This is a genomic window from Nocardioides jensenii JCM 1364 = NBRC 14755, from assembly GCF_001552535.1.
GTDB classification, from domain to species: domain Bacteria; phylum Actinomycetota; class Actinomycetes; order Propionibacteriales; family Nocardioidaceae; genus Nocardioides; species Nocardioides jensenii.
Map to the genome: position 1 here is coordinate 1 of NZ_BCRJ01000104.1, position 43,076 is coordinate 43,076.

The following is a 43,076-nucleotide window of genomic DNA, read 5'->3' on the forward strand; positions in this document are numbered from 1 at the left end:
CCCGTGGTCCGACACCGCACCGCCACGCTCGTCCCGGTGGGTCGGTGTCTACGGTGCGGTCGCCTGGCTGGTCGCCGTGCTGCCGGCCCTGTCGATCGCCGCCGGGCTGCTGGTGCTGCTGCCCGCGCTGGACGGCACCGACAGCCTCGGTGAGGCGGTGGTGGCTGCCCTGCCCTGGCTGCCGCTCGCCGCGTTCACGGCGTACGCCGTCCTGATGGTTCTCGTGGTGGGCCTGACCCGGCTCTTCGCGCTGGCCGTCACCCCGGGCCCGCACCCGGTGCGTTCGTGGGCGGGGGTCTCGATCTGGGGCACCGTGCGGCTGCTCGACGAGGCCCGCGACTGGCTGTTCCCTGTCTACTCCAGCGCGATCACCCCGATCTGGCTGCGCCTGCTCGGCGCCCGCATCGGCCGCGGTGTCGAGGCCTCGACGGTGCTGCTGATCCCCAGCCTGGTGCACGTCAACGACCACGCCTTCCTGGCCGACGACACCCTGATCGGCTCCTACGAGCTGGGCGGGGGCTGGATGCGGGTCGAGCGGGTCAAGGTCGGCAAGCGGGCGTTCGTCGGCAACTCCGGCATGCTCGCGCCTGGTCGCAAGGTGCCCAAGCAGTCGCTGGTCGCGGTGCTCTCCGCGGCTCCGGGCCGCGGTGTGGCCAAGGCCGGCTCGTCGTGGATGGGCAGCCCGCCGCGCAAGCTGCGTCGTACGACGGGGGAGCGGGACAGCAGTCGTACCTACGACCCGCCCACCCGCCTGCACGTGCTGCGGGGGCTGGTCGAGACCGGCCGCGTGGTGCCGATGTTCCTCGGCGTGCTGCTCCAGCTCGGCGTCGGCGCCGCGCTGTTCTGGATCCTCGATGCGGGCGGCTACCTGCTCGCACTGGTGCTCGGCGGGTTCGTCATGGCCGCCGGCAGCCTGGTCGCAGCAGCCCTGACGACCGCTGCCAAGTGGGTCATCGTCGGACGTCACAAGCGGGGCGAGCACGCGCTGTGGACCTCGTTCGTGTGGCGCAACGAGCTGGCCGACACCTTCACCGAGGTGCTGGCCGCGCCGTGGTTCGCCCGGGTGACCTCCGGCACCGTCGCGTTGAACGTGTGGCTGCGCACGCTCGGCACCCAGATCGGGCCCGGCGCCTGGTGCGAGTCCTACTGGCTGCCCGAGACCGACCTGGTCCGCCTCGAGGCCGGGGCGACGGTCAACCGCGGGTGCGTCGTCCAGACCCACCTCTTCCACGACCGGGTTCTCAGCATGGACACCGTGGTGCTCAAGGCCGGGGCCACGCTCGGCCCGAACAGCGTGATCCTGCCGGCCGCGTCGATCGGTCGGCACGCGACCGTCGGCCCCGTGTCGCTGGTGATGCGCGGCGAGGGCGTACCCTCGCGGACGCGCTGGATCGGGAACCCGATCGGCCCCTGGGAGGAAGAGGACGCGTGAGGCGAGGCGGCACCGACAGTTATGTTCCCGGGCACGGTGACGCGTCGTACGACGTGGAGCACTACGGGCTGGCGCTCGGCTACAAGCTGATCGGCAACCGGATCGACGGCGACGCCACCCTGCGCTGCCGGGCGCGGGCGAACCTCGAGTTCCTCGAGCTCGACCTGCACGCGCTGCGACCGGCGAAGGTCTTCCTGGACGGCAGGACGGTCTCCTTCACCCACCGCAACCAGCGGATCCATGTGAAGCTCTGCGGCACGATCCCCTCTGGCGAGACCTTCGACCTGCGGGTGAAGTACGCCGGCAGCCCGAAGCCGGTGCCCTCGAGAGTGCTCGGCACGTCCGGGTGGGAGGAGCTGGCCGACGGCGCGATCGTCGCAGCGCAGCCGCACGGTGCACCCTCCTGGTTCCCGTGCAACGACCGACCCGACAACAAGGCGACCTACTCGATCGCGGTCTCGGCGCCGTCGGACTACTACGTGGCGGTCTCGGGCGAGCTGGTCTCGAGCAAGCGCAGCGGCAGCGCGACCACCTGGCTCTACGAGCAGCAGTCGCCGATGCCGACCTACCTCGCCACCGTGCAGATCGGGCGCTACGAGATGGTCGAGCTCGAGGCCGACGTACCCCTGCGGGTGATCGGGCCGACCGACCGCGACGAGGACGCGTTCGCCGCCGGGTTCGGCCGGCAGCCGGAGATGCTGGCCTTCTTCGTGAAGCTGTTCGGCGACTACCCGTTCGCGTCCTACACCGCGGTGATCACCGACGACGATCTCGAGATTCCCTTGGAGTCACAGGGGTTGTCGACGTTCGGCCGCAACTTCATCAGCGAGGACTGGGACGCCGTGCGACTGGTCGCGCACGAGCTCTCGCACCAGTGGTTCGGCAACGCGGTGACGTTGACGAAGTGGAAGGACATCTGGCTGCACGAGGGCTTCGCCTGCTACGCGGAGTGGCTGTGGTCGGAGGAGAGTGGCGAGAAGTCGGCCGACGATCGCGCTGCCCATCACCACCGCAAGGTCGCTGAGGACGACGGGCCCGACCTGCTGCTCGGCGACCCCGGCGCGGAGCTGATGTTCGACGACCGGGTCTACAAGCGTGGTGCGCTGACGCTGCACGCGCTGCGGGCCGAGGTCGGCGACGAGACGTTCTTCGAGACCCTGCGCAGCTGGGTCGAGGCCCACCGTGGCGGCAACGTGACCACCGAGCAGTTCATCGAGCACGCCGCCTCGGTCGCCGGGCGAGATCTCACCGAGCTCTTCGATGCCTGGCTGTTCAACGTCGGGCTGCCGGACCTGCCCCGGCTCTGAGCCCCGGCACGAGTACGACGACCGCGGCCGCGAGGCCGATCGGTGCCGGGATCTCGCGGACGTCGTGATCGGCCAGTCGCACCGACGTCATCGGGACGGCGAGGCCGGTGCCACGTGCCTTCAGGACCGCCTCCTTGGCGGTCCAGGCCCAGGCGGGCTCGACGTCGACGGGGTCGTCCGGATGCAGGACCAGCGCCGGCTCCCAGCGCGACTCGACGTCGGCGACCACCTCGACGTCGACTCCGACCGGGCCGGTCGCGACTGCGGTGACCAGGTGGTCGCCGGCCCGCGAGAGGCTCACCCGTGCGCCACTGGCCCACGGGCGCCCGTGGGCGTCGGACCCGCAGCGCGGACACAGCCGACCCACCCGGATGCCGCCGGCCTCGACTGCGAGGAGCCCGGCCACGTGCTCGGTCAGCGCAGCATCAGCGTCACGTGTGCGTGAGTGCCAGGCGATGTCGGCGACCGCGTCGTCCGGGAGGTCACCGGAAGAACTCATGGCGTGAACCCTATTCGCGGCGCCACCCTTGGCCCTAATGTGACGGGGGCCACATGTGGGGACCGACAAAGGAGTCGTTTGCATGAAGTGGAAGATCTCGGGCGCGACTGCCGCGGCAGTCACGTTCCTCACCGCCACGTTGGTCGCCGCTCCCGCGGCCCACGCCGCCGGTCCGTCGTACGTCGCCCTCGGTGACTCCTACGCCTCGGGCACCGGCACCCGCAGCTACGTCGACGACGGCACCTCGTGCCAGCGTTCGACGTACGCCTATGCCTCGTTGATCGCGGCAGCGCGCGGCTACTCGCTGAACCTCCGGGCCTGCTCGGGGGCGAAGATCCCCGACGTGACCAACAACCAGCTGAGCGCGCTGACCACGACCACGAAATACGTCTCGATCTCCATTGGTGGCAACGACGCCGGCTTCGCCGACGTGCTGACCGAGTGCGCCATGCCGGGCTGGATGAGCGACTGCAACGGTGCCATCGACGGCGCCCAGGCCTACATCAACAACACCCTGCCCGCGAAGCTGTCCACGCTCTATGCCTCGATCCGGGCGAAGTCACCCACCGCCAAGGTGGTCGTGGTCGGCTACCCGCGCATCTTCAACGGCGAGGACTGCAACGCGCTGACCTGGTTCAGCCCGGCCGAGGAGACCCGGCTCAACGCCACCGCCGACCTGCTCAACAGTCGCACCGCCACGCAGGCCAGTGCCAAGGGCTTCAGCTTCGCCAACCCGACGAGCAGGTTCATCGGCCACGCGGTCTGCGACGACCCCGAATACCTCAACGGGCTGTCGAACCCGATCTCGGAGTCCTACCACCCGAACAAGGCAGGGCACGCCAGCGGCTACGCGCCCGTCGTGAGCCCGCTGCTCACCGGCGCGTCCCTGAAGGTCGACGCCGCCACCCTGGCAGCTGCGGCCGGGAGCGCCGACGAGCTGGCCGAACGGCAACGTGCGTACGCCGCGGCCGACTCCACGATCGAGCCCGAGGTGTTCCGACTGCCCGACCTCGACAGTCCGCGTGCGCGTGCGGCGGCGCGCAGGGCCGGCATCGACATCGATCGATGGGTGGCACGGCACGCTCACCGCTGAGACGCGCCCCGATCCTGCGCTCGTCTGCGCCCGCACGGCCGATGTGGGGCAAAAATCGCCCCAGAGCGCCTCGATCACCCCCTCAGTGGAGGAAGAGTTCCGTCCTCGTCGGTGGAAGAACGTGCCACATGGAGAAAAGCGTGCAATACTCAAGGTGAACAGAAAGTGAACAGGAGGTGTCCCATGCGCAGCCAGAACCAGAACGACCGTCCCGCGATGACGTGGATCGAGGTCAAGGACGCGACGGGTCGCACGCACCTGGAGGCACGCTGGAGCGTCACCACGCACTCGCCGGCCGCCACCGTGCACGCGGCCTGACGACGAAGACCACACCGAGAACCGGCCCGCCACCCAGTGGCGGGCCGGTTCTTGCTTTCCGGTAAGCATTGCCCATGCGTGCTGCGTGGCGTGACCTCTCCGAGCGACTCGGGCCGGGCACGCTGCGCGACATCTTGTTGGTGAACCTCGCCGTCGGCATCGTCGGCGTCTCCTACGGCGCCATCACCGTGGGTGACGGCCTGCCACTGTGGGCGCCCAACCTGATGTCGATCGTCGTGCTCGGTGGTGCCAGCCAGTTCCTCTTCACGGGCATCATCGGCGCCGGTGGCAGCGCGGTCGCCGCAGTCCTGGCCGGGCTCCTGGTCAACGCCCGTCACCTGCCGTTCGGCTTCGCTCTCGCCGGCACCGTCAAGGAGCGGCCACTCCTGGGGTCCTACCTGATGATCGACGAGGTCGTCGCGTTCGCCCTGGCCGAGAAGGATCCGGAGCGACGGCGCCTCGTGTTCTTCACGTGCGGTGCGTGCCTGTGGATCTTCTGGAACATCGGCTCCCTGCTCGGGGGCCTGCTCGGCAATGCGGTCACCGACACCGACGTCTTCGGTCTCGATGCGGCCTTCCCGGCCGTGCTGGTGGCCCTGGTGACGCCTGCCCTTCGTGACTCCCGGACCCGCACCGTGGCGCTGGTCGGTGCCGCCGTGGCGGTGGCGGCCACCCCGTTCCTTCCGGCCGGGACGGCGGTGCTCCTTGCCCTGGCCGCTCTGGTGCTGCTGCCCGTGCTGCGCCGCGACGACTTCCCCACTCCGGGCGAGGAAGCCGGTGATCGCTCGTGATCTCGGCTCCGGTGCTGATCGTGTCTGCCGTGCTGCTCGGCGTCGGCACGTTCGCCTTCCGTGCCGCCGGTCCGATGCTGCACACCCGGGTCGTGGTCAGCACGTCGATGCAGGCGCTGATGTCGATGTCGGCGACGGTGCTGCTGGTCGCCCTGGCCGCCACGTCCGCGGTCTTCGACGGATCCTCTCCGGCCGGGTGGGCTCGCGCGGCGGGAGTGGCGGTCGCCGTACTCCTGGCCTGGCGGCGGTCGCCGTTCGTGGTGATCGTGGTGGCCGCAGCGGGGACGACCGCCGTGCTGCGCCTGCTCGGCCTCTGAGCCCGAATCCACCGATCTCTCGGCTGCTGCGCGCCCCCATCCGGCGCCCCGGCGGCGTTGTCGCGCACTCGACGGGCCTCCGGCCCGCGTTCGGCACTCCGCCTTGCCGGCCCACCCGTCTGGTGACGCTCGCGACGCCGTCGATCGGTGGATTCGGGCTGAGGGCGAACGAGGTCAGTCGTCGGTGGAGACGCGTGTGCCGTTCTTGTAGACGATGCGCTCCTTGCGCTCGGGCACCGTCACCTCGGCCGCGACCAGGGGGTGGTCGGTGGCACGCTGGATCTCAGGAGTGCGCAGCGCGCGGTAGCTGCTGAACGCCACGTCGTCGGAGCCGAAGACCCAGTCCACGGCGAGCGGACGCGGCGGAGGGGCGCACGAGCTGCCGGTGCTGCCACCGTTGGCCGCCTTCAGCGCGGTGCTGGTGGTGACCCGGCAGAAGACGCCCTCCCAGTCGTTGAGGTCGCCGGTGAAGAAGATCGCCTCGCCGGGGTGGTCGGCGGCGAGCTGGTTGGCGAGGTTGATCTCGATCTGGGTGGCCGCGCCCCGCCACTTGGCCGCGTTGCCGTGGGCGTTGGCCGGGTTGTGCACGTTCATCAGCCACACCTTCTGACCGGTGGCGATGTGCTCGAGCTGGACCACGGGCATCTGCCGGGTCTGTCCGAAGAAGTAGGGGATGCCGAACGTCCGTGCCTCGACCAGACGGAACGTGTCCTTGCGCCAGGCCACCGCGTTCGCGTGCAGCTGTACGCCGGAACCGGCGGACGGGTAGACGTCGTAGGTGCCGCCGGCCTGGGCCAGGAAGGCACCCATCTGCGGTGCCTGGAACTCCTGGAAGCCGACCAGGTCGACCCCGTTGTTGCGCAGCGCGTTCACCGAGAGCGAGGTGCGCATGGCGCTGCCGGCCATGCCCTTCCGGTCGCCACCCGTGGCGGTGTGACTGGCCCCGAGCAGGTTGAACGACGCGATCGTGAAGCTGAACGAGGGGCGTACGTCGTACTTCGGCTTGGGCTTCCGCTTGATCGTGACGGTGGGCCCGACCAGCTTCTTGCGGGTGCCCGAGCCTTCGGGCTTCCCCTGCGTGCCGGTGGGCGAGGGCGACGTCGAAGGCGTCGCCGGAGCCGAGGACGAGGTGGTCGACGTCGGCTCCGCGCTGGTCTGCTGGGAGTCGTCCTTGCCGCCGAGCACGAAGCCGAAGGTCACCACGAGCACGGTGACCAGCGCGGCAGGCGCCAGCATCACGAGGAGCTCGGGAGGTTTGCGCACCGCAGAAGGTTACCCGGGATCGGACCTCGGGGCCGAACCCGCGTCTTGCACCGCGGAGGCGTCCGTCGTCACACCGCCGGTTGAGCGTCACGGCCTACTGTGGACCGCATGAGCGATGTCTTCGATGTCCTTGACCCTGCCGACGGATCCGTGATCGACCAGGTGCCCGACGCCAGCGTCGACGATGCCCGGGCCGCCCTCGACCGGGCCGTCGCCGTGCAGCCGGACTGGGCGGCGACCCCGCCCCGCGACCGCGGCGAGATCCTGCGGCGCGCGTTCGAGCTGCTCACCGAGCGGGCCGACGAGTTCGCCCGCACGATCAGCCTCGAGATGGGCAAGCCACTGGCCGAGGGCAAGGGTGAGGTCGCCTACGGCGCCGAGTTCCTGCGCTGGTTCAGCGAGGAGGCGGTCCGCATCCGCGGCAGCTGGCTGGCCGCGCCCGCCGGTGGCTCCCGTCTGCTGACCGTCAAGAAGCCGGTCGGCCCGTGCCTGTTCGTGACGCCGTGGAACTTCCCGCTCGCGATGGGCACCCGCAAGATCGGTCCCGCGATCGCGGCCGGCTGCACGATGATCGTCAAGCCCGCCTCCGCGACACCGCTGACCATGGTCAAGCTGGCCGAGGTGTTCGCCGAGGCCGGCCTGCCCGACGGCGTCCTGCAGGTGCTCACCACGAAGTCGTCCAAGGAGGTCACCGCAGCCCTGATGGGCGACCAGCGCCTGCGCAAGGTCTCGTTCACCGGATCCACCGCGGTCGGCAAGGGCCTGGTCGCCCAGTCGGCGGAGAACCTCCAACGGGTGTCCATGGAGCTCGGCGGCAATGCGCCGTTCCTGGTCTTCGACGACGCCGACGTCGACGCCGCGGTCGACGGCGCGATGGTGGCCAAGATGCGCAACATGGGTGAAGCCTGTACGTCGGCCAACCGGTTCCTGGTGCAGTCGGGCGTGGCCGAGGAGTTCACCCGGAAGCTGGCCGATCGGATGGCCGCCCTGAAGGTCGGTCGGGGCCAGGACGACGGCGTCGAGGTCGGCCCGCTGATCGACGCCGACGCGGTGGCGGGTGTCAAGGAGCTGGTCGACGACGCCGTGGCGCAGGGCGCCCGCGTGCTCACCGGGGGCGAGCCCGACGGCAACTTCTACCCGCCGACCGTGCTGGGCGACGTGCCGGCCGGTGCCCGGCTGAACACCGAGGAGATCTTCGGTCCGGTCGCCCCGGTCACCGTCTTCGAGACCGAGGAGGTCGCGGTCGCGATGGCCAACGACACCGAGTACGGGCTCTCGTCCTACGTCTACACCCGTGACCTGGACCGCACCCTGCGCATCGTGGAGTCGCTGGCCTTCGGCATGGTCGGGGTCAACACCGGGCTGGTCTCCAACCCGGCGGCCCCGTTCGGCGGCGTGAAGGCCAGCGGCTTCGGTCGTGAGGGCGGCTTCGAAGGCATCGAGGAGTATCTGGACACCACCTACGTCGGCATCGCGCACTGACTCCTCGCTGACGCGCCGTGGCCCGGCGTGGCAGGCTGGGGGTCATGGCTGACAACCCTCAGGGAACGCCGGGTCCCCCCACCACGATCGTCCTCTTCGGCGCCACCGGTGACCTCGCCCGGCGCAAGCTGCTGCCGGGCATGCTGCACCTCTGGCGTTCCGGGCTGCTCCCCGAGATGCAGGTGGTCGGCACCTCGCTCGACGAGCACACTCGTGAGTCGTTCGTCGACTTCGCCCGCGAGGCGATCGGTGAGTTCAGTGACGACGAGCAGGACAAGGACGAGTTCGAGGAGTTCGCCAAGCGTCTCTTCTGGGCCGACGACGGGGTCGACAATCTCAAGGCGGGCATCGCCGAGGCCGAGGCCGACTGCGACAAGCCGCAGGCCCGGCTGCACTATCTCTCCGTGCCACCGAAGGCCGCGCTCAGTGTGGTGGGCACGCTCGACGAGGCGGGGCTGGTCAAGAACAGCCGCATCGTGATGGAGAAGCCGTTCGGCACCGACCTGGCCTCGGCGAAGTCGCTCAACGACTCGATCCACAAGGTGTTCAAGGAAGAGCAGATCTTCCGCATCGACCACTTCCTGGGCAAGGAGCCGGCGCTCAACATCTTGGCGATGCGGTTCGCCAACGGGTTGTTCGAGCCGATCTGGCACCGCAACCACATCGACCACATCCAGATCGACATCCCCGAGACGCTCGGCGTCGAGGGTCGCGCCGGGTTCTACGAGGGCACCGGTGCCTACCGTGACATGGTCGTGACGCACCTCTTCCAGGTGCTGGCCTTCATCGCGATGGAGCCACCCACGGCGCTCGATCCGATCTCGATCAGCGAGGAGAAGCACAAGGTCTTCCGCTCGATGCTCCCGTTGGACCCGCACGACGTGGTCCGCGGGCAGTACGACGGCTACCGGGCCGAGGAGGGTGTCGACCCGCAGTCGGACACCGAGACGTTCATCGCGCTGAAGTGCTTCGTCGACAACTGGCGCTGGGCCGACGTGCCGTTCTATCTCCGCACCGGCAAGAAGCTCGCCGAGGGATCGCGGATCATCTCGATCGCGTTCAAGGAGCCACCCAAGTCGATGTTTCCCGAGGGCTCCGGCATCGGCGACCACGGCCCCGACCACCTCACCTTCGACCTGGCCGACACCGCGAAGATGTCGCTGTCGTTCTACGGCAAGCGTCCCGGGCCCGGGTTCGGCCTGAACAAGCTGTCGATGCAGTTCGCCATGGAGGACACCGGCTGGGCCGGCTCGATCCTCGAGGCCTACGAGCGGCTGATCCTCGAGGCGGTCAAGGGCAACCGCACCTTGTTCACCACGGCCGAGGGCGTCGAGCGGCTGTGGGAGATCTCCGAGCCGCTGCTCGAGCACATGCCCCCGGTCCGCAGCTACCCCCAGGGTTCGTGGGGTCCGAACCAGATCCACCAGCTGATCGCTCCGTTCGCCTGGCGCCTGCCCTTCGAACGCAAGTGGCGCGACAACTGATGCCACTGCGCTGATGGAGCCGTACGCCGAGGTCGTGGCGTCGTACACCACGTTCGCCGAGGAGGCGGCCGACTCTCCGTGCTTCGTGGAGTGGTCTCGTGGCGTGGCCGACGACCCGGAGGCGCAGGACCTGATCCGCACGCTGCCTCCGGTCAAGCAGCAGCCGAACCTGGTCTTCGCGGCCGCCCGCTGGCACGGCGCCCCGGCGCCCGGGCCGTACGCCGGTCTCCGGGCCACGCTGCTCGAGCGGTGGGACGAGGTGCGCGCCACGGCCCTGGCCCGTTCCACGCAGACCAACGAGGTCGGTCGGCTGGCCACCCTGCTGCCGGCGTTCGCCTTGCTCGGCGAACGGCTGCACCTGATCGAGGTCGGCGCCTCCGCGGGCCTGTGCCTCCACCCGGACGCCTACCGCCACGAGTGGGTGCAGTACGACGATCCGGCGGTGACGCACCACGTGGGTGAGGGGCCGGTGCTGACCTGCCGGGTCTCCGGACCGGTCCCGTTCCCGGAGCGGATGCCTGAGGTCGTCTCGCGGGCCGGCGTCGACCTGAACCCGCTCGACGTGACCGACGCCGACGAGATGGCCTGGCTGAAGAACTTGGTCTGGCCCGAGCAGGACGAGCGTCGTACCCGCCTCGCGACGGCGATCGAGGTGGCCAGGCAGGATCCGCCCAGGCTGACCCGTGGCGACCTCTTCGACGAGCTGCCGGGACTCCTCGGCGCGGCACCGGACGACGCGGTGACCGTGGTCTTCCACTCCGCGGTGATCGCCTACCTCGAGGAGCCCGACCGCCGGCGGTTCGCCCAGCTGATGGCCGGTCTCGTGGCCGAGGGGCGCTGCCACTGGGTCAGCAACGAGGCCCCGAACGTGCTGCCCGAGGTGACCGCCACCGGACCTGCGCCGACGAAGCCCGGCTTCGTGCTCGGCATCGACGGAGACTCGGTCGCCCTCACCCACGGTCACGGCGCGACCCTGCGCTGGCACCACACGCATCCTTGACGTTCGGACCGTGGATCCCCGTTGCCTTGACTTCAAGTTGACTTGAAGTTTCACCATGGAGCCATGAGAGCGATCAGACTTCATGACTTCGGCCCCGCCGACAACCTGCGGCTCGAGAAGCTGCCCGACCTGACCCCCGGTGACGGTGAGATCCGCATCGCCGTCGAGGCCGCCGGGGTCCACCTGCTCGACACCAGCCTGCGCGCCGGCGAGCCGGGCCCGATGCCGCGACCCGACCTCCCGACCGTCCCGGGCCGTGAGGTGGCCGGGGTGGTCGACCGGGTCGGCAGAGGTGTCAGCGAGAGCTGGCTGGGCGCCCGGGTCGTGGCCCACCTCGGCATGGTTCCGGGAGGGTACGCCGACCAGGCGGTCACCGCGGTCGACAACCCGAATCTGTTCCGGGTCCGCGACGGGGTCGACCTGGCCGACGCAGTGGCCATGGTCGGCACCGGCCGAACCGCGCAGGGCATCCTCGAGATCGAGCCGCCGATGGTCGGTGACGTGGTCCTCGTGCCGTCCGCGGCCGGCGGGCTCGGCTGGCTGCTGGCCCAGGCCGCACGACGCAGCGGCGCCCGGGTCGTGGCGTTGGCCGGCGGGCCGGAGAAGGTGGAACGCATGGACGAGGTCGAACCCGACCTCGTCGTCGACTACCGCGAACCGGGCTGGCGCAAACGAGTGGAGGACGGTCCCGGCCCGATCAGCCTGGTCTACGACGGCGTCGGCGGCGAGGTGGGCCGGCAGTCCCTCGAGCTCTTGCGCCCGGGCGGCCGCATGGTGATGTTCGGCTGGTCATCCGGTGCGGCCACCGAGTTCGACTCGGCGGACCTCGTGCAACGTGCCCTGTCGGTCTCCTGGAGCCTCGGACCGCGCATGGCCGCGCTCCCGGGTGGCATCCCGGGCCTGGCCGGGCGCGCGTTGAACCGGCTGGCGGCCGGTGACTGGAAGCCACTCGTGTCGACGTACCCGCTGGCCGAGGCCGCCCGGGCGCACGCCGATCTCGAGCAGCGACGAGCGCTCGGCAAGGTCGTCCTGCTGCCTCGCCAGTGAAGCGGCCGATGAATCGAAGTGCATTTGTCGGTCTGCCCGACGAGAATGGCCGCAGCCCGATCGGAGCACCTCGTGACTGACCTCCACCCACCGGCCCAGGAGCCGTTGGAGGAACCCCCGCCGCCCTCGCGGCCGATGCCGCGCGCCCTGATCCCGTTCCGTACGCCGGCCTACCGCAAGCTCGCCATCGCGCTGGTGTTCACGCTGTTCGCCTGGGGTGTCTGGGTGATCGCCCTGGTGTGGGAGGTGATCCGCCTCGGCGGCTCGGCCGGCGACCTCTCGTTCGTCGCCGGGGCCAACGCCGTCGGCATGCTGGTGCCGGTGCTCTTCGCCGGCGTGGTCGCCGACCGCATCCCGCAGAAGGTGATCCTGCTCGGCGTCGCGGCCGTGCAGTTCTCCGCCATCGCCCTGGTCGGCTTCCTCTCGCTGACCGACCTGTCGGGAATTCCACTCCTGATCGGCATCAACTTCGTCTACGGCTGTGCCACCGCGTTCTACTACCCGGCGTACTCCGCCTGGCTGCCGGCCCTGGTGCCCGAGAAGGACCTGCTCGCGGTCAACGGCTTCGAGGGGGCGGTCCGGCCGATGATCGGCCAGGCCATCGGCCCGGCGCTGTCCGGCTTCATGGTCGGCGCGGCCTCACCCGGCTGGGCGATCATGGTGGCCGCCGTCGCGGCCGGGCTCGGCATCCTCACCCTGCTCGCCGTGCCGCTCACGCCCGTGCACCGCGACCGCTCCGACGACGCACCAGTGCACCCGGTGCGCTCGGCGCTGACCGACATGGGCGAGGGGTTCGGTTACATGGTTCGCACGCCGTGGCTGCTGGCCACGCTGGTCTTCGCCAGCCTGATGATCCTGGTCTTCATCGGACCGTTCGAGGTGCTGGTCCCGTTCCTGATCAAGGACACGCTCGGTGGCGACGCCGGCGACCACGCCCTGGTGCTGGCCGCGTTCGGTATCGGTGGGGCGGTCGGGTCGTTCGTGATGGGCTCCCTGCCCATGCCGCGGCGCTACCTGACGGTGATGAACCTGCTGTGGGGCGTCGGCTGCCTGCCGATGGTGCTCTTCGGCGTGGTCGACCACGTGTGGATGCTGGTCGGTCTCGGGCTGCTCCTGGGCGGCATGTTCTCCGCGCCGATGGTCATCTGGGGCACGCTGCTGCAGCGCCGGGTGCCGCCGCACATGCTCGGCCGGGTCTCGTCGCTCGACTTCTTCGTCTCGATCTCGCTGATGCCCGTCTCGATGGCGCTGGCCGGCCCGGTCTCGCAGGTGATCGGCGTCCGGGAGACGTTCTACGTGGCCGGTGTGGTGCCGATGGTGGTCGCCGTGGTCGCGGTCATCTGGGCTCGCCTCCCACAGGACGAGCTCGCGAATCCTCTCAACTGAGTGTCAGCCGGGCAGCTCGGCGCGGCCCTTGATGCCGAGCTTGCGGTAGACGTTGGACAGGTGCCACTCGACGGCCTTCACGGTGACCACGAGCTGCGCGGCGATCTCCCGGTTGGTCAGGCCCTGGCCGGCCAGCTCGACGACGCGCAGCTGACTCGGCGTCAGGCTCTCCGTGCCTGGCGGCACGACGATCCCCGGAGGCTGGTCCAGGCGCTCCAGGAGACGACGTACCCGATCCAGCAGGGGCCGCAGGCTGGCCCGGCCGGCGATCGCCTCGGCCTCGCGCAGCAGCGCGATCACCCGGGGGCCGCGATCCTCGTGGAGCAGGACGAGAACGCCGGACAGGTCGGTCAGGATCTGGGCGCGCAACCTGGGGGCCTCGTCGCCCTCGAGCTCCGCGAGCGCCTCGGTCAGCAAGACGCGGCGGGCACTGGACACGTCGACCGCAGCCACGGTGCGCAGTGCCTGGGCGCGGGCGTGCGCCGAGCCCGTGGAGCGGGCGCGGTAGAGGTGGTCGTGGGCCAGCTCCACCGCTTCCGGGGCCTGCCCCAACCGCACCAGTGCCAGCGCGAGCCCGGCCCGCCAGGGGAGGACGTCGGGGTCGTCGGGTCCGACCTCGCCGGCTGCGCGGAAGTGGTGGGCGGCGACCTCGTGATCGCCCTGGAGCTCGGCGATCCCGGCCAGCGCCCAGTGGGCCAGCCCCGCAGCCGGATGCGCGTCGGGCACGCGGCGCACCGCGTGGGCCAGCTGGTGGGTGAGTGGGGCGACCTGCTCGTGCTCGCCGCGGGCGAGTCGGCACTCGACGATGCCGGCCAGCACGGCCGGGTCAGGGTGCACCGGGTCGAGCAGCTCCTCGAAGGCCGCCAGGGCGTCACTGATCCGGCCCCTGCGCAACATCTCGCGAGCGCCGTGGATCGAAGCGCCCGAGGTGAAAGGCACCCCCATGCCGATCAGGCTAGGTCGTTTGGGCGTTCATTCACTAGACATCTGTCAAGGGATCACCCAAACGGGGTACGGCGGCCTGGTCGGATCGGGCCACCGGACACCCCAGTAATCGCGTCGTCCCTTCCCAGGAACCCCAGCAGCCGAGTGGCCGCGGTGGAGCCGTCACCGACCGTCACGCAGGGGGCGAAACGGGAGCCACGATCGCTCGCGTCGACCAGAGCGTACGCCGGGAGCAGCAGGTCGGCGGCCAGGCCGTCAGGAATCGGCGTGGTTCGGCGGGTCGAGCGGGCGACGTCCCAGCCGTGCACCGCGATCTCGAGCGCCGCGGTGTGCAGCACGGTGTCGCCGGCCAGCCCTCGGTCACCCAGTCGTACGACGACCGCGGCCGGAGACGTCCACGCGCCGAGCAGGGCACAGGCCTTGTCGAAGAGGACGCCGACCGGCGTGGGCTCGGAGACCGGGATCGGGTAGGGGCCGATGAGACCGGTGCTGGCCTCGGTGAAGGCATCGAGTCCGTCGGACATGTGCTCGAGGAGCTCGCCCAGGTTCCACTCGGAGCAGGGAGTCGGAAGAGTCAGGTCGGTCGTGGAGGCCGCGAGGAGGGTGCCTCGGGTGTAGCCGATGGCACGCTCGAGCAGCTCCACCGCGTCGGTGGACATGGCGACCTCAGCCAGCGGTGAAGTGCTCGGGGAGGTCCGCCTCGGTGAGCACGGTCGGCAGCCCGAAGCGGGCGAACATCGCGGTGTCGAAGAACGCGGCGACGTGGGCCACCCGGGTGCCGTCGAGCTGGAGCACCTGGAGGTGGAAGGGCGTGTAGGTGCCGTCCGGCTGCTTCAGATAGAGGCCGAAGGCGGGCTGGCCGTTGGCGGTGGTCGGCAGCATCGGCATGTCGTGGAACTCGCCGGGGCACTTGCTGGCGATCAGGTCCCCGATGTTCTCGTTGCCGACGTACCAACCGGTGAACGGCGGCATCTCCCAGATCGCGTCGCGCTTGAGCATGGAGACGATGGCGTCGACGTCCTTGCGCCAGAACGCGTCGACGTAGGCGTCGAGCACGGCCTGCTGCTCGGGCGCCACGGTGGTGCTGGCGTCGTCGGCGCTGAGGTGCGCCTCCTCCATCTGGGCATGCGCCCGCTGGAGCGCGGAGTTCACCGCGGCGGGAGTGGTCTCCAGGGCCTCGGCGACCTCTTTGGCCGACCAGCGCAGCACGTCGCGCAGGATCAGCACGGCGCGCTGGCGGGCGGGAAGGTGCTGGAGGGCGGCGACGAAGGCGAGCCGGATCGAGTCGCGGTCGGTGACCACGACGGCGGCGTCCGGCACCGGCTCGAGCCAGGGCACCTCGTTGTCGGAGATCAGCTCGTCGGAGGCCTGCGCGTCGGCGGTGCCGAGCCCGGTCGGCAGCGGGCGCCGGACCCGACCCTCGAGGTTGGTCAGGCACACGTTGGTGGCGATGCGATAGAGCCAGGTGCGCACCGAGGACCGGCCCTCGAAGTTGTGGTAGGCCTTCCAGGCCCGTAGATAGGTCTCCTGGACGAGGTCCTCGGCCTCGTGCACGGAACCGGTCATCCGGTAGCAGTGCGCGATCAACTCACGGCGGTAGCCGTTGGCGACGTCCTGGAAGTCCGTCTCGATGTCTTGTGTGGTGGTCACGCCCGCCTCCTGGTGCGAATCAGTCTGCCGCACGTACCGACCTGCGGACAACGAGAAATTCATCGAACCCGGCGACTTCGTCCCGCGCGATGACTTCTGGACGACTGACCAGTCCACCTCTGCATCAGCCACACACTCCAGCAAGGAGGACCCATGGGTCGCATGATCTTCCCGAACCTGCCGGTCAAGGACGTCCCGAGGACCGTCGAGTTCTGGACGCGTCTCGGCTTCGAGTTCAACCACGAGTTCAGCAGCCCGGAGGCGGCCTGCCTGGTCATCAACGAGCAGGCCAGCGTGATGCTGCTGTCGGAGCGGTTCTTCCACGGCTTCCACGACACGGCCGGCCACACCGGCACGGAGGTGCTGATGGGCCTCGGTGTCGAGAGTCGTGAGGAGGTGGACCGGCTCTGCGACGCCGCGGCGGCCAACGGCGGCAGTGCCGATCCCGAGCGCACCGGCCAGGGGTCGATGTACGGCGGGTGCTTCCGTGACCTCGACGGTCACATCTGGGAGCCCCTGTGGATGGCCACGAGCTGAAGCGCCCGCTCGGCGGCGGGAACGGCCAGCTCGCGGTCGACCGGCACCAGGCCGATGCGGGTCCGCCGGTCGAGCAGGTCGTCGACGTCGATCGCACCCTCGTGGGTCACGCCGAAGATCAGCTCGGCCAGGGTGGCCGGCACGGTGGCGGCGATCGGTGCGAGCAGCTCGTCGTCGGAGAGACCACTGACCTCGCGGGCGTTGTCGAGCACCAGGCGGGCCTCGGCGCCGAAGCGCCGCACCAGCCGGGCCGGCTCTTCGAGCTGCGCGAGCGCGGCGCGCGGAGCGGCCCCGACCAGCGGCAGGTTGCGGGTGCGGCAGTGGCCGTCGGCCAGGTGCGTGGCGTCGACGGCGTCCTCGGCCATCTGACGGTACGTCGTGAGCTTGCCGCCGACGATCGTGATCACCCCGGTCTCGGAGGTGAGCACGGCGTGCTCGCGGGAGAGGTCGGAGGTGCTGCCGTCGCTCGGAGTCCGGGTCCACCGACCTCTCGCCTGCTGCGCACCGCCGTCGGCGGGTCCGGACTGCAGCAGCGGGCGCAGGCCGGCGTACGCCCCGATCACGTCTGAGCGGTGCAACGGCCGGTCGAAGGCGGCGGCCACCACGTCGAGCAGGAAGCCGATCTCGACCTCGGACGGCTCGGGTACGTCGGGGATCTCGCCGTCGATCTCTTCGTCGGTGAGGCCGACGTAGATCGTGCCGTCGGGCTGGGGCAGCACCAGCACGAAGCGGTTGGAGGTGTGGGGGATGGGTGCGGTCACCGCCGTGGTGAGGCCGGGGAGGGTGTCGGCGCGCAGCACGAGGTGGGTGCCACGGCTCGGCTTGAGCTTGACGTCGACGATGCTGCCGGCCCACACGCCGGTGGCGTTGATGACCGCCTTGGCCCGGATCGTGTGCTCGGCGCCGCTGGTCTCGTCGCGAACGACCACGCTGGTGCCGGTCGCGCTGAGCACTCGCGCGTGGTTGCGGACGTCGGCGCCCTGGGCGACCGCCGTTCGGGCGATCGCGGTGACCAGCCGGGCGTCGTCCTCGAGCTGGCCGTCCCAGGAGAGCAGCCCGCCCCGCAGGCCGGCGCTGCGCAGTGACGGCGCCAGCCTGAGGGTTTCGGTGCGGGAGATGCGGCGCGGCTTGGGCAGGGTGTCGGCGTCCGTGCCGGCCTTGCGCCGCAGCAGGTCGCCGGCGAAGAATCCGGCCCTGGCCAGGGCTGCCTGCGGGCGACTGACACTCGACATGAGTGGCAGCAGCATCGGCATGGCATGCGTGAGGTGTGGGGCCGTGGTCTCCATCAGGATGCCGCGTTCGACCGCGCTCTCGTGGGCCACACCGAGCTGCAGCTTGGCGAGGTAGCGCAGGCCGCCGTGCACCAGCTTGGAAGACCAACGCGAGGTGCCGAAGGCAAGGTCGAACGCGTCGACCGCGACGACGCTCAGTCCGCGGGAGGCCGCGTCGAGGGCGACGCCGGCGCCGGTGATGCCCAGGCCGATCACGACGACGTCGGTCTCGTCGGGCAGGTCGGCGACACCGGTGCGGATCCTGGGGTCGGTGACGGGGACGGTCATGGTGTCAGGCCTCCGGTGATCAGGTCGGCGAGGGCGGCGCTGAGGTCACCCTCGGAGATGGCGTCGTCGGCCATGGTGTGGGCCGAGAGTGTGAAGCCGTGGGCGGCCAGCAGCACGGTGCGGGCCAGGAGCTGGGAGTCGCCCGCCCGGACGTGTCCGGCCTTCTGCCCGGCCGCGATGCGCGGCTCGATCAGGTCGAGGATCAACTGCTGGGAACGACCGCGGCGGACCAGCAGGTAGGGCAGCAGGAGCTCGGGGTCGACGTCGAGGATGCGCCGCATCAGGGGGTTCTCGCGCAGCGCGCCGATCGCCGCGAGGATCCCGTCGGCGATGCGCCGTGGGGTCGGTGAGTCGTCGGGAGCCTCAGGCACTGCGGCCACGACGCTGCCCCACTCGCGGGTCATCAGGTCGGCCAGCAAGGTCTGCATGTCGGGCCAGGCCCGGTAGATGGTCATCCGCGAGACGCCCGCGCGGCGGGCCACCTCGGTCAGCGTCGTGCGCTTCCAGCCGAGGTCGAGGATGCAGCCGCGGGCCGCGTCGAGATAGAGGTTGTGACGGGTTGACGTCATGTGTCACACTGTAACACATGAGCACTGAGATGCACCCTTCCCGCTGGGGCAACCCGGCCGAGGCCGCCGCCCTGCCCGAGTCCACCCGAGGGCTGGTCGAGCTGGCCCTCGGCGTCCGTGAGACGCCCGCCGTCGAGCAGGTCTCCCTGCCGCCTGTCGGCCTGGCCGACGACGTCCTCTCCGAGCTGCGTGAACTCCTCGGCGACGACTTCGTGCTCACCGACGACGAGCACCGCCGGGTCCGCACCCGTGGCAAGTCGACCCCCGACCTGCTCAAGGCTCGCGCCGGCGATCTGACCGACGCGCCCGACGCTGTCGTACGCCCGGCGACCCACGGCGACGTCGTCGCGCTGATCGAGCTCGCCGTGCGCCACCACATCGCGCTGGTCCCGTTCGGCGGAGGTACGTCGGTCACCGGCGGCCTCGTCGCCCGACGCGAGGGCTACGCCGGCGTCCTCTCCGTCGACCTGATCCGCATGAAGGGGATCCGCGAGGTCGACAAGGTCTCGATGACCGTCGTCCTGGAGCCGGGCCTGCGTGGTCCGGAGGCCGAGGCACTGCTCGCCGAGCAGGGCCTGATGCTGGGCCACTTCCCGCAGTCGTTCGAGTTCGCCACCATCGGCGGGTTCGCCGCCACCCGCTCCAGTGGTCAGTCCTCGGCCGGCTACGGCCGCTTCGACACCATGGTGGTGGCGCTGACCATGGCCACGCCGCAGGGCACGCTCGAGGTCGGCAGCTCGCCGGCCAACGCCGCCGGCCCCGATCTCCGCCAGCTCGCGCTCGGCTCCGAAGGTGCCTTCGGCATCATCACCGCCGTGCGGGTGCGCGTGAAGGCGCTGCCGGCCGAGAAGGTCTACGAAGCCTGGCAGTTCCCGTCGTTCGACGCGGGTGCCGACGCCATGCGTCACCTGTCGCAGAACGGCCTCATGCCGACTGTGCTGCGGCTCTCCGACGAGAACGAGACCGCCCTCAACCTGGCCTCGCAGTCCGAGGTCGGCGGCGACTCCGCGGGTGGCTGCCTGATGATCGTCGGGCACGAGGGCGTCTCCGTCGCGGCCCGCCAGGCGCTCGTCGGTGCCGCCCTGGGTGAGCTCGGTGGCACCCGACTCGGTGAAGAGCGTGGCGCGGCCTGGGCGGAGGGTCGCTTCCACGCGCCCTACCTCCGGGACTCGCTGCTCGACGTCGGCGTGCTCGTCGAGACCCTTGAGACCGCGACCTTCTGGTCCAACCGTGACCGTCTCTACAAGGCGGTCACCGCTGCGCTCACCGAGGCGCTGGGTGAGAAGACCCTGGTGCTGTGCCACATCTCGCACGTCTACGAGACCGGGTGCTCGCTCTACTTCACGGTCGCGGCCCCGCAGGCCGACGACGCGCTCGAGCAGTGGCTCGCCGCGAAGGCCAGGGCGAGCCAGGCGATGATCGACGCAGACGCCACGATCACCCACCACCACGCGGTCGGCACCGACCACAAGCCCTGGTTCGCCCAGGAGATCGGCGAGGTCGGCGTTCGGATCCTGCGTGCGGTCAAGGCGGATCTCGACCCGACCGGTGTGCTGAACCCCGGGGTGATGATCCCGTGAACCGCAGCTTCTCGTTCCTGGTCAACCCGGCCTCCGGTGGCGGGGCCGCCCCGGGTGCCGTCGTACCCGTCGCCCGCGCCCTGCGCGATGCGGGCGCCGTGGTCGACGTGACCTACTCGCCGGGCCCCAAGGCCACCCACGACCTGGTCGCCGGCGCCGTCGGCCGGGGCGAGGTCGTGGTCTCGGTCGGTGGCGACGGCATGCTGTCGTCGATCGCCGGCGAGGTGTCGCGCCTGGGTGGCACTCTCGGCATCGTCCCGGCCGGTCGTGGCAACGACTTCGCCCGCATGCTCGAGCTGCCGGCCGAGCCCGACGCGATCGCGAAGATCCTGCTCGAGTCCGAGCCGACGCCGACCGACATGGTCCGCGCGTCCCTGCCCGACGGCACCACCCATGACGTGGCCGGGTCGGTCTACGCCGGAGTCGACGCGAAGACCGCCGACCTGGTGAACAAGATGCAGTGGCTCCCGAAGAAGCTGCAGTACCCCGCGGCAACGGTGCGGGCGCTGGCCACCTTCAAGGCCGCGACCTACACGGTGACGGTCGATGGTGCCGATCACACGTTCGACGCCGCCACCGTGGTGGTCGCGAACTCCGGCTACTACGGCAAGGGCATGCACATTGCGCCCTCCGCGTCGGTCGACGACGGTGAGCTCGACGTCGTCGTCATCGAGGCGGCCGGCCGGTTCGACATGATCCGCTCCTTCCCCAAGGTGTACGACGGCAGGCACGTCGAGCTCGACCAGGTGCACGTCTTCCGGGGCAGGTCGGTGACCCTGACGGCGCGTCCGGGTGTGGTCATGGGTGGCGACGGTGAGCCGCTGGGCGAGTTGGCCGGCGCACCGGTCCGCATCGACGTTCTCCCCGGCGCGGTCAACGTCCTGCGCTGATCCGGCTCAGTGGCCGCGCAGGCGCGCCAGTCGTTCCCGGACCCGCCCGGTGAGCGATCGCCTCTCCGGCCGGGTCCGGGCGGCCCGGCGTACGACCTTGGCATGCTGCCTGGCCGTCTGCCGCTCGCGCCGGAGCGCCATCCTGATCGCGCCCTCGACGGCCTGGGCGGCGGCATCGAGGGAGATGAGGGTCGGCTCGGGGTCGGTGCTCTCGGCGACGTCGACCCGGTCGAGCAGGTCGACGTCGCCGATCACGCTCACCCCCAGACTCCGGAGCCCGTCGACGCGTTGCCGGTTCAGCTCGCGGAGGCGATCGGCCGCCCAGTCGGGCACGGCGGGAATCCGGGCGTCACCCGGCCCCGGGGCGCCCCGACGCATCCGGAGGGCCACGCCGTTCTGCACCAGCTGGTGGTAGACGTCGTCGGGCCAGTCCTGCTCGTCGAAGACCCGGTTGATCCGCCGCACCAGCTCGGCCTCGGGCATCGTGAGTGAGCGGTTCGAATGGTCGCTGGAGAGATCCAGCAGGCCGTCGGGCAACCCGAGCAGCCGCTCGAATGCGTCGGGCACCCCGCGTCGCTGGGACTCGTCGGCGACGATGACCGTCACGTTCTCCAGACCCGCGTGTGCGGCCCACCGCTCGACCACCGACGGTGTGCTCTGCGGCACCCACACGCGGCGGTGCCGGGCGCCGCCGGTCGGTGCCAGCACCAGACGAAGCCAGTCCTGGTAGGTCATCTGCAGGCCGGCCTTGACCAGCTCCTGCCAGTACGACGGGAGCAGCCGGTCGTAGCGCCGGGCCACCATCAGCACGTGGGGCATGGCCTGGCCCAGGTCACGCACGGCGCGTCCGGCCTGCTCGTCGTCGGCGCGGGCCAGGTCTTCGTTGCTGATCAGCACCGTGGTGTCACCGGCGGCTCGCACCTCGTCGACCAGATCGGTCCAGGCGCTCGGCGAGGGCGTGGGACGGCCGCGCGGCGCGCTGCCGAGCAGCGCCCACCCGGCCTGGCGTGGGCGGACGTCGTCGCCGGCGTAGTGCACCCCGTGCTCGAGCAGCCTCTCGCGTGAGGCGTGGAGCGCGTGCTGCACGGCGGTTGATCCGGTCTTGGGCGGGCCGATGTGGATCACCCGACTGCCTCGGGGCAGGGGAGCGGGGCCGGCGGGGCTCATGGTGCTGCACCTCGAATGCGACGCGACGAAATCCTTGACGTGTCAGTCACCGTAGCCGGATCTCACCGGGTGCGGATCAGAAGGGCCGGTGCTCCCGGTGCAGCTGGATGACCATGCGGTCGACGTCGTCGGGAGCGCTCGCGTCGTACCAGAGCTGGGTCTCCTGGCCGTTCTCGATCGGGTCACCCTCGCGGATCAGGAGCCGCTTGCGCACCCGGTGCGTGGTGCCGGCGGTGTCGGTGAACTCGAACCAGACGAACGTGTTGACCATGTTGCGCTCACCGATGGCGGCATACCCGCGATCGACGACGACGGCCATGGTGTGCGTGCCGGAGGTGATCAGGTCTCGCTCGCGATTGGCCTTCGCGCGGTGCTTCCTGCCCGAGACGGAGGCCAGGAACCACACCAGTGCCGCGGCCGCGAGCAGGACGAGGGCAACCCAGCCACTGTGGTCGACCTCGAGGGCCAGGCCGCAGAGCAGCACCCCCAGCGCTCCGCCGGCGAGCAGGGTCGCGGCAGCGTGCCACACCGTCAGTCCGCTGCGCGGATCGGCGATGCGGGACCAGGCGGTCAGCGCCGCGACGCCCACGACGAAGCCGAGGGCTGCCAGCCGCAGGCCGACGTCGGCCGCGCTCGCGCTGACCTGCTCGGAGCTCAGGACGGTGGCCAGGCCCCAGCCGACCATCACGCCGCTCACCAGCAGCACGGCCAGGTTGAGGACGGTGGGCAGGCCGCGCGTGGGGTGGGTCACCGGGTCATTGTGGCAAAGGTCCACAGCAGCAGCTCGGTCGGCGTCTCGCTGGTCACCCGGGCGCCTTCGTCGGTGAGCCTCGCGGCGTCGGACTCGGCCAGCCTCGTCGCCGCTGCACCCGCCACGAGCACCGATCCGCGTGCGACGAAGAGATGCGCGTGCGGGGTCTCCGGCACCTCAACCGACTGACCCGCGTCGAGGTGGGCTGCCCACAGCGTCGCTCCCGCGGCCCCGATACGGGCCGCGGCGTCGGGCTCGCTGCCCGAGGCCAGCGGTGTCCAGGCGCCACCCGGCGCCACGCTTCCCGAGCTGTACGCCGGCTCGCCCCCGGGCTCGTCGGGCAGCAGCCACGCCTGGAGGAACCGGGTCGGGCCCGAGGTCGGGTCGGAGATCTCGGAGTGAACCACGCCGGCCCCGGCACTCATCGCCTGCACGCGTCCGGGCTCGATCAGACCGCCGTTGCCGCGCGAGTCCTGGTGGCGCAACGCCCCGTCCAGCACCCAGGTCACGATCTCGAGATTGCTGTGGGGATGGTCGGGATAGCCGCCTCCCGGCTGCACCAGCTCGTCGTTGTGACACACCAGCAGACCGAAGCGCAGATTGGCCGGGTCGTAGTGCGACCCGAACGAGAAGGAGTGCCGCGTCGCGCGTCCTTCGCCGGTCGTGACGAAGCGCTCGCCGGCCCGATGTATCTGCACGCGACCAGCCTACGAGCACCCGGCTCGCGGGGCCGCCGACACCATCAAGCAGCAAGGTTGAGTGCTGAGGTGGTTGCCGGGGCGCCCACCTCAGCACTCGACCTGGTTCACAGGGCTGCGGCGGTGCGGGTGCCCTGCTCGATCGCGCGCTTGGCGTCGAGCTCGGCGGCCACGTCGGCCCCACCGATCAGGTGCACACCGGGGAGGTCGAGTGCTGAGGTGGTGGCTCCAGCAGCCACCTGGGCACTCAACTCGTCGTACAGGCCGCGCACCGACTCCTGCCCGGCGCACAGGACGACGTGGTCGACGTCGAGCACCTGCTGGCTGGTCTCGCCGGACGCCGAGGTGACCGTGATGTGCAGTCCGGCGTCGTCGACCGAGTCGTAGGAGACGCCCGGCACCATGTGCACGCCGGAGTCCTTGAGCACGGCGCGGTGCGCCCACCCGGACGTCTTGGCCAGGCCACGACCGATCGAGGTCGTCTTGCGCTGCAGCAGCCAGACCTCGCGGGGCGAGGTGCGCGGCTTCTTCTCGGTCAGTCCGCCACGGTGGATGGCCGGGTCGCCGACGCCCCAGTGCGCCATCCAGTCGTCGAGGTCGTCGCCGGCGTCGTGGGTCAGGAAGTGGCTGACGTCGACGCCGATGCCGCCGGCGCCGATCACCGCGACGCGTGCGCCGACCGTCACCGAGCCGTCGAGCACCTCGTCGTAGCGCACGACCTTGGTGTGGTCGACGCCCGGGAACGACGGCACCCGCGGGGTCACGCCGGTGGCGACGATGACCTCGTCGAATTCCGCCAGAAGCTCCGCGGTGGCCTCGGTCGAGAGTCGTACGTCGACTCCGAGCACCTCGAGGCGGCGGGTGTAGAAGCGCAGCGTCTCGCGGAAGTCCTCCTTGCCGGGGACCCGCATGGCCAGGCGGAACTGGCCACCGAGGGTGGCCGACCTCTCGAAGAGGGTCACCGCGAGTCCGCGCTCGGCCGCGGAGACCGCTGCGGAGAGACCGGCCGGTCCGGCGCCGACGACGGCCACCTTCTGTGCCGTACGGGTGGGGCTGAGCACGAGCGTGGTCTCCCGGCAGGCGCGCGGGTTGACCAGGCACGAGCTGAGCTTGTTGGCGAAGACATGGTCGAGGCAGGCCTGGTTGCAGGCGATGCAGGTGTTGATCTCGTCGGTGCGACCGGAGGCGGCCTTGTTGACGAGCTCGGGATCGGCCAGGAACGGGCGGGCCATCGACACCAGGTCGGCGCCCCCCTCAGCCAGGATCGACTCGCCGATCTCGGGGGAGTTGATTCGGTTCGAGGCACAGACCGGGATGCCGACCTCGGGCCGCAGGCGCGCGGTGTAGTCGCGCCAGGCGCCCGGCGGCACCTGGGTGATGATGGTCGGCACCCGGGCCTCGTGCCACCCGATGCCGGTGTTGAGCAGGTCGACACCGGCCGCCTCGAGCCCCGTGGCGAGCTCGACGGTCTCCTCCCAGGTCTGGCCGCCCTCGACCAGGTCCAGCAGCGAGATGCGGTAGCCGACCATGAAGTCGGGGCCGACCAGCTCACGCGTGCGGCGCACGATCTCCAGCGGGAACTGCATCCGCTTCTGCGCCGAGCCGCCCCACTTGTCGGTGCGGTCGTTGGTGCGCGAGGCCAGGAACTGGTTGATCAGGTAGCCCTCGGAGCCCATGATCTCGATGCCGTCGTAGCCGGCCTTCTGCGCCAGCCGAGCAGCCTTGGCGAAGTCGGTCGCGGTGCGGTCGACGCCGCGGGTCGACAGAGCGGTGGGCCTGAACGGGGTGATCGGTGACTTCCTGGTCGACGCCGAGACGCTGTACGGCGTGTAGCCGTAGCGCCCCGCGTGCAGGATCTGCAGGGCGATCTTGCCGTCGTGCTCGTGCACGGCGTCGGTGACCTGGCGGTGCCGCGCGGCGTGCAGTCCGTTCGACATCGTGGAGCCGAGCGGCTTGAGCTGGCCGCGGAAGTTGGGGGAGTAGCCCCCGGTGACGATCAGGCCGGCGCCGCCCTTGGCCCGCTCGGCGAAGTACGCCGCGAGCTTGGGCAGGTTCCAGAACGCGTCCTCGAGGCCGGTGTGCATCGAGCCCATCACCACGCGGTTGCGCAGCGTCGTGGTGCCGATCGTGATCGGCGCGAGGAGGTGGGGGTAGTTGTTCATCGCTCGGCTTTCGTGTGGGCGTCGATGTATTCGGTCAGCCAGTCGATCCAGAACTCCTCGAGGCGAATGCCGCCGCGGAGCACGAGGAAGACGTCGAGGTCATGACCGGAGAGTCCGGACGGGTCCGAGAAGTCGCGGGCTTCGAGGTGGTGGTAGAGCGAGAGCTTCTTCTGGTGGTCGTCGAGCTTCTCCCGAGCCTGGTCGAGGATCGCCGCGCGGTCGCCGTACGACGCCCCACGCATCTTCACCATCAGGTCGGAGCGGAGCGGGTCGCCGGACGTGGGTTCGGCCAGCCAGCGCTCGAGCTCGAGACGTCCCGGCTCGGTGACGTCGTAGACCTTCTTGTCGGGCCGGCCCTGCTGGGCGACGACGGTGGAGGTGACCCAGCCGTCCTTCTCCATGCGGCCCAGCACGCGGTAGATCTGCTGGTGGCTGGCGGTCCAGAAGTAGCCGATCGACCTGTCGAAGCGCCGGGTCAGCTCGCTGCCTGAGGCGGCGCGCTCGCTCAGCGAGACGAGGAGCGCGTGTTCGAGGGCCATGTCGACCATCCTGCGGCACCTATGCAACTAGTTGCAAGCCTGCGTGGCCGGGGTCACCTTGCGAAATACCCCCCAGGGGTATATCGTCCTGATCATGAACACGTCGTGGCGCATGGCAATGTCGGCCACCCTCCACTGCCTCACCGGCTGTGCGATCGGTGAGGTGCTGGGCATGGTGCTGGCCACCTGGTGGGGCTGGAGCGCGGGGCCGAGCGTCGTCCTCGCGGTCGCGCTGGCCTTCTTCTTCGGCTACCTGCTCACCTTCGTGGGCGTGCGCCGTGCGGGTCTCGACGTCCGCTCGGCGGTGCGTACGGCGCTGGCCGCGGACACCGTCTCGATCCTGGTCATGGAGATCATCGACAACACCGTGATGGTCACGGTGCCGGGCGCGATGGGTGCCGGCCTCGGCGCCTGGCTGTTCTGGGCGTCGCTGGCGTTCTCGCTGGCTCTCGCCTTCGTGCTCACGGTGCCGGTGAACAAGTGGTTGATGAGCCGGGGCAAGGGTCACGCCGTGGTCCACGAGATGCATCACGGTGGCGCCGACGAGCACGCCCACCACGCCCACTGAGTGATTCCGGCCGCCAATCGTGACAGTGGATCTGTCACAATCGGCGGCATGACTGTCGAACTTGGCCAGGGCACTGGTCCACTGCGTGGAGTGAAGGTCGTCGAGATCGCGGGAATCGGGCCCAGTCCGCATGCCTGCATGATCCTGGCGGATCTCGGTGCCGACGTGATCCGCATCGAGCGCCCCGGTGGCCAGATGCTCACCGGAGGCTCGCACGACCTGCTCAACCGCGGGCGCCCCAGCGTGGCGCTCAACCTCAAGGATCCGGCCGCCGTGGCCACGGTGCTCGACCTGGTCGAGACCGCCGACGTGCTGGTCGAAGGCATGCGTCCCGGTGTCACCGAGCGGATGGGCCTGGGCCCCGACGACTGCCTGGCGCGCAACCCGAAGCTGGTCTACGGCCGGATGACGGGTTGGGGTCAGACCGGCCCGTTCGCCCAGGTCGCCGGGCACGACATGAACTACATCGCGATCACCGGCACCCTGCACGGCCTCGGCCAGGACAAGGCGCGGCCGAGCTTCCCGGCCAACCTCGTCGGCGACTTCGGCGGCGGGTCGACGTACCTCGTGATGGGCATCCTGGCCGCGCTGCTGGAGTCGCGCACCAGTGGACAGGGACAGGTCGTCGACGCGGCGATCGTCGACGGCACCGCCCACCTGAACGCGATGACCGCGGCCTTCCTGGCCGGGGGCAACTTCCGCGAGGAGCGCGCCGCCAACCTGCTTGACGGCGGTGCGCCGTTCTATGACGTCTACGAGACCGCGGACGGCAAGCACATGTCGGTCGGCCCGCTGGAGCCCCAGTTCTACGAGGTGTTCGTCGACCTGCTGGAGATCAGGGAGACCGCTCCGGACCGCTACGACCTCGCGCAGTTCCCGGCTCTCAAGGCACTGATCGCCGAGCGCTTCGCCACCCGCACCCAGGCTGAGTGGGTCGATGTCTTCGAGGGCACCGACGCGTGCGTGGCCGGCATCATTCCGATCAGCGAGGCGATCGAGCACCCGCACATGAAGGCGCGTGAGGTGTTCGTCGAGCACGAGGGCATCACCCAGCCGGCGCCGGCGCCGCGCTTCTCCCGGACGGCGGCCACGCTGTCGTCGCCCCCCGCTCCCGGTGCCGGGGTGCACACCCGTGAGGCGCTGGCCGCCTGGGGCATCGCCGACGTCGAGGCCCTGATCGAGAGCGGTGCCGCGGTCCAGGCCTGAGCGGCACTTGTTCGGTATTCCGTAATTACGTAGTATCGACGGCATGGCCGAGCGAAGCGACTCCGACCCGCCCCGCGACGTCGGCGCGGAGCTGGCCGACCTGCGCGCCCGCGTGGAGCGGCTCGAGGTGAGCGCACACCCGCGGGTCGATCCCGTCTCGGGCCCCGACCCCGACACGTTCTGGGCGCTCGAGGGTGTTCGGACTCGTCGCGCCGACCACCCGGAGACCGCCGACGGCCTCGTGCTGCTCACCGGCTCGCTCAACCTGCCCACGGGTGAGCCGGTCGAGTGGCAGCAGGGGGCCGCCACGGCCGATCTCTTCGACACCGACTGGTCCGCTGCTTCCGCCCGCCTGGCCGCCCTCGGGCACCCGGTCCGCCTGGAGCTGTTGCGCGAGATCCTGCGCGGCACCCGGACGACATCCGCGCTGGGGGACCAGCTCGGCAGCACCGGCCAGCTCCACCACCACCTGAGGCAGCTGGTCTCCGCAGGCTGGCTGGCCCAGCGCGGCCGCGGAGCCTACGAGGTGCCGCCGGGTCGGGTGGTGCCGTTGCTCGCGATCCTGACGGGAGTCTCCTGATGCTCGATCTCCTCCAACGACAGGCCACGCACCTCTTGCTGGGCGGCCTCGTGGTCTCGGTGGGCCTCGCGGTTGCCGACGACGTCACCGACCTGCCGTCGTGGACCGGCCCCGTGAGGCTGGGTGCCACCGCGGTCGTCGTACTCGCCCTGGCCCTGGTGTTCCTGTTCCCCGGTGGCGACCTCGACGGTGACCCGATCGTGGTGGCCAGTCCGGTCCGCGGCCGATGGATGGCGATGAACTCGCCGGCCACCAAGGTGCCCAGCCACGGCATTCGCTCCTACGGGCAGGCCTTCGCGATCGACCTGGTCCACGAGCCGCACGACGGCCCGGCCCGGCCGCAGTTCGGCACCGGCCCCGGCATGTCCTCGCCTCGGGGGTATCCGGCGTTCGGCCAGCCGGTGCGGGCGATGATCGGGGGCACCGTGGTCCGGGTGCGGGACCGGCAACGCGACCACCTGACCCGCACCCGCTGGTGGGCGGTGGCGTTCATGATGCTCGAAGGTGTCTTCCGTGAGCTGCGCGGCTCCAGTGGCGTGGTCGGCAACCATGTCGTCATCGATCGCGGTGACGGGGTCTACGCCCTGGTCGCGCACCTGCGCCGCGGGTCGGCCGGGGTTCGGGTCGGCGACCGGGTCGCGGTGGGCGACCCGATCGGTGCCTGCGGCAACAGTGGCAACACCAGTGAGCCCCACGTGCACGCCCAGTTGATGGACCGGGCCCGGGCCAGCGTGGCCCGCGGTGTGCCGATGGCCTTCGCCGACGTCGAACTGGAGGGCGGTGGCGGCAAGGTCTCAGCCGGGCTGCCGGAGAACAATCGGCACCTGGTCAGTCCAGGCGTGTCCTGAGCAGGCAGAACTCATTGCCCTCGGGATCGGCCAGCACGTGCCAGTGCTCGTCGCCGGTCTGACCGATGTCGGCCGGGCGGGCGCCGAGGGCGAGCAGCCGCTCGAGCTCGGCGGCCTGGTCGCGGTCGGTCGGGTTGACGTCGATGTGCAGTCGCGACTTGCCCGGCTCGGGCTGGTCGCGTCGGCTGAGGATGATCGTGGGCTGCGGCCCGCCGAACCCCTCGCGCGGACCGATCTCCAGGGTGCCGTCGTCCTCCTGGTCCAGGACGACGAAGTCCAGGACCTCGCACCAGAACCTGGCGAGGACCTCGGGTTCGCGGCAACCGAGCACGAGCTCACTGATACGACATGCCATGGGCGAAGTTTGTCAGGTGGTCAGGAACTCGGCCAGTGACGCGGTCTCCGGTGTCCGGCTCGCCTCGGCCAGGGCGGCCTCGAGGACGCGATCGTGGTCGGGCCGTGCCTTGGTCAGTGCCTTGCGTCCGGCCGCGGTGAGCTCGGTGTAGATGCCGCGACGGTCGTCGGCGCAGAGGATGCGGGTCAGCAGTCCGCGACTCTCGAGTCGGTTGACCAGTCGTGTGGTGGCGCTGGGGGAGAGTGCCGCAGCGCGGGCCAGCTGGGACATCCGCATGTGCCAGCCGTCCTGACGGGACAGGGCGTCCATGACGGTGAACTCGACGACCGAGAGGCCGTGGCCGCTCGAGAGCTCCTTCTCGAGGCGCGCCTCGATCATCTGGTGCAGGGCGGCCAGTCGGCGCCAGCCCTGGGCGCGCACCTGGACTGCTTCATCACTGATCCCCATGCGGCCATCATAGCGGTCGTTTGCAATAACCCGCGCGCGCAACTACTCTTCCGAGAACGTTGCACACGCGGCATATTGCACACGCAAGGAGAATTCATGAAACCCGGACTGCTGGCCCTCGCCGTGGGCGGCTTCGGCATCGGACTCACCGAGTTCGTCATCGCCGGCCTCCTGCCGGAGGTCGCCGCCGACTTCGAGGTCAGCGAGGCCACCGCCGGCTGGCTCATCTCGGGCTATGCGCTCAGCGTCGCGGTCGGGGCGATCCTGCTGACCGCGGCCGTCGTACGCCTCCCGCGCAAGCAGGTGCTGCTCGGCCTGATGGTGCTCTTCATCATCGGCAACCTGGTCTCGGCGCTGGCCACGTCGTACGACGCCATGCTGGCCGGGCGGGTGATCGCGGCCCTGTGCCACGGCGCGTTCTTCGGCATCGGATCGGTGGTGGCCGCCTCGCTGGTCGAGCCCGCCAAGAAGGCCGGCGCGATCGCGCTGATGTTCGCCGGTCTGACCAGCGCCAACGTCCTCGGCGTGCCGGCCGGAACCCTGCTCGGCCAGGCCGCCGGCTGGCGCTCGACGTTCTGGGCGATCACCGCGATCGGCATCGTCTCATTCGTCGCGATCGCCGTCCTCGTCCCCGGTCGGGTGGCCGGCGCCGAGGCGCCACCGAGCCTGCGCCACGAGCTCGGCGCGTTCCGCAGCGGCCAGGTCTGGCTCTCGTTGACCGTCACCGTGCTCGGCTTCGGCGGCATGTTCGGCGCATTCACCTACATCGCCTACACGCTCACCGGGGTCAGCGGGTTCGCCGACTCCTGGATCCCCTGGCTGCTGGTGCTCTTCGGGGTCGGGCTCTTCGTCGGCAACCTCTTCGGCGGTCGTGCCGCCAACAAGGATGTCGCCCGCACGTTGTACGTCGTCCTCGGCGCCCTGGCCGTCGTGATGGTCTTCTTCGCGCTCGCCGCCGAGAGCAAGGCGCTCACCGTGGTGGCGCTGTTCCTGATGGGTGCCTTCGGGTTCGCCACCGTCCCGGGCCTGCAGATGCGCGTGATGGAGCACGCCGGCCGGGCGCCGACCCTCGCCTCGGGTGCCAACATCGGCGCCTTCAACCTCGGCAACGCCATCGGCGCCTGGCTGGGCGGGCTCACGATCAGCGCCGGCCTCGGCTACGTCTCGCCGCTGTGGGTCGGCGCCGGACTCACGCTCGCCGCTCTCGTTGTCCTGGCCGTCGCCGAGACGAGCGTGCGGACTCCCGTGCCGGTCGGCGACCCCGTGCCGGCCCCGTCCCGGGCCGAGCTGCGCCCGTAGACGAGTCTGGCGGGATGCCCCGCGGTCTCCTAGGTTGGTGGCACGTCGACCAATTTCTCGGGAGTGGACATGACCGCAATCTCGCGACGCACCCTCATCGTTGGTGCCGCATCATTCGCCGGAGCGCTGGGCGCCGGCCTTGGCCCGGGGCTGCTGAACCCTGCCGTCGCCGCGAGCCTCAAGGACGGCCGCTGGTGCAATCCGACGCGTGGCTACACGGTCAGCGGAGGAGAGTTCGGCACGCCTCGGGGTGGGTATCCCCACGCGGGCCGCGACCTGGCCGCGCCCCGCTACCGCTCGATCCATGCTGCCGCGGGCGGCACGGTGTATCGCAAGGGCTACAGCAACGTGCTCACCGGACGCCACGGATACGGCGTGATCGTCAGCCACGGCGGCGGCGTCTACACCTTCTACGGGCACATGAACGAGAACTCCCCGATTGCCGTCGGCGCCAAGGTCCGCCCCGGACAACGCATCGGCCGTGTCGGGAACACCGGCACGAGCGGCTACCACCTGCACTTCGAGGTCCACTCCGGTGGGTTGGGCGCGGTCGTGGAACCTCGAGCCTGGATGAAGAACCGCGGGGTGATCCTCGGCGGAGACATCGGCACGGGTGGCCCGGGCTACGGCTGGCCCTACCTCAATGACGGACAGAGTGTCTCGGGCGTCGACACGGTCAAGGTGATCCAACACCTGCTGAACCACCGTGGCCACGGCCTGCTGGTCGACGGCAACTTCGGGTCGACGTCGGGCGCCGCGGTCAGGGCGTTGCAGAAGAAGTACGGTCTCGTGATCGACGGCGATGTCGGTGCGAAGACCTGGGCCAAGCTGGTGGTCACGCCCGCTCGCGACGCCACCAACAACGCGATCAAGGGGATGCAGACCGCGCTGCGCAAGCACTCCTACTCCCAGGCCGTCGACGGCGGCTTCGGCAGCGTGACGTATGCCAACCTGCGGGCGTTCCAATCGGCGATCGGCCTGGTGGTCGACGGATCGTGCGGCCCGAAGACCTGGCAGGCCCTGGTGGGATGAGTCACCATCGCCCGCTGGAAGTCGTGTCTGCACTCTGCGACGGCGCGGGTGATCTGTCCGTTTCGGGTTAGGTTGTGCCGCAGCACTGACCGCAATCCGACGGAGCAACGTGAACTTCAAGGCCCCCGCCATCGACCGCGAGGCCGTCCTCCCGGCCGTGATCGGCACGATCCCCAGCGGCGTCGCGTTGCTGACGGGTCGGCCGCGACTGGCCGCCGGGCTGCTCGCCCTGCCCGCCGGGCTGGTCGCCTTCTTCCGTGACCCCGAACGCAGTGCCGACCACACCCGGGTCGACGAGGACACGGTCGTCGCCCCGGCGGACGGCAAGGTCATGCACGCCGGACCGGGCCAGGAGGGCGTGGCCCCGGCCGGCGACTGGCAGCAGGTCAGCATCTTCCTGTCGCTCTTCGACGTGCACATCAACCGCGCGCCGTACGGCGGCACCGTGGAGTCGGTGACCTATCGACCGGGCAGGTGGCTGGCGGCCTACAAGTTCGAGAGCGCCTTCGAGAACGAGCGCAGCGACATCGTCATGAACCGCGTCGTGCGAGGCGAGAAGCGCACCTACGTCTTCCGTCAGATCGTCGGCCTGGTGGCGCGTCGCGTGGTCACCCGCATCAAGGCCGGCGACGAGATCGGCACCGGGCAGCGCATCGGGCTGATGAAGTTCGGCTCCCGCATGGACGTCTTCCTCCCGCCCGGCGTCGACCTGCACGTCAAGGAGGGCGACCGCACGGTGGCCGGGGAGACGGTGCTGGCCACCTGGCCGGGAGCCGGCCGATGATCGAGGCGCCCACCCGGCGCAGGCTCTTCAAGCGGTGGCGCATCGAGTCTCACTCCGGCGCCGATGTGGTGTCCCTGCGCCAGCTCAGCGCCCGCGAGCAGCTGCGGGTCACCTCGCCGAGCCTGTTCACCACCGCCAACCTGGGCTGCGGATTCTCCTCCGCCCTCCTGGCCACCTCGGGACACTTCCAGTTCGCGGCGATCCTGATCGCCGTGGCCATCGTGATGGACATCGCCGACGGTGCGGTGGCCCGATTGGTGGGAGCGACCTCGCCGTTCGGGATCCAGCTCGACTCCCTGGCCGACCTGATCTCCTTCGGCGTCGCCCCGGCCGTGCTCGTCTACACCTGGGTGCTGCCCGAGTGGCCCGTCCCGGCGTGGATCGCTGCCTTCCTGTGGCTGGCCTGCGCGGCCTTCCGGCTGGCCCGGTTCAACTTCACCATCGACCCGACCGACGACAAGCGCTACTTCATCGGGCTGCCCTCCCCGGCAGCGGCCGCGGTCGTGATGGCGACCGTCTTCGCGCTGAACAACCCCGACGTGGCCGGCCCCGACTTCCGGGTCGGCCCGGCGATCCTGATCCCGGCGCTGATCAGCCTGGTCCCGGCCTGGCTGATGGTGAGCACGATCCGCTTCCGTTCCTTCCGTGACCTGGTCACCCCACGCACGAGCGAGGCCCGCATCACCACGGGTTGTGTCGTGCTCGCCGTCGCGGGCGGGCTCGTGATCGCTCCCGCCACCACGGCACTGACGGTGGCCTACTGCTACGTCCTGACCGCACCGCTCGGCGTCCTCACGGCACCGTTGCGGCGACGCTGGCTCGGGCCGGACTCGGTGGCACCGCCTCGTCAGCGCCAGCAGTCAGTGTTCCTTCCCCTGGCCGGCGACGACGACAGTGCGCCGGCCGACTGCGCCACGGACTGACGACTCGCCCGACCAACCGATTGCGGGTCCGGAGGCCGGGAAGAAGCTGACGTCACGATCGGCGCTCAGGAGCTCCTCGACCCCGTGCCCGAGACGGACGGCACCGCTGCGCGGCATCGTGCACCTTGGGGCCGACGACACCCGGTCGCAGCAGCTGGGCCATCTGGCGACGTGACCGGCGGGCTCGCCGAGCGTGGTTGCTCCCGCTGCGCACGTGCGATTCCGCTCAGCCCAGCGCGATCGTCGCCTGGAGCACGAACTCCGGGTCGGCCAGCCGCTCGCCGTACAGCTCGCGCAGTCGGCCGACGCGGTAGCGCACGGTCTGCGGGTGCACGAACAGCGCCGCTGCGATGTCGTCGCGACGGCCTTGGTGGAGCAGCCAGGCGCGCAGCGTCTCGGTGAGCTTGTCGACCGTCGAGGGACGCAGGTCGGCCATCGGTGCCAGCACCCGCTCGCGCAGGTCGGCGTACGACGACTCGTCGGCCGTCAGCACCAACGCGACGAGGTGGTCGTCGGTGTCGACCGATGAGTCCTCGCCGCCCAGGCCGAGCGTCAGCGTCCGCACCGCCCGCAGGTACGACGCCCGCCCGTCCAGCCAGGTGCGCGCCGGGCCGACGGCCGCGACCCGGTCGCCGATCAGCTGCACGAACCGACCGCGGGCGCCCGCGCTCAGGTCGGCCACGAGGACGACGGTCATGTCGGGCAGGTCGGGGAGGCCCTCGACCTCCGTGCCGCCGACCAGGGCGCGGGCATCGAGGTGCGGCCGCAGGGTGCCCAGTGCCGACTCGGGCGCGATCACCGCGGTCAGCGTCGTGGGCGGTGTCCAGTCGGCGCGCTCGGCCAGGAGGTGCAGCGCGTCGGGGTCGAGCCCGGCCACGATGCCGTCGGCCAGCCGCTCGAGGTGCCGCTCGCGGACCCGTCCGGAGGTGGCCAGCTCGTCGGCGTGCCCCGAGACGCTCACGGCGGACAGCTGGTCGATGTAGTCGAAGACGAGCTCGGCGAACCGGGCGAGCTCCGCCGCGGGCAAGCCGGCCTCGACCGCACTGGTGCTCAGGTCGTGCCAGGCGGTGCGAGCCCCCACCCGGTAGGCGGCGGCCAGGGCATCCATGCTCCGGCCGCTCCTGGCCTCGCCCCTGCCCAGGGCGTAGGCCGCCTCGAAGACCGACTCCACCCGGTTGCTGAGTCCGGCGCCGGCCGGTTCCGCGGTCATGTCCAGGAAGCCGCTGAGGGCGATGGTCACCGCGCTCTCGATGTTGCGCCCCATCCGGCCGCGGAACGGCTCGGAATAGCTGGGCACCTCGTGGATCACGGCCGCGACCACCCGCTCCGCGCACCCGGCCAGCTCGCCGCGCATCGCGACGATGACGTCGTCGGGGAGACGCAGGCCACTCAGGCGCACCTGCCGGGACTCGGTCATCGGGCCTCTTTCACTCGTGGTGAACAAAAGACTACGCCAGATTCACGCGCAACGGGTCAGGACTTCGCGCTTGCGACCAGTCACAGTAGTCACATGGCCCTTCTGGACACACCGCGCCCCTCGACCCGACTGCGCGACCGCGCGATCCGGGTCGTCGAGGCCGCGACCACGCCACTCCTCCCGGCCGACTACCTGGACCTGTTCGCCCCCTTGCGCAGTGGGGCGGACCTCCGGGGTCGCATCGTCTCGGTGCACCCGGAGACCGCGGATGCCGCGACGATCGTGATCCGGCCCGGAGCCGACTGGGCCGGCCACGTGCCCGGTCAGTACCTCCGGATCGGCATCGACGTCGACGGCGTCCGCGAATGGCGCGCCTACTCGCTGACCCATGGTCCGCGCGCCGACGGCAACATCTCGATCACCGTCAAGGGAGTGCCCGGCGGCAAGGTCAGCAACCACCTGGTGCACGACAGCCGCCCCGGCACGCTGATCCACCTCGAGCAGGCCACCGGTGACTTCGTGCTGCCGGAGCGGCTCACTGCCCGGACCAAGCTGCTCTTCGTGACCGCCGGCTCCGGTGTCACGCCGGTGGTCGGGATGCTGCGCAACCTCTTCCCGGTCACCGACGAGGGCGTGCTGATGTTCGGCTCGCGCCGCCGCGCGACCGACGAGCAGCCGCTCGACATCACCGTCGTCCACGTGGCACCGAGTCGGCCGGAGTCGATCTTCATCGACAACCTGCACGAGCTGCACGAGGCCGGCGCGATCAACCTCGTCGACCGCTACGACGACGTGCACGGCTTCCTCGACGTCGCCCGGCTCGAGGAGCTCGTGCCTGACCTGGCCGAGCGTACGACGTACGCGTGCGGCCCGGCCGGTCTTCTCGACGCGCTGGCCACGCACCACGAGGAGCGCGGACTCGAGCTGTTCACCGAGCAGTTCCGTCCGGTCGTGATCAGCTCGGGTGAGGGCGGCACCGTCACCCTGGAGAAGTCCGGCGTGAGCCTCGAGCTCGACGGCGCCACCACGATCCTCGACGCGGCCGAGAACGCCGGCGTCCTGATGCCCAGCGGCTGCCGGATGGGCATCTGCATGGGCTGCGTGCTGCCGATGCGCGAGGGCGCCGTGCGCGACCTGCGCAACGGCGAGATCACCACCGCGACTCCCGGCGAGACCAACACCGGCGGCGTCCCGATCCAGACCTGCATCAGCGCGGCCGCCGGGCCGTGCCACATCGACCACTAGGTCTCGATACACCGGCTCGTTCCTCGCCGGCACTCGACCACCGAAACCCTCGACAACCGAATCACGAGGAGACCGACATGACCACGATCACCCGCAAGGACACGAACCCGACGGCGCACCTGACCGAGGCCGACATCGAGCAGATCGGCGTCGAGCTCGACGCGATCCGCCAGGACGTCATCGACTCGCGCGGCGCCAGCGATGCGGCGTACATCCGCAAGGTGGTCGACGTGCAGCGCAAGCTCGAGCTCGGCTCGCGTGCGGTGCTGCTGGCCAGCATCTTCCCGCCGGCCTGGATCGCGGGCACGGTCGGCCTGAGCGTCGCCAAGATCCTGGAGAACATGGAGATCGGCCACAACGTCATGCACGGCCAGTGGGACTGGATGCGTGACCCGAAGATCCACTCGACCACGTGGGAGTGGGACAACGCCTCGACCGCCGAGGGCTGGAAGCACTCGCACAACCAGGTGCACCACACCTACACGAACATCGTCGGCAAGGACAACGACCTCGGCTACGGCATCATGCGCGTCGACGAGGACCAGCGCTGGTCGCCGTTCCTCCTCGGCCAGCCGCTGTGGAACTTCATCAACGCCTGCTTCTTCGAGTACGGCATCGCGGCGTACGACCTCGAGCTCGGCAAGAACCTCCGGGTGCCGAAGGAGAAGCGCAGCGACGCCTTCAAGCGCAACGCGAAGAACACGCTGAAGAAGATCCGTCGCCAGGCCACCAAGGACTACGTCGTCCACCCGGCGCTGTCGATCCCGACCGGCTCGTTCCTGCCGACCCTGGCCGCGAACTTCACCGCCAACCTGGTCCGCAACCTGTGGACCCACTCGGTGATCATGTGCGGCCACTTCCCCGAGGGCGTCGAGACGTTCGAGAAGAAGTCGATCCCCGCCGACGAGACCCGTGGTCAGTGGTACGTCCGCCAGATGCTCGGCTCGGCCAACATCTCCGGCTCGAAGCCGATGCACCTGATGACCGGCAACCTGAGCTTCCAGATCGAGCACCACCTCTTCCCGGACCTGCCCAGCAACCGGTACTCCGAGGTGGCGCCGAGGGTGAAGGCGCTCTTCGACAAGTACGAGCTCAACTACCACTCGGCGTCCCTGCCCCGTCAGGTCGGCAGCGCGTGGCACAAGATCGTCCGGCTCTCGCTGCCCAACGGCTGGCTCGAGCAGACCAACGTCAAGAACGCGCCGAAGCAGGTCGCCCTGCTCTACAAGCTCAGCTCCGGTGGACCCAAGGTGCGTCGGGCGTACGACGCCGCGCAGCGTCGTGCCGAGAACCAGAAGCGCGCCGCCGCAGCCTGACCCCTCGATCGACCCAGTCCACGACTCGCGACCCGCACGGTCGCGGGTCGTGGACTTTTCTGTGTGCAAACGGGAACCCTTGCCCTGCGGCGGACACAAACAGGACATGGTGACATTCGGGGGCATCGACATGACCGAACTCAGTGATGGTGAGCTGGTCGACGAACTGCGCCGTGGTGAGGGCTCGTCCCTGGGCATCCTCTTCGACAGGTACGCCGACCGGATCTACAACCACTGCTTCCGTCGTACGGCGTCGTGGGACACCGCCCAGGACGCCACGTCGACGGTCTTCCTCGAGGCATGGCGTGGTCGTGAACGCGTCGTCCTGCACGAGGACTCGGCCCTGCCGTGGCTCTACGGAATCGCCACCAACGTGTGTCGCAACCTCACGCGCAAGCAGCGCCGCCACCTCGCGGCGGTGGCCCGCCTGCACGGGGAGTCCGACACACCTGACCATGCCGAGGCGGTCGCCGACCGCCTTGACGACGAGCGCCGGATGGCGGCCGTGCTGGCTGCTCATGACGCTCTTCCCCGACGCGACCAGGACGTGCTGTCCCTGGTCGTGTGGTCGGGGTTGAGCTATGAGCAGGCGGCGGTCGCCCTCGGCATACCGGTCGGCACCGTGCGTTCGCGACTCTCGCGGGCACGCCGGCGGCTTTCCGCAGCAGTCTCCGAACAGGAGTTCCACGATGACTGAGCACAACCTGCCTCCCGAGCGCCGTCTCGACGATCAGTCCCGTGCGCGAATGCGCGCCGAGCTGACCGAGGAGACCGCTCGATCCACCACGCCCCGGGCTCGTTCGTGGCTGGTGCCGGCGGCCGCCGCCGCGGCCGTCGCCAGCGTTGCCGCGCTCGGCACCGTGCTGATGACCAACGGTGACGACGGTGGCCCCGACCGCACCGAGGAGCTCGCCCCCGCCGGCTCCGGCACGGCCGGCGACCAGACTCAGGGCCCCTCGGTCCCAGACCCCGGATCGTCCAAAGGCATGACCGAGCAGACCCTGCAGGCCGCCCCGCTGACGGATCCCCCGGCCACGTGCGCCGACGAGGTCCCCGCCTACCTCCCCGGTGCTGCCGAGGCCGCCCGGACGACGTACGACGAGGGGCTGGCGGTCCTGTTCACCAAGGGCCAGTCGTGGGTGCTCTGTGATGACTGGGCTGCGTCCGCCGACGGCGGGGCGCCGACACTGCTCGGCAATCGGGCGACCAACGACCCGGCGGCCGAGCAGACCTACGCGCTGAGCCAGAACTACTCGATGACGAACGACTCGGTGGCACAGTTCGTCGCCGGCGGCCCGACGCTTCCGGGCGTGCAGTCGATCAGCTACACGTTCCCCGACGGTCACACCCAGCAGGCGGTCATGGGCGACGACATGTGGCTGATGGCCTACGTGCCGACCAGTGGTCCACTGGTCGACCTCGAGACCGCGCAGACCGAGCCGATCCACGTGGTGGTGACGCGGGCCGGGGGCGGGCGTGCGTCGTACGACCTGCAGTGGGGCCAGGACTCCTGCGCCCAGATCAACCACGGCTGCTGATCAGCGAACCGACCCTTTCGCAATTGAATCATGTTCAGTAGTCTCGGCTGGGTGAGCGAACACGTCGACGTCCTCATCATCGGTGCCGGTCTGTCAGGGATCGGTGCCGCCGCCACGCTGGCCACCCGCCAGCCCGGGAAGAGCTACCTCGTGCTCGAGGGCCGGCCAGCCAGCGGCGGCACCTGGGACCTCTTCCGCTACCCGGGGGTGCGTTCCGACTCCGACATGTACACGCTGGGCTACCGGTTCAAGCCGTGGCTGGGTGGCAAGGCGCTCGCCGACGGCGCCTCGATCCTCGACTACGTGCGTGAGACCGCGCGCGAGTACGGCGTCGACGAGCGGATCCGCTACGACCGGCACGTCACCTCCGCGGACTGGGACTCCGACTCGGCCACCTGGCGGGTCGCGGTCACGCACGGTGAGGAGTCGACGACCTACACGGCGTCGTTCCTCTGGGCGTGCACCGGCTACTACAACTACGACGAGGGCTTCACGCCGGTCTTCGAGGGCCGCGACCGCTTCCGCGGCGAGATCGTGCACCCGCAGCACTGGCCCGAGCACCTGGAGTACGCCGGCAAGCGGATCGTCGTGATCGGCTCCGGGGCAACGGCCGTCACCCTCGTGCCCGCGATGGCCGATCAGGCGGCGAAGGTGACGATGTTGCAGCGCTCACCGACCTACATCCTCTCGCTGCCGGCACGGGACCCGTTGGCGCTGGGGCTGCGCAAGGTGCTGCCGCGGCAGGCGGCCTACAACGTCACCCGCATCAAGAACATCGCGCAGGCCAGCGCCCTCTACAACATCAGCCAGAGTCAGCCGAAGATCGTGCGCAAGGTGCTGCGCAGGCTCAACCAGAAGCAGCTGCCCGAGGGCTATCCCGTCGACGTCCACTTCAGGCCGACGTACGGCCCGTGGGACCAGCGGCTCTGCCTGGTGCCCAACGGCGACCTGTTCAAGGCGATCCGCTCCGGGAAGGCCGAGGTGGTCACCGACACCATCGAGTCGTTCACCGAACGCGGCATCGCGCTGAGCTCGGGCGCCGAGCTCGAGGCCGACATCATCATCACCGCGACCGGGCTGAACCTGCAGCTCTTCGGTGGCGTCGACGTCAGTCTCGACGGGCAGAAGCTGGACGCTCCCTCGACGATGGCCTACCGCGGGTTGATGCTCAGCGACCTGCCCAACTTCGCCTACACGGTCGGCTACACCAACGCCTCGTGGACGCTGAAGGCCGACCTGGTCGCCGAGTTCGTCTGCCGCGTGCTCGAGCACATGACCGAGGTCGGCGCGCGCACCGTGGTGCCCGTGCGCCAGCCCGGTGTCGGCGAGGAGCCGTTCATGGACTTCGAGGCCGGCTACGTGCTGCGCTCGATCGACCAGCTGCCCAAGCAGGGTGACGTCGAGCCGTGGAAGCTCAAGCAGAGCTGGTTTCACGACGTCCGCGCGATCCGCAACAGCAAGCTCGACGACGGCGTCCTCGAATTCAGCTGACCCGTCGTGAGTTCGGATCGACCCGTCGTGAGTTCGGCCGGGTGTGTGTGTCCTGTCACTGAATGCACAAGAACCACACGCGTTGCCCTACAGTTGTACGAAGCAACCCGTTCTGTCTTGCCTCGGGTCGCCGGCGCGCGAGCCCCCCATGTGGGATTCGCCTTCCATGCGCTGCCTTCCGAACCTCGGGGTTCGTGACTGTTTGGTGAGACACACCAACGGATAGCGATTACTTTCTCTTGTCTACAGCTTCTGCCACGCCCTCATTCGGCGACCTCGGCGTTCCCGCAAACCTTGTTGCCGTGCTCTCTGACCTCGGCATCACCACCCCCACTCCCATCCAGGCAGCGACCCTGCCCGACTCGCTCGCCGGTCGCGACGTGCTCGGCCGTGGCCGCACCGGCTCCGGCAAGACCTTCGCCTTCGCGCTGCCGCTGGCGGTCCGCCTGGCCGCGTCCGGTCGCAAGCCACGCAGCAAGGCGCCGCGGGCACTGATCCTGGCCCCCACGCGTGAGCTGGTCGGCCAGATCAACGAGTCGCTCAAGCCGCTCGCCAAGTCCTTCGGCCTCACCACCCAGACCGTGTTCGGCGGTGTCGGTCAGAACCCGCAGGTGCAGGGTCTGCGCAACGGTGTCGACATCGTGCTGGCCTGCCCGGGTCGTCTCGAGGACCTCATCCAGCAGGGTCACTGCACCCTCGGCGACGTCGAGATCACCATCCTCGACGAGGCCGACCACATGGCCGACCTCGGCTTTCTGCCCGCCGTACGCCGCCTGCTGAAGGCGACGCCGTCGACCGGTCAGCGACTGCTGTTCTCCGCGACGCTCGACAACGCGATCGACACGCTGGTCAAGCAGTTCCTGCACACCCCGGTCACCCACGAGGCCGACTCGGCCCAGTCGCCGGTCTCGCAGATGAGCCACCACGTGCTGCACCTGAACCGTGAGCACCGCGTTCCGGTGCTGGCCGATCTCGCCAGCGCCCCCGGCCGCACGGTGATCTTCACCCGCACCAAGCACGGCGCCAAGGCATTGGCCCGGCAGCTCAACAAGAACGGCATCCCGACCGTCGACCTGCACGGCAACCTGAGCCAGAATGCGCGCACCCGCAACATGGATGCGTTCCACTCCGGCAAGGCCACCACGCTGGTGGCGACCGATGTCGCCGCCCGCGGCATCCACGTCGACGATGTCGCGCTCGTCGTCCACGCCGACCCGCCGGCCGAGCACAAGGCCTACCTGCACCGCTCGGGCCGTACGGCGCGGGCCGGCGCCGAGGGCACGGTCATCACGCTGATGACTGACGACCAGGTGCGCGATGTCCGCGCACTGACCCGCGCGGCTGGCATCAAGCCCACCACGACCCGTCTTGCTGGTGCCGCGCACCCGATCCTCGAGGAGCTCGCCCCCGGCCAGCGCTCGACGCCGGGTGGCCTGGTGATCGAGTCCGGCGGCAACGCGGTGGGCGCCGGCTCGGGATCGTCGTCGGGCAAGTCCGGTGGCGGTCGCAACCGTCGACGCTCCGGTGGCGGTGCCAAGGCCAGCGCCGGTGCCGGCGCGGG

At 70.2% G+C, this 43,076-nt stretch carries 43 protein-coding genes; 28 read left to right on the forward strand and 15 right to left on the reverse strand.

Features of this window, described 5'->3' with window-relative positions; all coding sequences use genetic code 11:
• Both NJ4_RS20605 and NJ4_RS20610 read left to right on the forward strand, forming a co-directional pair.
• The coding region (locus tag NJ4_RS20605; protein ID WP_322787641.1) for a Pls/PosA family non-ribosomal peptide synthetase at window positions 1–1,432 on the forward strand (1,432 nt) is incomplete at its 5' end.
• Window positions 1,429–2,739 carry a M1 family metallopeptidase gene (locus NJ4_RS20610; RefSeq protein WP_067439752.1) on the forward strand — a complete coding sequence of 437 codons (1,311 nt, stop codon included), beginning with the start codon at window positions 1,429–1,431 and terminating at the stop codon, window positions 2,737–2,739. The genes NJ4_RS20605 and NJ4_RS20610, both read left to right, overlap by 4 nt.
• On the opposite strand, the gene NJ4_RS20615 is transcribed toward NJ4_RS20610, so the two are convergent.
• A complete protein-coding gene (locus tag NJ4_RS20615; RefSeq protein WP_067439755.1) occupies window positions 2,705–3,238 on the reverse strand; it encodes a 4'-phosphopantetheinyl transferase superfamily protein in 534 nt (177 codons plus the stop codon). The two genes, NJ4_RS20610 and NJ4_RS20615, sit on opposite strands and share 35 nt — an antisense overlap.
• 82 nt (window positions 3,239–3,320) lie before the next feature.
• On the opposite strand from NJ4_RS20615, the gene NJ4_RS20620 reads away from it, so the two are divergent.
• The 4 genes from NJ4_RS20620 (at window position 3,321) to NJ4_RS20630 (ending at window position 5,757) form a co-directional block, all read left to right on the forward strand.
• Entirely contained in the window at window positions 3,321–4,331 is a 1,011-nt protein-coding gene (locus NJ4_RS20620; RefSeq protein ID WP_067439758.1) for an SGNH/GDSL hydrolase family protein, read from the forward strand.
• Between the two features lie 183 nt (window positions 4,332–4,514).
• Window positions 4,515–4,649, forward strand: a complete 135-nt coding sequence (locus NJ4_RS26990; RefSeq protein ID WP_281178373.1) for a hypothetical protein — start codon at window positions 4,515–4,517, stop codon at window positions 4,647–4,649.
• Window positions 4,650–4,723: 74 nt separating this feature from the next.
• Window positions 4,724–5,440, forward strand: coding sequence for an AzlC family ABC transporter permease (locus NJ4_RS20625; protein WP_067439762.1), 717 nt, complete (start codon window positions 4,724–4,726; stop codon window positions 5,438–5,440).
• Window positions 5,437–5,757, forward strand: coding sequence for an AzlD domain-containing protein (locus NJ4_RS20630; protein WP_067439767.1), 321 nt, complete (start codon window positions 5,437–5,439; stop codon window positions 5,755–5,757). Before NJ4_RS20625 ends, NJ4_RS20630 begins: the two co-directional genes overlap by 4 nt.
• A 174-nt stretch (window positions 5,758–5,931) precedes the next feature.
• Here the strand turns inward: NJ4_RS20630 and NJ4_RS20635 are convergent, their stop codons facing one another.
• A complete protein-coding gene (locus NJ4_RS20635) occupies window positions 5,932–7,020 on the reverse strand; it encodes an endonuclease/exonuclease/phosphatase family protein (RefSeq protein ID WP_067439770.1) in 1,089 nt (362 codons plus the stop codon).
• Between the two features lie 108 nt (window positions 7,021–7,128).
• Between NJ4_RS20635 and NJ4_RS20640 the strand changes: the two genes are divergently transcribed.
• The 5 genes from NJ4_RS20640 (at window position 7,129) to NJ4_RS20660 (ending at window position 13,419) form a co-directional block, all read left to right on the forward strand.
• Window positions 7,129–8,502 (forward strand): NAD-dependent succinate-semialdehyde dehydrogenase, encoded by a 1,374-nt coding sequence (locus NJ4_RS20640; protein WP_082748965.1) that lies wholly within the window; start codon window positions 7,129–7,131, stop codon window positions 8,500–8,502.
• 44 nt (window positions 8,503–8,546) lie between these two features.
• Complete coding sequence (gene zwf, locus NJ4_RS20645) at window positions 8,547–9,986, forward strand: glucose-6-phosphate dehydrogenase (RefSeq protein WP_067439776.1); 1,440 nt, start codon at window positions 8,547–8,549, stop codon at window positions 9,984–9,986.
• 13 nt (window positions 9,987–9,999) lie between these two features.
• The gene (locus NJ4_RS20650; RefSeq protein ID WP_067439779.1) at window positions 10,000–10,986 is read left to right on the forward strand and encodes a DUF2332 domain-containing protein; all 987 of its coding nucleotides are present in this window, start codon (window positions 10,000–10,002) and stop codon (window positions 10,984–10,986) included.
• Window positions 10,987–11,049: 63 nt separating this feature from the next.
• Window positions 11,050–12,033: a zinc-binding dehydrogenase gene (locus tag NJ4_RS20655; RefSeq protein WP_067439782.1), complete on the forward strand. Its 984-nt coding sequence runs from the start codon at window positions 11,050–11,052 to the stop codon at window positions 12,031–12,033.
• A 72-nt stretch (window positions 12,034–12,105) separates the two neighbouring features.
• Window positions 12,106–13,419 (forward strand): MFS transporter, encoded by a 1,314-nt coding sequence (locus tag NJ4_RS20660; RefSeq protein WP_217996937.1) that lies wholly within the window; start codon window positions 12,106–12,108, stop codon window positions 13,417–13,419.
• A 3-nt stretch (window positions 13,420–13,422) separates the two neighbouring features.
• On the opposite strand, the gene NJ4_RS20665 is transcribed toward NJ4_RS20660, so the two are convergent.
• Genes NJ4_RS20665 through NJ4_RS20675 form a run of 3 tightly spaced genes read right to left on the reverse strand, consistent with a single transcriptional unit; the run spans window position 13,423 to window position 16,077 of the window.
• Window positions 13,423–14,364 carry a helix-turn-helix transcriptional regulator gene (locus NJ4_RS20665; protein WP_067439785.1) on the reverse strand — a complete coding sequence of 314 codons (942 nt, stop codon included), beginning with the start codon at window positions 14,362–14,364 and terminating at the stop codon, window positions 13,423–13,425.
• Between the two features lie 53 nt (window positions 14,365–14,417).
• On the reverse strand, window positions 14,418–15,023 hold the full coding sequence (locus tag NJ4_RS20670) for a TIGR03086 family metal-binding protein (protein ID WP_067439789.1): 606 nt from the start codon (window positions 15,021–15,023) through the stop codon (window positions 14,418–14,420).
• Between the two features lie 7 nt (window positions 15,024–15,030).
• Window positions 15,031–16,077 carry a sigma-70 family RNA polymerase sigma factor gene (locus NJ4_RS20675; RefSeq protein WP_082748963.1) on the reverse strand — a complete coding sequence of 349 codons (1,047 nt, stop codon included), beginning with the start codon at window positions 16,075–16,077 and terminating at the stop codon, window positions 15,031–15,033.
• A 90-nt stretch (window positions 16,078–16,167) separates the two neighbouring features.
• On the opposite strand from NJ4_RS20675, the gene NJ4_RS20680 reads away from it, so the two are divergent.
• Window positions 16,168–16,551: a VOC family protein gene (locus NJ4_RS20680; RefSeq protein WP_067439793.1), complete on the forward strand. Its 384-nt coding sequence runs from the start codon at window positions 16,168–16,170 to the stop codon at window positions 16,549–16,551.
• On the opposite strand, the gene NJ4_RS20685 is transcribed toward NJ4_RS20680, so the two are convergent.
• Window positions 16,515–18,110 (reverse strand): glycerol-3-phosphate dehydrogenase/oxidase, encoded by a 1,596-nt coding sequence (locus NJ4_RS20685; protein ID WP_067439798.1) that lies wholly within the window; start codon window positions 18,108–18,110, stop codon window positions 16,515–16,517. The two genes, NJ4_RS20680 and NJ4_RS20685, sit on opposite strands and share 37 nt — an antisense overlap.
• Window positions 18,107–18,679, reverse strand: a complete 573-nt coding sequence (locus NJ4_RS20690) for a TetR/AcrR family transcriptional regulator (protein ID WP_067439802.1) — start codon at window positions 18,677–18,679, stop codon at window positions 18,107–18,109. Before NJ4_RS20690 ends, NJ4_RS20685 begins: the two co-directional genes overlap by 4 nt.
• A gap of 17 nt (window positions 18,680–18,696) precedes the next feature.
• Between NJ4_RS20690 and NJ4_RS20695 the strand changes: the two genes are divergently transcribed.
• On the forward strand, window positions 18,697–20,259 hold the full coding sequence (locus NJ4_RS20695; RefSeq protein WP_245644650.1) for an FAD-binding oxidoreductase: 1,563 nt from the start codon (window positions 18,697–18,699) through the stop codon (window positions 20,257–20,259).
• Window positions 20,256–21,149: a diacylglycerol kinase family protein gene (locus NJ4_RS20700; RefSeq protein ID WP_067439813.1), complete on the forward strand. Its 894-nt coding sequence runs from the start codon at window positions 20,256–20,258 to the stop codon at window positions 21,147–21,149. The genes NJ4_RS20695 and NJ4_RS20700 overlap by 4 nt, the downstream gene beginning before the upstream one ends.
• A 6-nt stretch (window positions 21,150–21,155) precedes the next feature.
• Here NJ4_RS20700 and NJ4_RS20705 read toward each other — a convergent pair whose 3' ends face one another.
• The 5 genes from NJ4_RS20705 to NJ4_RS20725 all read right to left on the reverse strand — a co-directional run bounded on the left by NJ4_RS20705 (window position 21,156) and on the right by NJ4_RS20725 (window position 26,466).
• The gene (locus NJ4_RS20705) at window positions 21,156–22,316 is read right to left on the reverse strand and encodes a hypothetical protein (protein ID WP_157551257.1); all 1,161 of its coding nucleotides are present in this window, start codon (window positions 22,314–22,316) and stop codon (window positions 21,156–21,158) included.
• Between the two features lie 76 nt (window positions 22,317–22,392).
• Window positions 22,393–23,067, reverse strand: coding sequence for a hypothetical protein (locus tag NJ4_RS20710; RefSeq protein WP_067439821.1), 675 nt, complete (start codon window positions 23,065–23,067; stop codon window positions 22,393–22,395).
• Complete coding sequence (locus tag NJ4_RS20715; RefSeq protein ID WP_067439824.1) at window positions 23,064–23,765, reverse strand: pirin family protein; 702 nt, start codon at window positions 23,763–23,765, stop codon at window positions 23,064–23,066. Before NJ4_RS20715 ends, NJ4_RS20710 begins: the two co-directional genes overlap by 4 nt.
• Window positions 23,766–23,872: 107 nt before the next feature.
• On the reverse strand, window positions 23,873–25,927 hold the full coding sequence (locus NJ4_RS20720; protein ID WP_067439827.1) for an NADPH-dependent 2,4-dienoyl-CoA reductase: 2,055 nt from the start codon (window positions 25,925–25,927) through the stop codon (window positions 23,873–23,875).
• Window positions 25,924–26,466, reverse strand: coding sequence for a PadR family transcriptional regulator (locus NJ4_RS20725; RefSeq protein WP_067439888.1), 543 nt, complete (start codon window positions 26,464–26,466; stop codon window positions 25,924–25,926). The genes NJ4_RS20720 and NJ4_RS20725 overlap by 4 nt, the downstream gene beginning before the upstream one ends.
• Before the next feature lie 94 nt (window positions 26,467–26,560).
• On the opposite strand from NJ4_RS20725, the gene NJ4_RS20730 reads away from it, so the two are divergent.
• The 4 genes from NJ4_RS20730 to NJ4_RS20745 are packed head-to-tail and all read left to right on the forward strand — an operon-like array spanning window position 26,561 to window position 29,668.
• The gene (locus NJ4_RS20730) at window positions 26,561–27,034 is read left to right on the forward strand and encodes a DUF4396 domain-containing protein (RefSeq protein ID WP_067439831.1); all 474 of its coding nucleotides are present in this window, start codon (window positions 26,561–26,563) and stop codon (window positions 27,032–27,034) included.
• Window positions 27,035–27,082: 48 nt separating this feature from the next.
• The gene (locus NJ4_RS20735; protein WP_067439834.1) at window positions 27,083–28,240 is read left to right on the forward strand and encodes a CaiB/BaiF CoA transferase family protein; all 1,158 of its coding nucleotides are present in this window, start codon (window positions 27,083–27,085) and stop codon (window positions 28,238–28,240) included.
• A gap of 43 nt (window positions 28,241–28,283) precedes the next feature.
• A complete protein-coding gene (locus NJ4_RS20740; protein WP_067439838.1) occupies window positions 28,284–28,820 on the forward strand; it encodes an ArsR/SmtB family transcription factor in 537 nt (178 codons plus the stop codon).
• The gene (locus NJ4_RS20745; RefSeq protein WP_067439841.1) at window positions 28,820–29,668 is read left to right on the forward strand and encodes a M23 family metallopeptidase; all 849 of its coding nucleotides are present in this window, start codon (window positions 28,820–28,822) and stop codon (window positions 29,666–29,668) included. Before NJ4_RS20740 ends, NJ4_RS20745 begins: the two co-directional genes overlap by 1 nt.
• Here the strand turns inward: NJ4_RS20745 and NJ4_RS20750 are convergent.
• Together NJ4_RS20750 and NJ4_RS20755 are read right to left on the reverse strand one after the other, a co-directional pair.
• Window positions 29,649–30,023, reverse strand: a complete 375-nt coding sequence (locus tag NJ4_RS20750) for a VOC family protein (RefSeq protein ID WP_067439844.1) — start codon at window positions 30,021–30,023, stop codon at window positions 29,649–29,651. The two genes, NJ4_RS20745 and NJ4_RS20750, sit on opposite strands and share 20 nt — an antisense overlap.
• 12 nt (window positions 30,024–30,035) lie before the next feature.
• Complete coding sequence (locus NJ4_RS20755; protein ID WP_067439847.1) at window positions 30,036–30,470, reverse strand: MarR family winged helix-turn-helix transcriptional regulator; 435 nt, start codon at window positions 30,468–30,470, stop codon at window positions 30,036–30,038.
• A gap of 96 nt (window positions 30,471–30,566) precedes the next feature.
• Between NJ4_RS20755 and NJ4_RS20760 the strand changes: the two genes are divergently transcribed.
• From NJ4_RS20760 to pssA, 4 genes are all read left to right on the forward strand, one after another.
• Window positions 30,567–31,769 (forward strand): MFS transporter, encoded by a 1,203-nt coding sequence (locus NJ4_RS20760; protein WP_067439850.1) that lies wholly within the window; start codon window positions 30,567–30,569, stop codon window positions 31,767–31,769.
• Between the two features lie 69 nt (window positions 31,770–31,838).
• On the forward strand, window positions 31,839–32,801 hold the full coding sequence (locus NJ4_RS20765; protein WP_067439854.1) for a peptidoglycan-binding protein: 963 nt from the start codon (window positions 31,839–31,841) through the stop codon (window positions 32,799–32,801).
• Between the two features lie 109 nt (window positions 32,802–32,910).
• Window positions 32,911–33,585, forward strand: coding sequence for a phosphatidylserine decarboxylase (locus NJ4_RS20770; protein ID WP_067439858.1), 675 nt, complete (start codon window positions 32,911–32,913; stop codon window positions 33,583–33,585).
• Window positions 33,582–34,508 (forward strand): CDP-diacylglycerol--serine O-phosphatidyltransferase, encoded by a 927-nt coding sequence (pssA, locus tag NJ4_RS20775; RefSeq protein ID WP_067439863.1) that lies wholly within the window; start codon window positions 33,582–33,584, stop codon window positions 34,506–34,508. The genes NJ4_RS20770 and pssA overlap by 4 nt, the downstream gene beginning before the upstream one ends.
• Window positions 34,509–34,734: 226 nt before the next feature.
• On the opposite strand, the gene NJ4_RS20780 is transcribed toward pssA, so the two are convergent.
• Complete coding sequence (locus NJ4_RS20780) at window positions 34,735–35,925, reverse strand: PucR family transcriptional regulator (RefSeq protein ID WP_067439867.1); 1,191 nt, start codon at window positions 35,923–35,925, stop codon at window positions 34,735–34,737.
• A 93-nt stretch (window positions 35,926–36,018) separates the two neighbouring features.
• Here NJ4_RS20780 and NJ4_RS20785 point away from each other — a divergent pair, with 93 nt between their 5' ends.
• The 6 genes from NJ4_RS20785 to NJ4_RS20810 all read left to right on the forward strand — a co-directional run.
• Window positions 36,019–37,170 carry a ferredoxin reductase gene (locus tag NJ4_RS20785; RefSeq protein WP_067439870.1) on the forward strand — a complete coding sequence of 384 codons (1,152 nt, stop codon included), beginning with the start codon at window positions 36,019–36,021 and terminating at the stop codon, window positions 37,168–37,170.
• Between the two features lie 77 nt (window positions 37,171–37,247).
• Complete coding sequence (locus tag NJ4_RS20790) at window positions 37,248–38,486, forward strand: fatty acid desaturase family protein (RefSeq protein ID WP_067439873.1); 1,239 nt, start codon at window positions 37,248–37,250, stop codon at window positions 38,484–38,486.
• 106 nt (window positions 38,487–38,592) lie between these two features.
• Window positions 38,593–39,183 (forward strand): RNA polymerase sigma factor, encoded by a 591-nt coding sequence (locus NJ4_RS20795; RefSeq protein ID WP_245644651.1) that lies wholly within the window; start codon window positions 38,593–38,595, stop codon window positions 39,181–39,183.
• Window positions 39,176–40,024, forward strand: coding sequence for a hypothetical protein (locus NJ4_RS20800; protein WP_067439876.1), 849 nt, complete (start codon window positions 39,176–39,178; stop codon window positions 40,022–40,024). The genes NJ4_RS20795 and NJ4_RS20800 overlap by 8 nt, the downstream gene beginning before the upstream one ends.
• Window positions 40,025–40,075: 51 nt before the next feature.
• Window positions 40,076–41,515, forward strand: a complete 1,440-nt coding sequence (locus NJ4_RS20805) for a flavin-containing monooxygenase (protein ID WP_157551258.1) — start codon at window positions 40,076–40,078, stop codon at window positions 41,513–41,515.
• Window positions 41,516–41,817: 302 nt separating this feature from the next.
• Window positions 41,818–43,076: DEAD/DEAH box helicase (locus tag NJ4_RS20810; RefSeq protein WP_245644652.1), on the forward strand; the 1,259-nt coding region annotated here is incomplete at its 3' end.

What these genes read in the sequence shown, in the direction of transcription:
- NJ4_RS20615 (WP_067439755.1), bottom strand. Translation starts at nt 3,238, where the DNA reads ATGAGTTCTTCCGGTGACCTCCCGGACGACGCGGTCGCCGACATCGCC.
- NJ4_RS20620 (WP_067439758.1), top strand. Translation starts at nt 3,321, where the DNA reads ATGAAGTGGAAGATCTCGGGCGCGACTGCCGCGGCAGTCACGTTCCTC.
- NJ4_RS26990 (WP_281178373.1), top strand. Translation starts at nt 4,515, where the DNA reads ATGCGCAGCCAGAACCAGAACGACCGTCCCGCGATGACGTGGATCGAG.
- NJ4_RS20625 (WP_067439762.1), top strand. Translation starts at nt 4,724, where the DNA reads ATGCGTGCTGCGTGGCGTGACCTCTCCGAGCGACTCGGGCCGGGCACG.
- NJ4_RS20640 (WP_082748965.1), top strand. Translation starts at nt 7,129, where the DNA reads ATGAGCGATGTCTTCGATGTCCTTGACCCTGCCGACGGATCCGTGATC.
- zwf (WP_067439776.1), top strand. Translation starts at nt 8,547, where the DNA reads ATGGCTGACAACCCTCAGGGAACGCCGGGTCCCCCCACCACGATCGTC.
- NJ4_RS20650 (WP_067439779.1), top strand. Translation starts at nt 10,000, where the DNA reads ATGGAGCCGTACGCCGAGGTCGTGGCGTCGTACACCACGTTCGCCGAG.
- NJ4_RS20655 (WP_067439782.1), top strand. Translation starts at nt 11,050, where the DNA reads ATGAGAGCGATCAGACTTCATGACTTCGGCCCCGCCGACAACCTGCGG.
- NJ4_RS20665 (WP_067439785.1), bottom strand. Translation starts at nt 14,364, where the DNA reads ATGGGGGTGCCTTTCACCTCGGGCGCTTCGATCCACGGCGCTCGCGAG.
- NJ4_RS20670 (WP_067439789.1), bottom strand. Translation starts at nt 15,023, where the DNA reads ATGTCCACCGACGCGGTGGAGCTGCTCGAGCGTGCCATCGGCTACACC.
- NJ4_RS20675 (WP_082748963.1), bottom strand. Translation starts at nt 16,077, where the DNA reads ATGAATTTCTCGTTGTCCGCAGGTCGGTACGTGCGGCAGACTGATTCG.
- NJ4_RS20680 (WP_067439793.1), top strand. Translation starts at nt 16,168, where the DNA reads ATGGGTCGCATGATCTTCCCGAACCTGCCGGTCAAGGACGTCCCGAGG.
- NJ4_RS20685 (WP_067439798.1), bottom strand. Translation starts at nt 18,110, where the DNA reads ATGACCGTCCCCGTCACCGACCCCAGGATCCGCACCGGTGTCGCCGAC.
- NJ4_RS20690 (WP_067439802.1), bottom strand. Translation starts at nt 18,679, where the DNA reads ATGACGTCAACCCGTCACAACCTCTATCTCGACGCGGCCCGCGGCTGC.
- NJ4_RS20695 (WP_245644650.1), top strand. Translation starts at nt 18,697, where the DNA reads ATGAGCACTGAGATGCACCCTTCCCGCTGGGGCAACCCGGCCGAGGCC.
- NJ4_RS20705 (WP_157551257.1), bottom strand. Translation starts at nt 22,316, where the DNA reads ATGAGCCCCGCCGGCCCCGCTCCCCTGCCCCGAGGCAGTCGGGTGATC.
- NJ4_RS20720 (WP_067439827.1), bottom strand. Translation starts at nt 25,927, where the DNA reads ATGAACAACTACCCCCACCTCCTCGCGCCGATCACGATCGGCACCACG.
- NJ4_RS20725 (WP_067439888.1), bottom strand. Translation starts at nt 26,466, where the DNA reads ATGGCCCTCGAACACGCGCTCCTCGTCTCGCTGAGCGAGCGCGCCGCC.
- NJ4_RS20730 (WP_067439831.1), top strand. Translation starts at nt 26,561, where the DNA reads ATGAACACGTCGTGGCGCATGGCAATGTCGGCCACCCTCCACTGCCTC.
- NJ4_RS20735 (WP_067439834.1), top strand. Translation starts at nt 27,083, where the DNA reads ATGACTGTCGAACTTGGCCAGGGCACTGGTCCACTGCGTGGAGTGAAG.
- NJ4_RS20740 (WP_067439838.1), top strand. Translation starts at nt 28,284, where the DNA reads ATGGCCGAGCGAAGCGACTCCGACCCGCCCCGCGACGTCGGCGCGGAG.
- NJ4_RS20745 (WP_067439841.1), top strand. Translation starts at nt 28,820, where the DNA reads ATGCTCGATCTCCTCCAACGACAGGCCACGCACCTCTTGCTGGGCGGC.
- NJ4_RS20750 (WP_067439844.1), bottom strand. Translation starts at nt 30,023, where the DNA reads ATGGCATGTCGTATCAGTGAGCTCGTGCTCGGTTGCCGCGAACCCGAG.
- NJ4_RS20755 (WP_067439847.1), bottom strand. Translation starts at nt 30,470, where the DNA reads ATGGGGATCAGTGATGAAGCAGTCCAGGTGCGCGCCCAGGGCTGGCGC.
- NJ4_RS20760 (WP_067439850.1), top strand. Translation starts at nt 30,567, where the DNA reads ATGAAACCCGGACTGCTGGCCCTCGCCGTGGGCGGCTTCGGCATCGGA.
- NJ4_RS20765 (WP_067439854.1), top strand. Translation starts at nt 31,839, where the DNA reads ATGACCGCAATCTCGCGACGCACCCTCATCGTTGGTGCCGCATCATTC.
- pssA (WP_067439863.1), top strand. Translation starts at nt 33,582, where the DNA reads ATGATCGAGGCGCCCACCCGGCGCAGGCTCTTCAAGCGGTGGCGCATC.
- NJ4_RS20780 (WP_067439867.1), bottom strand. Translation starts at nt 35,925, where the DNA reads ATGACCGAGTCCCGGCAGGTGCGCCTGAGTGGCCTGCGTCTCCCCGAC.
- NJ4_RS20785 (WP_067439870.1), top strand. Translation starts at nt 36,019, where the DNA reads ATGGCCCTTCTGGACACACCGCGCCCCTCGACCCGACTGCGCGACCGC.
- NJ4_RS20790 (WP_067439873.1), top strand. Translation starts at nt 37,248, where the DNA reads ATGACCACGATCACCCGCAAGGACACGAACCCGACGGCGCACCTGACC.
- NJ4_RS20795 (WP_245644651.1), top strand. Translation starts at nt 38,593, where the DNA reads ATGGTGACATTCGGGGGCATCGACATGACCGAACTCAGTGATGGTGAG.
- NJ4_RS20800 (WP_067439876.1), top strand. Translation starts at nt 39,176, where the DNA reads ATGACTGAGCACAACCTGCCTCCCGAGCGCCGTCTCGACGATCAGTCC.